Annotated in this window: 51 protein-coding genes and 5 pseudogenes (2 of these 56 running past the window's edge); 21 read left to right on the top strand and 35 right to left on the bottom strand. The window is 71.0% G+C overall.

Annotated features, from left to right (window positions below; genetic code table 11):
* A protein-coding gene (locus ACIQV3_RS10025) for a DMT family transporter (protein WP_403711568.1) crosses the window boundary here: on the bottom strand, nt 1-531 show its 5' portion. The gene continues 486 nt to the left of window position 1, outside the view; only the first 531 of its 1017 coding nucleotides appear in the window; the start codon lies at nt 529-531; the stop codon falls past the left edge of the window.
* 75 nt (nt 532-606) lie between these two features.
* Here ACIQV3_RS10025 and ACIQV3_RS10020 point away from each other — a divergent pair, with 75 nt between their 5' ends.
* Nucleotides 607-1536, top strand: a complete 930-nt coding sequence (locus tag ACIQV3_RS10020; protein ID WP_403711566.1) for a LysR substrate-binding domain-containing protein — start codon at nt 607-609, stop codon at nt 1534-1536.
* Here the strand turns inward: ACIQV3_RS10020 and ACIQV3_RS10015 are convergent.
* A complete protein-coding gene (locus ACIQV3_RS10015) occupies nt 1533-1958 on the bottom strand; it encodes a pyridoxamine 5'-phosphate oxidase family protein (RefSeq protein WP_403711653.1) in 426 nt (141 codons plus the stop codon). The two genes, ACIQV3_RS10020 and ACIQV3_RS10015, sit on opposite strands and share 4 nt — an antisense overlap.
* 214 nt (nt 1959-2172) lie before the next feature.
* On the opposite strand from ACIQV3_RS10015, the gene ACIQV3_RS10010 reads away from it, so the two are divergent.
* A complete protein-coding gene (locus ACIQV3_RS10010; protein WP_403711564.1) occupies nt 2173-2787 on the top strand; it encodes a cysteine hydrolase in 615 nt (204 codons plus the stop codon).
* A 267-nt stretch (nt 2788-3054) separates the two neighbouring features.
* On the opposite strand, the gene ACIQV3_RS10005 is transcribed toward ACIQV3_RS10010, so the two are convergent.
* Nucleotides 3055-3912 (bottom strand): helix-turn-helix transcriptional regulator, encoded by an 858-nt coding sequence (locus ACIQV3_RS10005; RefSeq protein WP_403711562.1) that lies wholly within the window; start codon nt 3910-3912, stop codon nt 3055-3057.
* 731 nt (nt 3913-4643) lie between these two features.
* Between ACIQV3_RS10005 and ACIQV3_RS10000 the strand changes: the two genes are divergently transcribed.
* From ACIQV3_RS10000 to ACIQV3_RS09965, 8 genes are all read left to right on the top strand, one after another.
* On the top strand, nt 4644-5381 hold the full coding sequence (locus ACIQV3_RS10000) for a 4'-phosphopantetheinyl transferase (protein ID WP_403711560.1): 738 nt from the start codon (nt 4644-4646) through the stop codon (nt 5379-5381).
* Nucleotides 5382-5791: 410 nt separating this feature from the next.
* Nucleotides 5792-7138 carry a cation:proton antiporter gene (locus tag ACIQV3_RS09995; protein WP_403711558.1) on the top strand — a complete coding sequence of 449 codons (1347 nt, stop codon included), beginning with the start codon at nt 5792-5794 and terminating at the stop codon, nt 7136-7138.
* The gene (locus ACIQV3_RS09990; protein ID WP_403711556.1) at nt 7131-10241 is read left to right on the top strand and encodes a LuxR C-terminal-related transcriptional regulator; all 3111 of its coding nucleotides are present in this window, start codon (nt 7131-7133) and stop codon (nt 10239-10241) included. Before ACIQV3_RS09995 ends, ACIQV3_RS09990 begins: the two co-directional genes overlap by 8 nt.
* Nucleotides 10242-10250: 9 nt before the next feature.
* The gene (locus tag ACIQV3_RS09985; RefSeq protein ID WP_403711554.1) at nt 10251-10574 is read left to right on the top strand and encodes a PadR family transcriptional regulator; all 324 of its coding nucleotides are present in this window, start codon (nt 10251-10253) and stop codon (nt 10572-10574) included.
* On the top strand, nt 10571-11251 hold the full coding sequence (locus tag ACIQV3_RS09980) for a hypothetical protein (RefSeq protein WP_403711552.1): 681 nt from the start codon (nt 10571-10573) through the stop codon (nt 11249-11251). The genes ACIQV3_RS09985 and ACIQV3_RS09980 overlap by 4 nt, the downstream gene beginning before the upstream one ends.
* 263 nt (nt 11252-11514) lie before the next feature.
* The gene (locus tag ACIQV3_RS09975; protein WP_403711652.1) at nt 11515-13752 is read left to right on the top strand and encodes an MMPL family transporter; all 2238 of its coding nucleotides are present in this window, start codon (nt 11515-11517) and stop codon (nt 13750-13752) included.
* 140 nt (nt 13753-13892) lie between these two features.
* Nucleotides 13893-15596 (top strand): tryptophan 7-halogenase, encoded by a 1704-nt coding sequence (locus ACIQV3_RS09970; RefSeq protein WP_403711550.1) that lies wholly within the window; start codon nt 13893-13895, stop codon nt 15594-15596.
* Between the two features lie 5 nt (nt 15597-15601).
* On the top strand, nt 15602-16069 hold the full coding sequence (locus tag ACIQV3_RS09965) for an ester cyclase (protein ID WP_403711548.1): 468 nt from the start codon (nt 15602-15604) through the stop codon (nt 16067-16069).
* On the opposite strand, the gene ACIQV3_RS09960 is transcribed toward ACIQV3_RS09965, so the two are convergent.
* From ACIQV3_RS09960 to ACIQV3_RS09950, 3 genes are all read right to left on the bottom strand, one after another.
* Entirely contained in the window at nt 15996-16688 is a 693-nt protein-coding gene (locus tag ACIQV3_RS09960; RefSeq protein ID WP_403711546.1) for a response regulator transcription factor, read from the bottom strand. The two genes, ACIQV3_RS09965 and ACIQV3_RS09960, sit on opposite strands and share 74 nt — an antisense overlap.
* A 210-nt stretch (nt 16689-16898) precedes the next feature.
* Nucleotides 16899-17918: a methyltransferase gene (locus ACIQV3_RS09955; RefSeq protein ID WP_403711544.1), complete on the bottom strand. Its 1020-nt coding sequence runs from the start codon at nt 17916-17918 to the stop codon at nt 16899-16901.
* Between the two features lie 10 nt (nt 17919-17928).
* Nucleotides 17929-19191 carry an acyltransferase family protein gene (locus ACIQV3_RS09950; protein ID WP_403711542.1) on the bottom strand — a complete coding sequence of 421 codons (1263 nt, stop codon included), beginning with the start codon at nt 19189-19191 and terminating at the stop codon, nt 17929-17931.
* Nucleotides 19192-19426: 235 nt separating this feature from the next.
* On the opposite strand from ACIQV3_RS09950, the gene ACIQV3_RS09945 reads away from it, so the two are divergent.
* On the top strand, nt 19427-20221 hold the full coding sequence (locus ACIQV3_RS09945) for an SDR family NAD(P)-dependent oxidoreductase (RefSeq protein WP_403711540.1): 795 nt from the start codon (nt 19427-19429) through the stop codon (nt 20219-20221).
* A gap of 84 nt (nt 20222-20305) precedes the next feature.
* Here ACIQV3_RS09945 and ACIQV3_RS09940 read toward each other — a convergent pair whose 3' ends face one another.
* The 15 genes and pseudogenes from ACIQV3_RS09940 to ACIQV3_RS09870 all read right to left on the bottom strand — a co-directional run bounded on the left by ACIQV3_RS09940 (nt 20306) and on the right by ACIQV3_RS09870 (nt 31072).
* Complete coding sequence (locus ACIQV3_RS09940; RefSeq protein WP_403711538.1) at nt 20306-22012, bottom strand: NAD(P)/FAD-dependent oxidoreductase; 1707 nt, start codon at nt 22010-22012, stop codon at nt 20306-20308.
* 157 nt (nt 22013-22169) lie between these two features.
* Nucleotides 22170-22748: a cupin domain-containing protein gene (locus tag ACIQV3_RS09935; RefSeq protein WP_403711536.1), complete on the bottom strand. Its 579-nt coding sequence runs from the start codon at nt 22746-22748 to the stop codon at nt 22170-22172.
* A gap of 118 nt (nt 22749-22866) precedes the next feature.
* Nucleotides 22867-23670 carry an SDR family NAD(P)-dependent oxidoreductase gene (locus ACIQV3_RS09930; RefSeq protein WP_403711534.1) on the bottom strand — a complete coding sequence of 268 codons (804 nt, stop codon included), beginning with the start codon at nt 23668-23670 and terminating at the stop codon, nt 22867-22869.
* Nucleotides 23667-23795, bottom strand: coding sequence for a hypothetical protein (locus ACIQV3_RS09925; RefSeq protein ID WP_403711532.1), 129 nt, complete (start codon nt 23793-23795; stop codon nt 23667-23669). Before ACIQV3_RS09925 ends, ACIQV3_RS09930 begins: the two co-directional genes overlap by 4 nt.
* Complete coding sequence (locus ACIQV3_RS09920; RefSeq protein WP_403711530.1) at nt 23786-24250, bottom strand: anthrone oxygenase family protein; 465 nt, start codon at nt 24248-24250, stop codon at nt 23786-23788. The genes ACIQV3_RS09925 and ACIQV3_RS09920 overlap by 10 nt, the downstream gene beginning before the upstream one ends.
* A gap of 7 nt (nt 24251-24257) precedes the next feature.
* On the bottom strand, nt 24258-25499 hold the full coding sequence (locus tag ACIQV3_RS09915) for an FAD-dependent monooxygenase (RefSeq protein WP_403711528.1): 1242 nt from the start codon (nt 25497-25499) through the stop codon (nt 24258-24260).
* A 13-nt stretch (nt 25500-25512) separates the two neighbouring features.
* Nucleotides 25513-25833 (bottom strand): antibiotic biosynthesis monooxygenase, encoded by a 321-nt coding sequence (locus ACIQV3_RS09910; RefSeq protein WP_250745227.1) that lies wholly within the window; start codon nt 25831-25833, stop codon nt 25513-25515.
* Nucleotides 25830-26153, bottom strand: a complete 324-nt coding sequence (locus ACIQV3_RS09905; protein WP_403711525.1) for an antibiotic biosynthesis monooxygenase family protein — start codon at nt 26151-26153, stop codon at nt 25830-25832. Before ACIQV3_RS09905 ends, ACIQV3_RS09910 begins: the two co-directional genes overlap by 4 nt.
* Nucleotides 26154-26175: 22 nt before the next feature.
* Nucleotides 26176-26922, bottom strand: a complete 747-nt coding sequence (locus ACIQV3_RS09900; RefSeq protein WP_403711523.1) for an SDR family oxidoreductase — start codon at nt 26920-26922, stop codon at nt 26176-26178.
* A complete protein-coding gene (locus tag ACIQV3_RS09895) occupies nt 26919-27404 on the bottom strand; it encodes an SRPBCC family protein (protein WP_403711650.1) in 486 nt (161 codons plus the stop codon). Before ACIQV3_RS09895 ends, ACIQV3_RS09900 begins: the two co-directional genes overlap by 4 nt.
* Before the next feature lie 24 nt (nt 27405-27428).
* A pseudogene (locus ACIQV3_RS09890) lies at nt 27429-27683 on the bottom strand (acyl carrier protein); the annotation flags it as partial.
* A gap of 47 nt (nt 27684-27730) precedes the next feature.
* A complete protein-coding gene (locus tag ACIQV3_RS09885) occupies nt 27731-28981 on the bottom strand; it encodes a ketosynthase chain-length factor (protein WP_403711521.1) in 1251 nt (416 codons plus the stop codon).
* Entirely contained in the window at nt 28974-30251 is a 1278-nt protein-coding gene (locus tag ACIQV3_RS09880) for a beta-ketoacyl-[acyl-carrier-protein] synthase family protein (protein WP_403711519.1), read from the bottom strand. Before ACIQV3_RS09880 ends, ACIQV3_RS09885 begins: the two co-directional genes overlap by 8 nt.
* Nucleotides 30248-30652: a cupin domain-containing protein gene (locus tag ACIQV3_RS09875; protein WP_403711517.1), complete on the bottom strand. Its 405-nt coding sequence runs from the start codon at nt 30650-30652 to the stop codon at nt 30248-30250. The genes ACIQV3_RS09880 and ACIQV3_RS09875 overlap by 4 nt, the downstream gene beginning before the upstream one ends.
* Nucleotides 30653-30745: 93 nt before the next feature.
* On the bottom strand, nt 30746-31072 hold the full coding sequence (locus ACIQV3_RS09870; protein WP_403711515.1) for a TcmI family type II polyketide cyclase: 327 nt from the start codon (nt 31070-31072) through the stop codon (nt 30746-30748).
* 436 nt (nt 31073-31508) lie between these two features.
* Between ACIQV3_RS09870 and ACIQV3_RS09865 the strand changes: the two genes are divergently transcribed.
* Genes ACIQV3_RS09865 through ACIQV3_RS09855 form a run of 3 tightly spaced genes read left to right on the top strand, consistent with a single transcriptional unit; the run spans nt 31509 to nt 33124 of the window.
* Nucleotides 31509-32036 (top strand): flavin reductase family protein, encoded by a 528-nt coding sequence (locus ACIQV3_RS09865; protein ID WP_403711513.1) that lies wholly within the window; start codon nt 31509-31511, stop codon nt 32034-32036.
* Nucleotides 32033-32875, top strand: coding sequence for a BTAD domain-containing putative transcriptional regulator (locus ACIQV3_RS09860; RefSeq protein WP_403711511.1), 843 nt, complete (start codon nt 32033-32035; stop codon nt 32873-32875). The genes ACIQV3_RS09865 and ACIQV3_RS09860 overlap by 4 nt, the downstream gene beginning before the upstream one ends.
* Before the next feature lie 36 nt (nt 32876-32911).
* Nucleotides 32912-33124: a DUF6059 family protein gene (locus ACIQV3_RS09855; protein WP_403711509.1), complete on the top strand. Its 213-nt coding sequence runs from the start codon at nt 32912-32914 to the stop codon at nt 33122-33124.
* On the opposite strand, the gene ACIQV3_RS09850 is transcribed toward ACIQV3_RS09855, so the two are convergent.
* Entirely contained in the window at nt 33121-33609 is a 489-nt protein-coding gene (locus ACIQV3_RS09850) for an anthrone oxygenase family protein (protein WP_403711507.1), read from the bottom strand. The two genes, ACIQV3_RS09855 and ACIQV3_RS09850, sit on opposite strands and share 4 nt — an antisense overlap.
* Nucleotides 33610-33829: 220 nt before the next feature.
* On the opposite strand from ACIQV3_RS09850, the gene ACIQV3_RS09845 reads away from it, so the two are divergent.
* A complete protein-coding gene (locus tag ACIQV3_RS09845; RefSeq protein ID WP_403711505.1) occupies nt 33830-35338 on the top strand; it encodes an MFS transporter in 1509 nt (502 codons plus the stop codon).
* A gap of 55 nt (nt 35339-35393) precedes the next feature.
* Here the strand turns inward: ACIQV3_RS09845 and ACIQV3_RS09840 are convergent, their stop codons facing one another.
* Nucleotides 35394-37418, bottom strand: a complete 2025-nt coding sequence (locus ACIQV3_RS09840; RefSeq protein WP_403711503.1) for a glycosyl hydrolase family 8 — start codon at nt 37416-37418, stop codon at nt 35394-35396.
* Between the two features lie 448 nt (nt 37419-37866).
* On the opposite strand from ACIQV3_RS09840, the gene ACIQV3_RS09835 reads away from it, so the two are divergent.
* Complete coding sequence (locus ACIQV3_RS09835) at nt 37867-39234, top strand: tetratricopeptide repeat protein (protein ID WP_403711501.1); 1368 nt, start codon at nt 37867-37869, stop codon at nt 39232-39234.
* 119 nt (nt 39235-39353) lie between these two features.
* On the opposite strand, the pseudogene ACIQV3_RS09830 reads toward ACIQV3_RS09835, so the two are convergent.
* The 3 genes and pseudogenes from ACIQV3_RS09830 to ACIQV3_RS09820 form a co-directional block, all read right to left on the bottom strand.
* Nucleotides 39354-39488: pseudogene (locus tag ACIQV3_RS09830) on the bottom strand (MarR family transcriptional regulator); the annotation flags it as partial.
* A gap of 143 nt (nt 39489-39631) precedes the next feature.
* Nucleotides 39632-40852, bottom strand: coding sequence for a sensor histidine kinase (locus ACIQV3_RS09825; RefSeq protein WP_403711499.1), 1221 nt, complete (start codon nt 40850-40852; stop codon nt 39632-39634).
* The gene (locus tag ACIQV3_RS09820; protein ID WP_403711497.1) at nt 40843-41505 is read right to left on the bottom strand and encodes a response regulator transcription factor; all 663 of its coding nucleotides are present in this window, start codon (nt 41503-41505) and stop codon (nt 40843-40845) included. Before ACIQV3_RS09820 ends, ACIQV3_RS09825 begins: the two co-directional genes overlap by 10 nt.
* A gap of 159 nt (nt 41506-41664) precedes the next feature.
* On the opposite strand from ACIQV3_RS09820, the gene ACIQV3_RS09815 reads away from it, so the two are divergent.
* Genes ACIQV3_RS09815 through ACIQV3_RS09805 form a run of 3 tightly spaced genes read left to right on the top strand, consistent with a single transcriptional unit; the run spans nt 41665 to nt 45089 of the window.
* Nucleotides 41665-42939, top strand: coding sequence for an ABC transporter permease (locus tag ACIQV3_RS09815; protein ID WP_403711495.1), 1275 nt, complete (start codon nt 41665-41667; stop codon nt 42937-42939).
* A 56-nt stretch (nt 42940-42995) separates the two neighbouring features.
* Complete coding sequence (locus tag ACIQV3_RS09810) at nt 42996-44375, top strand: FtsX-like permease family protein (RefSeq protein ID WP_403711493.1); 1380 nt, start codon at nt 42996-42998, stop codon at nt 44373-44375.
* A 6-nt stretch (nt 44376-44381) separates the two neighbouring features.
* Nucleotides 44382-45089, top strand: a complete 708-nt coding sequence (locus tag ACIQV3_RS09805; protein WP_403711491.1) for an ABC transporter ATP-binding protein — start codon at nt 44382-44384, stop codon at nt 45087-45089.
* A 171-nt stretch (nt 45090-45260) separates the two neighbouring features.
* Here ACIQV3_RS09805 and ACIQV3_RS09800 read toward each other — a convergent pair.
* The 9 genes and pseudogenes from ACIQV3_RS09800 to ACIQV3_RS09760 all read right to left on the bottom strand — a co-directional run.
* A pseudogene (locus ACIQV3_RS09800) lies at nt 45261-45434 on the bottom strand (transposase); the annotation flags it as partial.
* A gap of 37 nt (nt 45435-45471) precedes the next feature.
* A pseudogene (locus ACIQV3_RS09795) lies at nt 45472-45600 on the bottom strand (MbtH family NRPS accessory protein); the annotation flags it as partial.
* A gap of 107 nt (nt 45601-45707) precedes the next feature.
* On the bottom strand, nt 45708-45995 hold the full coding sequence (locus ACIQV3_RS09790; RefSeq protein ID WP_403711489.1) for a phosphopantetheine-binding protein: 288 nt from the start codon (nt 45993-45995) through the stop codon (nt 45708-45710).
* A 42-nt stretch (nt 45996-46037) separates the two neighbouring features.
* Nucleotides 46038-46271: a ferredoxin gene (locus ACIQV3_RS09785; RefSeq protein WP_403711648.1), complete on the bottom strand. Its 234-nt coding sequence runs from the start codon at nt 46269-46271 to the stop codon at nt 46038-46040.
* Nucleotides 46265-47479: a cytochrome P450 gene (locus ACIQV3_RS09780; protein WP_403711487.1), complete on the bottom strand. Its 1215-nt coding sequence runs from the start codon at nt 47477-47479 to the stop codon at nt 46265-46267. The genes ACIQV3_RS09785 and ACIQV3_RS09780 overlap by 7 nt, the downstream gene beginning before the upstream one ends.
* 15 nt (nt 47480-47494) lie before the next feature.
* Nucleotides 47495-49267, bottom strand: a complete 1773-nt coding sequence (locus ACIQV3_RS09775; RefSeq protein WP_403711485.1) for an ABC transporter ATP-binding protein — start codon at nt 49265-49267, stop codon at nt 47495-47497.
* A complete protein-coding gene (locus ACIQV3_RS09770; RefSeq protein WP_403711483.1) occupies nt 49264-50979 on the bottom strand; it encodes an ABC transporter transmembrane domain-containing protein in 1716 nt (571 codons plus the stop codon). The genes ACIQV3_RS09775 and ACIQV3_RS09770 overlap by 4 nt, the downstream gene beginning before the upstream one ends.
* A gap of 55 nt (nt 50980-51034) precedes the next feature.
* Entirely contained in the window at nt 51035-51772 is a 738-nt protein-coding gene (locus ACIQV3_RS09765; protein ID WP_403711481.1) for a methyltransferase, read from the bottom strand.
* A gap of 256 nt (nt 51773-52028) precedes the next feature.
* A complete protein-coding gene (locus ACIQV3_RS09760) occupies nt 52029-53453 on the bottom strand; it encodes an alkaline phosphatase PhoX (RefSeq protein ID WP_403711479.1) in 1425 nt (474 codons plus the stop codon).
* Between the two features lie 697 nt (nt 53454-54150).
* Between ACIQV3_RS09760 and ACIQV3_RS09755 the strand changes: the two are divergent.
* Nucleotides 54151-54414, top strand: a pseudogene (locus tag ACIQV3_RS09755) (hypothetical protein); the annotation flags it as partial.
* Between the two features lie 516 nt (nt 54415-54930).
* A protein-coding gene (locus tag ACIQV3_RS09750) for a SpoIIE family protein phosphatase (protein ID WP_403711477.1) crosses the window boundary here: on the top strand, nt 54931-56265 show its 5' portion. The gene runs 735 nt beyond the window's last position; only the first 1335 of its 2070 coding nucleotides appear in the window; the start codon lies at nt 54931-54933; the stop codon falls past the right edge of the window.

Genomic DNA, 56265 nt, shown 5'->3' with positions numbered 1-56265 from the left:
CAGGCCCAGGCCCGCGAAGCGGCGGCGCGTCGGGCGGTCCTCGGAGAGGGCGACCAGGGAGAGGGCCATCCCCCACAGCGGCGAGGTGGCGTTGCAGATGCCCGCCAGGCTGGAGGGGATGGTCAGCTCCGCGTACGCGAAGAGGGAGAACGGGGCGGTGTTGAGCAGCAGCGCCGCCACCGTCAGGTGGGCCCAGGTGCGCCGGCCCCGGGGGAGCGGTTCGCGGCGGATCAGGAGCACGGTGAGCAGGGCGAGCGCCCCGAAGAAGACCCGGCCGAGGGCCACCTGGAACGGGGCGTACGCCTCCGTGCCCACCTTGATCAGCAGGAAGCTGAAGCCCCAGATCACCGAGAGGACCGCGAAGCGCAGGCGCCAGTCCAGGCTCCCGGCGGCGGGAGCCTTCGCGGTGGGGTTGGTGGTGACGGCTGAGGTGACGGCCGTGGTGGTGGCCGTGGTGGTGGTCGGGGCGGAGGCCGGGGAGGTGCGTGGGGCGGGGGTGCTGGGTGGGACCGGGGTGCTGGGGGCGCTCATGACAGCCACCTTCGCCCCTGGGGACCTCGTAGGACAAGCGAAAGTTGTTGGGGGTGACGTCGTAGGATCGCTTACATGTTGAACTTGGAGCGGCTGCGCACCCTCGACGCCCTCGCCCGCCACGGCTCCGTCAGCGGCGCCGCCGACGGGCTCCACGTGACCACCTCCGCCGTGTCCCAGCAGATGGCCAAGCTGGAACGGGAGGTCGGGCAGCCCCTGCTGGCCAAGAACGGGCGCGGGGTCCGGCTCACCGACGCGGGCCGGCTCCTCGCCGAGCACGCGGCCCGGATCATCTCGCAGGTCGAGCTCGCCCAGGCCGACGTCGAGGCCCGGCGCGGGTGCGCGGTCGGCGAGTTGCGGATCGGGGCCTTCCCGACCGCCATGCGGGGGCTACTGCCGCAGGTCCTGGCGCGGTTGCGTGCCGAGCACCCCGAACTGCGGCCCCGCGTAAGGGAGCAGGAGCCGGGGGAGAGCATGGCCGCCGTGGTGCGGGGCGATCTCGACATGGCCCTCGCCATCGACTGGCACAACAAGCGGCTGCCGGTACCGGCCGAGCTCACGCGGGCCCATCTCCTGGACGACTCCATGGACATCGCGGTGCCGGCGGGGCATCCGCTGGCCGGCCGCGCCGGGATCTCCCTGGCCGAGTTCGGGGAGGACGACTGGATCTCCTGGACCGAGGGGCAGTTCTGCCACGAGTGGCTCGTCTCCACCCTGCGCGGCACCGGAATCGAGCCCCGGATCGCGCACATCGCGGAGGAGCACCACACGCAACTGGCCTTCGTCCAGGCCGGCCTGGGGGTGTGCGTGGCCCCCCGGCTGGGACGCGGCCCCGTGCCGCCGGGGGTCCGGCTGCTGCCGGTGTCCGACAGCGTCCGGCGCCACGTGTACGTGGTCTGGCGGGCGGACGCCGACCGCCGCCCGTCGATCCGGGCCGCCGTCGAGGCCTTGCGGAGGGCGGCCGCCGCCGCTGCCGGGGAGGGCGGGGCGGCCGACAGTCCCTAGATCTTGCGGAAGTCCCAGGACACGATCGAGTCCGGTGTCAGCCGGATCCAGGCGTGCCGTCCGTCGTGCGGCATCTCCGTGATGCCGAAGTTCTTGACGGGGAAGAGGCGCTCCGCCTCCGCCAGTTCCTCGCACGGCTCGCCCGTACGGGGGGCCTCCCCCACGAAGACGGCCGTGCCGGACAGCTCGACCCCGCGCAGTTCGTCGTAAGCCTCGCCGGAGTCCACGACCACCGAGATGCGGGGGTCCTTGCGGAGGTCGGACCAGCGGCGGCTGCGGGTGATGGAGTACAGCCACAGGGAGGTGCCGTCCCAGACGAACCAGAGCGCGCCCACGTGGGGGCGCCCGTCGGGGGAGACCGTGGCCACCCGGCAGGTGCGCTGCTCGCGCAGGAAGGCGTTCGTCTCCTCGTCGGTCATCATGATGCGGCGGCCCCGCCGCTGCGCCCTGTCCGTGGGCGTGCTGGTGGCGGGTGTGCTGTCCACGGGTGTGCCGTCCACGGGTGTGCCGTCCACGGGTGTGCTGTCCACGGGTGTGCCGTCCATGGGGGTGCTGTCCATCTGATCCGTGCCCCTTCACATCTGACTATGTGTCAGGAATCATGCGTGCTCTTCCGTCGCCACGCCAGGGGGAGCCATGCCCGATCTCGATCCCGCCACCACCGCACTGCTCACCGTCGAGTGCCAGAACGGTGTCGTCGGAGAGGAGAGCGCACTCCCCGAACTGGCGAAGGAGGCGCGGGACTCCGGCATGCTGGACCGGGTCGCCGCGCTGGTCGAGGCCGCGCGCGGGGCCGGGGTACAGGTGCTGCACGCGGTTGCCGAGCGGCGGCCGGACGGGCTCGGAGCCAATACCAACGCGCGGCTGTTCCGGGCCGCGGGGAAGCTGCCGGTGCGCCAACTGACCGGCAGCCGGGCGGTGCAGGTCGCCGCGCCCCTCGCCGTCGCCGAGCAGGACCTCGTGGTGCGCCGGCTGCACGGGCTCTCCCCGATGGCCGGCACCGACCTGGACGCCCTGCTGCGCAATCTCGGCGTCCGCACCCTCGTCGTCACCGGGGTCTCCTCCAACATCGCGATCCCGAACACCGTCTTCGACGCGGTGAACCTCGGCTACCAGGTCGTGGTTCCCTCCGACGCCATCGCCGGGGTGCCCGCGTCCTGCACCGCCGAGGTGATCCGCAACTCCCTCTCCCTCGTCGCGGCCATCACCACGGCCGAAGTGCTCATCGCCCAGTGGGCCCCGGCGCGCTGACCTCCGTAACCCCCGGGAGCTAGGGGGGTGTTGTTAAGGCCCGGTAAATCGCGGCGGCACAGAACAGGGGTTAGTCGCGGCGTGCGGGACGCGTAGCGTGTGGATCGGAATCCGCACGCCGTGTGCGTGACGGCCTACGGGGAGGTCGAGGAACGTGCCGGGAAACGTACCGGGAAACGTACCGGGGGTCGCGCCCGGGGTCGCGCCGGGGAGCGCGCCGAGGAACGCGGGCGAGGGTTCACCCGGGCTGCGCGGCAGAGCGCGGCCTCATACGGCTGCCAGCCGGCCGCCCGGCGCGGAGCGTTCGTAGGGGATCCGGTGGAGGGGTCGTGCCCCCCAGCGATCGGCCGGCCCGGACTTCGGCTCGGACGGTGACGGTGACGGTGACGGCGACCGCGAGGGGTGCGGGCCGATGCCGGGCACGGCGAGCAGGACCGGCGGCCGGGTCCAGTCCTCTTGGCGCACGGCCATGTCGATACGGGTGCACGCGTCGGCATCGACCCGCACGGGGCCGCTGGTGCCGACGAGCAGCGGTGGATCGCCGTGCGGGCCGCTCGCGGTCCGGACGCCCGGACCCACCGCGTGCAGGTACCAGGTGCCCGGCGGAACGGCGGGCAAGGTGAAGGTCCCGGCCCTGTCGAGCCGGGACCAGGCCTGGGGCCGGCCCTGGAGGATGGGACTGTCGAAGACGCCGATGTGCAGGGGCGGCAGCGGTGTTCCCGTGACGAGGGCCGTCCCCGCAATGGATCCGAGAGGCCCGGGCGGAACGGGTAGCGGGATGACCGGCGGATGCTCGGCGGGGTCGCCCTGGCCAATTTTTCGGAATTGGGTGGGTGAGAGTCCGACCGAAGCCGTGAAACGCCGGGAGAACGTGCTCGCGCTGCTGTAGCAAACCTGTGCGGATATATCGGCCACATTGAAGTCGGTATTGACCAGAAGGCGTTTTGCCTCATGGAGCCGCACGGCACTCAGGAATCGTCCGGGTGTCACGCCCGTGGTCCGCTGGAATACTCTGAGGAAATAGAATTTGCTCATCATGGCGGAGCGGGCGAGATCATCCAGATAGATGGGCTCGTGGTAGTTCTCGCGGATAGTGGAGATTGCATGCCGAGTGAGGTGGATCATTTCTCTGGTACTCCCTGCTGTGATCTGAAGACACAGCCCTACCGTGAGCGCGGCGCTGGGCTCACGAAAAGGTGCTGAGGAACGTAGACCCCGTGAGAGCGGTCGGCCAGGACGCGGTATCCGGCGCATGCCGAACCGGCGGGCGGACTCCATGGGTGGAGCTGCGGGGCTGGGACCTGGCGAAACGGTGGCTACCCGCTCTCTCGCCAGGCGCACGTGGGCCCTGCCGGCGCCGGCGGTGACACCGGGGCCGGGAACGGTATTCGGCTGAAACCGGCCGACGGTTTCGGAAAACCGGACGCTCGCCCTTAAGGTTCCAGGCGGCCGTCGCCCGTTCGAAAAGATCTCAAACAGCGAGATCGCGTGAAATGTTCCAGCGAATCGCTCTGGATCGATCCGCGGTTCACGGCACCGAAGTCGGAACTGGTGGCGATTCTTTCCTTGGCAGACACTCGGCAACCCCCGTTGCGTAAATTAGGACGCCTTTGAGCCTCGCACAGCTAGCCACCTCGAGGCAATAGGGTTACGGTCATTTCCGGGGCGCCGGGAGTGGCCCCGTTGAGCATTTTGGAGCGAATCGCCTCGTGTATGGCGGGTGTCGCTCCGTCATTCAAGGAGGTGGATGTGGCCGTGATCGTTGCGCATGCGTACGACCGGGCGGGTGTCGATCGGTCGATAGCGGGAAATTTATTCCGAAATGCGAACGGCCCGGATCCGGGCAGGGAGCGCCCGTGATCGAGGAGCTGCTCGCGCCGGTGGTCGCGGCCGTCTCCACGCGCGGTGACGTGCCGGGCGCAGGCCTCTACCCGGAAGAGGAGGCCCTCGTCGGCAGGGCGGTGCCCGAGCGGCGGCGGGAGTTCGCGACCGGCAGGCACTGCGCCCGGCGGGCGCTCGGCCGGTTCGGTATCCCCGCCGGCCCCATCCTGAAGACGGAGCACGGAGCGCCGTGCTGGCCCGAGGGGATCGTCGGCAGCATGACGCACTGCCCCGGCTACCGGGCCACGGCTGTCGCGTGGCGACGCGACGTCCTGGCGCTGGGCATCGACGCCGAACCGGACCGGCCGCTCCCGGACGGGGTGCTCGAGGCCGTCACGGTGGCCGGCGAACGCGCCGCGCTCGTCGGCCACGCCGAGGCCCGTGCCCGTGCCCGTGCGAACGCCCATGTCCCTGCCCATGGGCAGGGCCGTGTGTCCGCGCAGGTCCACTGGGACCGGCTGCTGTTCAGCGCCAAGGAGTCCGTCTACAAGGCGTGGCATCCGCTGACCGGCCGTCGGCTGGACTTCACCGACACGGCCCTCGACTTCGATCCGGCACGCGGTACGTTCACGGCCCGGTTGCTCGTACCGCCGCCGGTGCTCGCCGGGCACGGTCCGCTGACGGAGTTCCGCGGCCGCTGGGCGGCCCGGGACGGGATCGTCGTCACTGCCGTGGTGGTCCCCGCCGCTCCTGACGCGGGCGTGCTCCGGTGAGGTGAGCAATCTCGGCGATGACAGCACGGCGACCCGGACCGCAGGCTTGAGGAGCCGGCGGGGGACCGGTGCCCGCCCTGGGTGCAGCGCCCCGGCCGTACCACGCGGCTCGCAGACGGGTCCGTCGGCGGAGTTCCCCGGCGGTCGATCACGCCCACGGCCCATCCCGGGCCGCCGGGCCACGGGCCACACGGGCCACACGGGCCACACGGACCGAGCGGGAGCCCGGCCGCGGTCCGGCGAGGTCCTGCCGTGCGGCCCCGAGGGCGTCGGGTTCCTCCTTTCGCGCCGGGGCCGCACAGCGCGGGCGCGCGGGCCCCGCGCACCGCCCCCTCGTTCTCGTGAGCGGGGCGCCCGTCCGGCGGCCGCCCCTTCCCACCCGACGACAGCAGATCGAGGTCTGTACCCAAATGACCAGTCATCAAGTGCAGTTGTTACTCCTGGACATCGCGCTGATCCTGCTGCTCGCCCGCGGGCTGGGCGCGCTGGCCGCCCGCGTCGGCCAGCCCCCTGTCGTGGGTGAGATCCTCGCCGGGATCCTCCTCGGGCCCACCCTCTTCGGCGACCTGGTCGCGGACCACCTCTTCCCGGCCGACGTACGGCCCCTGCTGGCCGGCCTGGCGAACGTCGGGGTCGCGCTGTTCATGTTCGTCGTCGGTCTGGAACTGGAACACCGCTTGCTGCGGGGCAGGGCCCGGGCAACGATCGGAGCGGCCGTCGGGTCGACCCTCGTGCCGTTCGCCCTCGGCACCCTCCTCGCCCTCTACCTGCTGCGCAACCACCCCACCGAACAGCGCGCCGCGTTCGTGGTGTTCGTGGGCCTGTCGGTATCGGTGACCGCGTTTCCCGTCCTCGCCCGCATCCTCGACAGCCGGGGGCTGTCCCGTACGGCGATCGGAGGCCTCGCGCTGGCCACGGCGGCGGTCGTCGACGTCGTGGCCTGGTCGGCCCTCGGCGGCGTACAGGCGGTGGCCGGCGGGGCCGAGGGCTACTGGCTGGTGGCCCTGCTCATCCCGTTCGCGGGAGTGCTGCTGGCCGTACGCCCGCTGCTGCGCAGGGCGTTCGCGCCGGGCGGCATCGAGAAGCCCCTCACCCAGACGATTCTGTCCCTCGTGATCGTCGGGGCCCTCCTTTCGGCGGCGGCCACCGAAGCGATGGGGATGCACTACATCTTCGGCGCCTTCCTGTTCGGTGCGTTGATGCCCCGCGAGGGTGTGGACGTACTGCGCGAGAAGATCCTGGAACGCACCGGGCAGATCACTTCCCTGCTGCTCCCCGTGTACTTCGTGGTGGCGGGCCTCAAGGTGGATCTGCGGGGCGTGGGGCTGGAAGGCCTCACCGAGTTCGGCGTCATCCTGCTCGTCGCGGTCGGCGGGAAGTTCGGCGGCACCTATCTGGGTGCCCGCTCGCAGGCCCTGGACAAGAGGGACTCCGCCACCCTGGCGGCGCTGATGAACACCAGGGGCCTGACCGAGCTGGTCATCCTCGGAGTGGGTCTGGAACTCGGCTTGCTGGACGGCTCGTTGTATTCGCTGATGGTCGTGATGGCGCTGGTGACGACGGCGATGACGGGACCGCTGCTGTCCCTGATCGGCGCCAGGGGCGGCCCGGCGCCGACGTCCGGCGCATCGGTCGAGGGCACCGCGCCCGAGGGCGCGGCGGGGGAGGGCGCCGCGGGGGAGGCGGGACCCCAGGACGACAAGGGACCCGAGGAGGGTGTCGGCAGCGCGGGACGGGGCAGCCGTGCGCTTGGCTGAGCGGGATCGTGAACTCGCCGAACTCGTCGGGGTGCTCGACGAGAGCTCCCGGGGACGGGGAAGCGTCGCGCTCGTCCAGGCGGGCATCGGCTGCGGACGCACCGAGGTGCTCGATGCGCTGAGGGACGTCGCGGCCGGGCGCGGGTTCCTCGTCCTGAGGGCCACCGGCTCCGGGCCGGAGCGCCGCGTGCAGGGCGGCGTACTGCGCCAACTGCTCACGTACGCGGACGTGCCCGTGGGCCTCGCCGATGGTCTCGCCGGTGGTGTTGCCCGTGAGCCGGGCCGGGGCGCTGCCCCGGCCCGGTGGCCGCCCGACCCGGAGGGCGCCGCGGCCCTGCACGAGCTGTCCGCCGGGATCCTCCGGACCTCCGAGCGGACACCGGTCCTGCTGTGCGTGGACGACATCGAGTTCGCGGACCCCCTCTCCCTGCACTGGATCCTCCAGCTGGTACGGATCCTGCGCTCGTCCCGCGTCGCCCTGGTGGCCGCCGAGCGCACGCCGTCGCGATCGGACCAACCGCAGCTGCACGCCGAACTGCTGCGGCAGCCGCACTACCGCCGGATCGTCCTGGAGCCCCTGTCCCCGGCGGCGGTGGCCACCGTGCTGGCCGGGCACCTGGGGGCGCGGGCCGCCGCGGCCCTGGCCGGGAGCTGCCACCGGATCAGCGGCGGCAATCCCCTGCTCGTCCGGGCCCTCGCGGAAGACCAGCGGCACTCCGCCCCGCCGGGCGCGGCCCCGTACGAGCCCGTCGTGGCCGGGTCCTACGCGGACACCGTGCTGAGCTGCCTGCACCGTGCCGGCCCCCTCGCCGTACGGCTGGCCCGGGTGCTGGCCGCACTCGACGGCGCGGAGGCGGACACCGGGCTCGCGGCCCGGCTGCTCGACGAGGAGGCCCGGGCCGTCGAGGAGTGCCGAGGAGCGCTGGAAGCGGCCGGGCTCCTCGACGGCGGGCGCCTGCGGCACCCCGTAGCCCGATCGGCGGTGCTGCGGGGCCTGTCGGAGCCGGCCCGCCGGGAACTGCACCGCAGGGCTGCCGAGTTGCTCCACCAGGACGGGGCGATCGCCCTGCGGATCGCGCCGAACCTGCTGGCGGCCGGGCGTGAACACCCCTCCTGGGCGGTGCCCGTACTGGAGGAGGCCTCGGAACGCCACCTGGAGGCCGGCCGACCGCAGGACGCGCACGACTGCCTGGACCTCGCCCTCGCCGTGAGCCGCGACGACGGCGAACGGGTGGTCCTCAGGGCGCGGCTGGCCGCCCTCGCCTGGACCCTCGATCCGAGGCTCGGCACCCGGCACCTCGGCGAGCTGACCGGTGCGCTGCGCGACGGCAGGCTTCCCGGCCGGCACGCTCTGGCGCTGGCGAGACGTCTGCTGTGGCACGGCCGGTTCGAGAAGGCGGTCGAGGCCGTGGAGGCCGTGGAGGCGGCGGGGCGAACGCGGGGTCCCGGGCAGGGCCCGGACCCCGGTCGGGCGACCACCGAGGAGGTACGCGCCACCCGCGGGCTGCTGTCGGCGGCCTGCCGGCCCACGGCAGCCGGAGCCGGGACGGCCGACGCCGGGCTCACCGACGCCGGGCTCGCGGGTGCCGGGCTCGCGGGCGCAGGGACCGCCGGTGCCGGGACCGGCGCCGTGTCCATCGGCGGCGATGCCAGGATCCGGGCCGCCGCGGCCCTGTCCGACGTGCTCGCCCACGGCCCCGGCGCCCCGGGGGCCGCCGATGCGGAGGAGGCCCTACGGGGCATGCGGCTCGGCGGGCACACCCAGGAGTGGATCGTGTCGGCCGTCACGGCGCTGGTCCTCGCCGAGCGGCTGGAGGCTGCCGAGAGCTGGTGCGAACCCCTGCTGGCCGAGGCCCGTGGCCGCCGGGTTCCGCTGTGGGAGGCGGAGTTCACCGCGCTACTGGCCGGCATCCGGCTGCGCCAGGGGGATCCCCGCGCCGCGAGGAGGCTGGCCGAGGCGGCGCTGGCCCTGGTCCCGGCGGAGAGCTGGGGCGCGGGTCTGGGCGGGCCGCTGTCGGTCCTGGTCCGGGCCGCCACCGAGACGGGCGACCACGAGGCGGCCGTGCGCCACCTTTCCGTGCCGGTACCGGACGGGATGTTCTCGACCCGCTTCGGGCTGGACTACCTGCACGCCCGGGGCCGCCACCACCTGGAGGCCGGGCGCCCCGACGAGGCCCTCGGCGACTTCGCGGTCTGCGCCGGGCTGATGCGCGGCTGGGGATGCGACCGGCCCGCCCTGGTGCCCTGGCGGACGGAGTCGGCCCGCGCACACCTTGCACTGGGGGACGAGGCCGCCGCCCGGGCCCTGGCCCTCGAACAGCTCGCCCTCACCGGACCGGAAGGCACCCGGACCCGCGGGCTCACCCTGCGGGTCCTCGCCGCCACCGCGGACGTCGCCGAGCGTGCGGCCCTGCTGACCGAAGCCGTGGGCGTCCTGCGCGCGGCCGGTGACCCGCTGGAGACGGCCGGCGCCCTGGCGGACCTCGGCCGCGCCCACCTCCGGGAGGCCAGGCCGGACAGGGCCCGGGCGGTGTTCGAGATGGCCGCGAGGCTCGCCGGGCGGTGCGGGGCGCAACCGCTGGCGACCGTACTCGCGGCGGAGCTGCACCGTCTGGGGCCACGCGCAGGACGGACCGCGGACGGCGGATCTGGCCGCGGATCTGGCCCCGGATCTGGCCACGGATCTGGCCACGGACCGGGCCCCGGACCGGGCCACGGACCGGACGGCGGACCGGACGGCGGACCGGACGGCGGCGCCGACGTTCTGGAGCTGCTGAGCGAAGCGGAACGGCGCGTGGCCGCGCTCGCCGTGGGCGGGCACACCAACAAGGAGATCTCCGAGCTGCTCGTCGTCACGGTGAGCACGGTGGAACAGCACCTCACGCGCATCTTCCGGAAGCTGGGAGTGAGGGCGCGCAAGGACCTCCCGCCGGAGATCGGGACCGACCCGCTGGAGACGGGCCCGGCCGCCGACGGTACGGGCGCCGACGGCGGACGGCCACGCCGGCCACGACGGCCACGCCGGCCAGGCCGGCCGCGACAGCCACGACGGCCGGGACGGGCGGCCGAAAGCGCCGGGTCCGATTCCGGCCCCGATGTGTAGTGTGGCGACATGAAGGCGGAGACCTTGCGAGGCAACCTGGAAGGCATGCTGCTGTCGGTGCTGGAGCCCGGAGAGCAGCACGGCTATGCCGTCATCGAAGAGCTCAAGCGGCGCAGCGGTGAGGCGATCAACCTGCCCACGGGGACGGTCTATCCGGCCCTGCACCGGCTGGAGGCCGCGGGGCTGGTCGGCAGCGAGTGGTCGACGTTCAACGGCCGGCGCCGCCGCAACTACTTCCTCACCCCGGCCGGACGCCGCGCCCTGGCCGACAAGCGCACGGCCTGGCAGGAGGTCTCCTCGGTCATCTCGGTGGTGCTGGGAGGCGGGGCGTGACGGAAGCGGCGGTATTACAGCGCTACACCGAGCACATCGCCGAGCACCTCGTCGGACCGTCCTCCAGGCGGTCGGCGATCCTCGACGAGGTGCTGGACGGCCTGGAATGCGCCACCGAGGGCAATCTGGAGCTCTGTCCCGACGTCGAGGAGGCCGCGCAGCGGGCCGTCCAGGAGTGGGGGCCGCCCACCGAGGTCGCCCGGGCCTACAACGACGCCACGCTGCGCATCAGCGCCAACCGCCTGTCCGCGCGTGCCGTGTGCGCGATGCCGCTGCTCGCGGCGACCTGGGCGTCCGCCATGCTCGGGGGCCCGGCCGGTCCCTGGGCGTACCGGCATCCGCCGCTGCTGCTGCTGGGGCTGTCGGTCGTCGCGTTCGGCTGTGTGCTCTCCCTGGCGGGAGCCGTCTCCGGCCTTCGCAAGGGCAGTGGAATCGAGGCGGCGGACGCCCGGCGGGACCGCGGGGTCACGACCGGGACGCTCGCGGCCCTCATCGGACTGCTCTCGGTGCTGGTCGCGCTGATCCTGCTGATGCTCAACCGGGGGCTGAGCCATCCCGAGTCCCTGGACTGGCCGATGGTCTCCATCGCGGCGACCCTGACCCTCCTGGCCGGCGCCTACTTCGGACTGGCGCTGAAGCGATTCCTCTCGGTCATGCGGGGAGCCGGATCCCCGTAGCAATCCGCAACCATGCATAACACCGCGTAATACCGCGTAATGCCGCGTAACAGCGCGATCAGAGCCCCCGGTGGGGGCGGCGTCCATGGACGCCGCCCCCACCGGGGGCTCTTCGTGTGTCCGGGGCCGGGTCCGCGCTCCGGCAACTTCCCTGTCGGGTCACGGTTTTGTGTTGCGGTCGCCCCACCGGGGGGCTACGTTGACCACTCATGTGTAGCGTGGCTACACAATAGCGTCGCTACAGGAGGTGTGTCGTGGAGCGCATGACGCGATGGGTGCTAGCCCATCGGCTGCCCGTGGTCCTGGTCTGGGTGGCGTTCACCCTGGTCGGTGGAGCCCTGTCCAGCAGCACGATCGAGAAGCTTTCGTTCGAGTCCCGCCTCCCGGACAAGCCGGCCCAGGTGGCGAACGACACCCTCGCCCAGCGCTTCTCCCAGACCGGAGGAAAGAACGCCCCGCTGCTCCTCGTGGTGACCGTGCCGGACGGCACGACCGCGGACAGCGAGGACGTCCGCAAGGCCTGGGGCGACCTGATCGCCAAGGTCACCCCGCAGGGCGGCCGCAGCGTGTCCTACGCGAACACCGGCGACGACTCCCTGATCTCCGGGGACAAGCGCACCACCGTCGCGCTGGTCTACCCGCCGGCGAACCGCACCAACATCCCCTACGAGCAGTCGCTCCCGGCGATCAAGCAGACGGTCGAGCAGGCGAAGATCGCGGGCGCCCCGGTCGAGCTGACGGGCCAGCCCGTCCTGTCCGGCCGCGACAGCGGAGCCCAGCGCAGCCCGATCTACGAGACGCTGATCGGCGCCCTGGGTGCGCTGGTCGTGCTCGGCCTCGTCTTCACCAGCGGCCTGGCCATCGTTCCCCTGCTGATGGCCGCGGTCGCCATCCCCACCACGTTCCTGCTGGTGCGCGGCATCACCGGGGTCACCGACGTCTCGTTCATCGTCCAGTTCCTGGTGGCCCTCATCGGTCTTGGCATCGCCATCGACTACGCCCTCCTCGTCGTCACCCGCTGGCGCGAGGAACGGCAGAAGCCCGGTGCCGACGGCCCCGATCCCGCCGCACGCCGCGAGGCGGTCGTACGCTCCGTGGCCAGTGCGGGCCACGCCGTCGCACTGAGCGGCGCCACCGTGGCGATCTCGCTCGCCGCGCTCGTGGTCCTGCCCGTCCCCTTCCTGCGCAGCGTCGGCTACGCGGGTCTGCTGATCCCGCTCGTCAGCGTCGCGGTCGCCCTGACCCTGCTGCCCGTCCTGCTGTACTCGTGGGGCGACAAGCTCGACCGGCCGCGCCGGGCGCACCGCCCGGACAGCAAGATGTGGGGCCGGATCGCCGGGGTCACCACACGCCGTCCCGCGCTCACCGCGGTGATCAGCGGTGCCCTGCTGCTGGCCCTGGCGGCGCCCGTACTCGCCCTGCAGCTCGGGCAGCCGGCCACCGTGACGCTCGCTCAGGGCGGACAGCCCGCAGCGGCCTTCCAGCGGATCGTCGACGCGGGCTTCGGCGAGGGCATCGCACGCCCCCTCGAGGTCATCGTGGACGCCAGTGGCAGTGACGCCATGGACAGTCGGCTCGGCGGTCTCGAAGGCGTCGCGGGCTCCGTGGCCCCGGCGGACTGGGAGCGCGGCGGCCAGCGCATCGTCGACGTGTGGACCAAGGCCGACCCGTCGAGCGACGACGGCCGGGACACGGTGACGGCGGTCATGGACACGGCACGGGAGACCCCCGGCGCGCTCGTGGGCGGCGGACCCGCCCAGGACGTCGACTTCATCGACGCGGTCTACGGATCCCTCGGGCTCATCCTCGTCTTCGTCGCCCTGCTCACCTTCGTGGTGCTGGCCCGGACCCTGCGCTCGGTGGTCCTTCCGGTGAAGGCCCTGATCCTCAACGCGCTGTCCACCTGCGCGGCGTACGGCGTGGTCGTGCTCGTCTGGCAGGAGGGCTACGGCAGCGAGGCGCTGTTCGACACCCCGGCGATCGGGGCGGTGACCATCTGGATCCCCATGGCGGTCTTCGCCTTCCTCTTCGGGCTGTCCATGGACTACGAGGTGTTCATCCTCCACCGCATCCGCGAAACCCATCTGGAGCTGACCGCCAAGGGGGTGCGCGACACGGTGATCCCCTCCGTCGTGACGGGCATCAGCCGGACCGGCCGGCTCGTGACCTCCGCGGCACTCATCCTCTTCCTCGCCTTTACCGCACTGGCCAGCATCCCCATCACCGACGTGAAGGTGTTCGCCACCGCGCTGGCGGCGGGCATCATCATCGACGCCACCATCGTCCGGGGGCTCCTCACCCCGGCCCTGGTCACCCTCCTCGGGCGGTCCAACTGGTGGTTCCCGAACGCCTTGGGCCGCCTGCTCGTCACATCCCCCGGACGAGCGGCCGGCCCGAGGTCAGACCCCGCCGGTGACGCGGCGGCAGGGGACGGGGGCGAGGCGGCGACGCCGACCGCCGCTCCCCCCTCGCAGACGGCGGGCCCGCGCGGCCGCGGCTGACCGCGGTGCAGGCCGGCGCGGTGCGCCGGGCCGGCCTGCACGTGCTTTGTCACGCCTTCATCGGCATGGACAAGGGTGGTCGTGCGGCCGCCAGGCTCAAGACGGCGTCCGCTACCAGACGACTGCGAAGGGAACCGACCGTGTCCACACCGACCGAGTCCGCACCACCCACAGCGTCCGCGCAGAGGCCCAGCCACGACGTGCTGATCCTGGGGTCCGGCATCGCCGGATCCACCCTCGGCGCGGTACTGGCCCGCAGCGGGGCCAGCGTACTGATCGCCGACGCGGGCACCCATCCGCGGTTCGCGGTGGGGGAGTCGATGATCCCCCAGCTCATCGCCTGGCTCCAGGTGCTCGCCGAGCGCTTCGACGTACCGGAGTTCGAGGCACTGACCGACGCGACCACGATCAACCAGAAGGTGAGCAACACCTTCGGCCGCAAGCAGCACTTCGGATTCATGCTGCACCGGCCGGGCCAGGAGCCCGACCCGGACGAGGCGCACCAGTTCGTCATCCCCGACGCGCTGACCTCCGCGAGCCACCTCTTCCGCCAGGACAGCGACGCCTACCTGCTGCGCGTGGCCGTCGGATACGGCTGCGACACCCGTCAGCAGTGGCGGGCGGAGAAGATCGACTTCGACGAGGACGGCGTCACGGTCACCGGCACCGACGGACACGTGGTCAGGGCCCGCTACCTGGTGGACGCGAGCGGCTTCCGCTCCCCGCTGGCGGACCACCTCGGCCTGCGCGAGGAACCGGCACGCTTCCTGCACCACTCGCGGTCCCTGTTCACGCACATGGTCGGGGTGCGCCCCTTCGACGACGTGCTGGAGGTACCGGAGCAGAGCCGGCCGCCCGTCCCGTGGCACAACGGCACCATGCACCACCTCTTCGACCGGGGCTGGTTCTGGATCATCCCCTTCGACAACCACGAGCTCTCGCGCAATCCGCTGTGCAGCGTGGGGGTCACCCTCGACCCGCGCACGTACCCCAAGCCGGAAGGGATCGGGGCGGAGGAGGAGTTCAACCAGCTGCTCAGCCGTTTCCCGGCGGTGGAGCGGCAGTTCGAGGGAGCCAGGAAGGTCCGGGAGTGGGTCTCCACGGGGCGGCTCCAGTACTCGTCCAACAAGACGGTGGGACGGCGCTGGTGCCTGATGTCGCACGCCGCGGGCTTCCTGGACCCCTTGTACTCCCGCGGCATGTCCAACACCTTCGAGATCATCCACGCCCTCGCCCCGCGCCTGCTCGGAGCGCTCGCGGACGACGACTTCGAGGAGGAGCGCTTCCGCCACGTCGAGGAGCTCGAACAAGGACTCCTCGACTACAACGACACGCTCGTCAACTGCTCCTTCATCGCCTTCTCGCACTTCCGCCTCTGGGACGCGGTGTTCCGGGTCTGGGGGAGCGGCAGCACCCCCGGCACCCTCCGCATCAACAATGCCCTGCGGAAATTCCGCGGAGACGGCGACGCGAGCGTCTTCGACGCACTGGAGAAGGCGCCCCACACCGGCCTCTGGTGGCCGGACAACGACGAATTCAAGTCGCTGCTCGCCGTGACGGCCGAGGCCTGCGCCCAGTACGAGGCGAAGCTGATCGACGGCGACACGGCGGCGGACCTCATTCTCGATCAGATCAGGGAATCAGGCGCGGTGCACGACGGATTCGGCTGGAAGGACGTGAAACAGCGGTTCATCCACCCGGATCAGGGCCAGATAGCGGACTTTCTGAAATGGGCCGCCGCGTCGCCGGTGCCGGAACTGAACACCGTCGGCCGTGAAAGCCTCGCGGCGCTGCGCGCGGCGGGTGCGCCGCCGCGCTCCGTTTCCCCGGAGCCGGGCCGGTGAGCGGCGTGAGCGCGCAGGGGGAAGCGGGCGTCCAGGAAGCCAACAAGGCCCTCGCGCGACGGTGGTTCGACGAGGGCTGGAGCCGCGGGAACCTGCAGGCCGCCGACCAGATCTTCGCCCCCGAGTTCCTGCTGAACGGCGAACGGGTCGGCCCCGCCGGCCCCAAGCGGAGCGTATGGTCTCGGCGCGCCGCGTTCGCCGGGCTCAGGGTCGACGTCGGGCTTCAGGTGACGGAGGGTCCCTGGGTGGCGAGTTGGTACACCGCACGCGGCACGCACGTGGGGGAGTTCGCCGGCCTGGCACCCACCGGGCGCGAGATCTTCTCCGAGGGCATCCAGCTGTGGCGGGTGGAGAACGGGCTGGTGGTCGAGGACCGGAACGTGTTCGACACCCGGCGGGTCATCGCGCAGCTGCTCGCGCCGGACGGGCCGGTTCCCGGTCGGGGCCCGGGCGAAGCGGCCCGGCGTGAATGATGTTCTTCTCGTAGGCGAAGATGACCGCGTGCACCCTGTTGCGAAGGCTCAACTTCTCCATTACTTTCTGGATATGAGATTTCACGGTGCTCTGACTCAGCACTAATTCCGTTGAAATCTCGGCATTGCTGAATCCTCGCGTCATGAGGCGAAACACGTCGATTTCCCGATCGGTCAGCGGATCGAGCGGAGAGTCGCCCGAATCCTGCTGGGCCCTGGGGATGAGCAGGGACCGGCCGGCGGCCATGATGCGGACCGCGGCGGCGAGCTCCTGTGCGCTGCTCCCACTGGACAACAGGCCGTTCACGCCGGCCTGGAGCACTTGGTCCGCCGCCGCGCCCACATCGTCGATCAGGACGAGGACGTTCGGGGGCGGGAGCGTCGAACGGGGCGGCGACAGCGCGTCTATGCTCTTCAGGGCCTGTGTGGCGTTCTTGTGCGCGTTGATGATGACGACATCGGGCCGCAGCTCCCGGTACTTGGCGGCCGCGGTGGCGTCGTCCTGGGCGACACTGGCCACCCGCAGGTCGGGGCAGCCGTCGAGAATGGCCTGCAGCCCGGTCAGCGAGATGGGGTGCGAATCGACGAGCAGGACAGTGATGCGAGGCGAGCCTGACATGTATTCCCCCGAAGTTCATGGACAGTGCAGTCGTCGGCCAGAATAGCCTGGCCGATGTCGGTCGGATCCAGCTCGTTCTTATCCCAGATTGGCGAGTTCGGGCAGGCTTGCCCCGCTCAAGCGTGTCGAAACACGTGCTTACGGTGAGGAATTCAACGCGAGGAACACCCGCTCCCGGGCCACTGGTCCGGGAGCGGGTGCGCTTTCGTGTCAGTTCTTGCGGCCGATCACGGCGGTCGTCAGCGCGGGCAGCCTGAGCACCCGTTCGACCGTGAAGCCGGCCTCCGTCATCCACGCACCGCACTCGGCCGGCGAGAAGCCCGCGGCCTGTGCGGACTGCAGCATCATGATGAGGCTGAGCATCAGGGGCTCCGCCTCCCGCCGCTCGTCGTCCATCATGGTGTCGTACACGATGACCGCCCCGCCGTCGTGGACGGCTTCGTAGGCCTTGCGCAGCAGCAGGGCGCGCCGCTCCATCGGCCAGTCGTGCAGCACGCCGCCGAGGATCACCACATCGGCGCGCGGCAGCTCCGCGGTGAAGAAGTCGGCGCCCACGAAACCCAGTTGTTTCCCGACCCCGCGTTCGGCCACGAGCCGGTCGAAGTGCTCCTCCATCGACGGCCGGTCCAGCACCGTGCCGGTGAGCCCGGGGTGCGCCGCGGCGAGGCGCGCCGCCAGGTTGCCGCGCGCCCCGCCCACGTCGCTGAAGGTCGCGTACCGGGACCAGTCGAAGGCGTGCGCCAGCTCTCCGGCCACGGCTCCGCTGAAGCCGTCCATCGCCGACAGGAACTGCCGTAGCCGGGCCGGGTCGTGGAAGATCCGGGTGAACGGGACCTCACCGCCGGCGGTCTGGTGGCGGGCGGCGCCGCCCCGCAGCATTCCGGTGAGCGAGTCCGGGTCGCTGCCCATGAGTTCGCTGGTCATCCGTAGGAAGCCGCCCACGAATCCCGGGCCGTCCGGCAGTAGATGGTCGCGGGCGCCGGGGCTGTTGCCGTAGCGGCCGTCGGCCCGCACCAGGAGGCCGATGGCCGCCAGCGCGTCGAGGAAGTCCCGGCCGCCGCGGGGGTGCAGGCCCGTACGGGCGCACAGTTCCTCGGCGCCGAGCGGTCCGTCGCCCAGCACCGAGAAGACCTCCAGGTCCATGGCCGCGGTGAGGAGCTTGCCCCGGAAGAAGGACCACCCGACGAACATGACGTCGAAGGGGTCCGTGAGGGGTCCTGGCGTCGTCATGCGGGGTACCTCATTCCCTTGTCGTGGAACTGCTTTCGGCGCGCGGGCTCCGTGCGGCCGCCGGCTCGGTGCGAGGAGCCGGAACGGGTACGGTGCGCCGCCCTATCCGCCGGCGCAGCAGGCGCTCCACCGGACGCTCGTAGAACTGGTAGAGAAGGGCGCAGACGGCCAGGGTGATGAATAGGGCGAGAAGCGCCCAGCCCGCATTCGACCAGCTCGGTTCGACGGGACGCATATAGAATTCGATGATGCTCTTCTTGTCGAATACCGACGATGAGATCTCGAAGAGCACGGTGAAGTGCAGAAGGTAGAAGGCGTACGACCATTCGCCGAGGGCCACCATCGGCCGCGCCCGCAGCCACGACGCACCGCCGGCGAGGTCCCGCTGGGCCACGGCGACGACCACGAGGGCGAACAGCGGGGCGGACACCTGGCCGAGGACGTCGAAGAGGACGTACAGCCGCCAGGTCTCGTCACGCAGCAGCCACAGCCCGAAGAAGCCGGCGGCGAGCAGCGCGGTGGCCGACCGGACGCCGACGGGGGAGCGCCAGCCCTTGCGGACCGCAGCCGCCGCGACCATGCCGAGGAGGAACTCCCAGACCCGTGCGATGGGGGAGTAGGTGCCGAAGATCAGGCCGTCCATGCCCGTGAACGAGGGGCGCGCCTGGGGCGGATAAGCGTCCCAGAGCCACAGCTTGATGCCCCAGCCCGCCGCCACGAGGACCACGGCCGCCCAGCCGAGCCAGCGCAGCGAGCGGCGGACCGTGTACTTCGCCACGAACGGGAAGATCGCGTAGAAGAAGGCCTCACAGGCGAGGGACCAGGTGACCGGGTTCGTGCTGCCGAGGATGTAACTGGGCATCCACGCCTGGTAGAGCAGGACGGCGGAGAGCGCCATCAGGACCAGGGTGTCGGACTGGCCCGGCCGCGCATCGGGGAGCTGGAGGAAGAGCGGGACCGCCACACCGACGGCCAGCAGCGGCCAGATGCGGGCGAACCTGCGTCCGTAGAACGGGCCGACGCGGTCGCCGGCCATGTACGTCCAGGTGAGGACAAAGCCCGAGAGCACGAAGAAGAACGTCACTCCGGAGGAGCCCAGGCCGAACACGGCTTTGGCGCCGGGAATCGGCAGCAGGGTGCTGACGTGCGAGAGGAAAACGGCGAAGGCCGCGATCCAGCGCAGTCCGGTGAGGGAGTCCAGCCGGGCCGGTCCCTCTCCGGGCGCTTGGCGCGCGACGGGCGCGGAATCGGGTCTGTGAGCGGAGGACGTCATGGGACTGACACCAGCCATTTCCATGGAGACGGGGACGGAGTGGGGGTGGCGGCCCGGGGAATCGAGACCGTCACGCGGCTGCATTTCATCACCGGCCGATGAATCCTCGCTTAAGTCGAAATAAATCGGCCCCGTCCGGTCTTTCTCTCCGACTATTCGCTGGCCTGTTCTTGGATATCGTGGATAGTCTGTCCGGGCGTATGAAATCAATTGTCGAAGAGATTCGAGGAATGCCATGCGGCGATTTCCGTACGGCTCGGCGATGGTGACCGGGGCGTCGAGCGGGATCGGTGAGGGGTTCGCCCGCCTGCTCGCCCGGGAAGGGGTGGACCTCGTCCTGGTCGCACGGCGGGGCGACCGGCTCAAGCGGCTCGCGGCGGAACTGGAGTCCGCGCACGGGGTGAACGTGGAGGTGATGCAGCTCGATCTCACCGACGAGAGCCAGGTCGCCGAGGCCGAGCAACGGCTCGCCGAGGCCGACCGGCCCGTGGAGCTCCTGGTGAACAACGCCGGTTCGAGCGGCTCCGGTTACTTCGCGGAGCTGCCGGTGGAGCGTGAGCTGCACACCGCGGTGCTCAACGCGGTCGTCCCCCTGCGGCTGTCCCGCGCGTGCCTGCCCGGCATGATCGCCCGTGGCGCCGGCGGCATCGTGAACGTCTCCTCGCTCGTCGCGGTCCTGCCGAAGCCCCGGTCCGCGACCTACGCGGCCTCCAAGGCCTTCCTGTCCTCGCTAAGCGAGAGCCTGTCCATGGAGGTCGCCCGCCACGGAGTCCACATCACCACCGTGCACACGGGTTTGACTCGCTCCGGGTTCCACGAGGCGGCCGGCGTGCCGGCCTCGGCCCTGCCCGACATCAAGTGGCTCACGTCCGAGCAGGTCGCCCGCGCCGGACTGGACGCGGTGGCGGCAGGACGGGCGTCCACGGTGCCGGGCCTCTCCTACCGCATCAGGCTGCCGCTGCTGCGGGCGGCGCCGCGCTCCGTGGTCCGGGCCCTCACCCGGCGCATCCACGACAGGGCGCGGACCTGACCGTACGCGGCGGGCGGCTCCCGCGCATCCGTGGGAGCCGCCCGCTTTCCGTCGTGCCGTGCGCAACCGTGCCGTGCGACCGTGTCAGTGCGGCAGGGCCATCTCGTCGTCGGCCGGTCCCGCGAGGGGCACGCCGTGCACGTCCACGCCGTCGACGAGATAGCTCAGTTCGCCGGGGCCCTCGTGGCGCAGCCAGTGCGCCATCCGTCTCAGATCGTCGGGCATGGGGTAGACGAACCGGCGGCCGGGGTCGCGCAGTCCTAGGTGGTCCAGCACCACGGGGGCGCTCACCACCGCGCCCAGCAGCTCACCGCCCGCGTCGGCCGCGGTGCGCTCCCCGCGGTCGACCGCCTCGCAGAGCCGCACCATCTCGTCGAACAGCGCCTTGTAACCCGCGGATCCGGGCACGGGAAGTCCCGGGTGGGCCGCGTTCTCCATCGCGCGCAGCACCCCGTCGTCGCCGGAGGCCGCGAACCGCTCGGTGAACCGGTCGAAGCGCAGGTTGATCGGAACCTCGGCCGCGCACCAGATCCGGTAGACGGCGTTCCAGAGGGAGTGGTCCTGGAAGGAGATGAACGAGCAGTTGACGAGCTCGTCGTTGTAGCGGATCAGCCCCTGCTGCAGCTCGTCGACGTACCGAAAGCGCTCCTCGTCGAACTCGTCCTCCGCCAGGGCGTCGAGCAGCCTCCACGCAAGGGAGTTGATCACCTCGCCGGTGTTGGTGAGGCCGCGCGAGTACAGCGGGTCGATGAAGCCGGCGGCGTGCGACATCAGGCACCAGCGGTGCCCCACCGTCTTGTCGGAGGCGTACTGGATCCGGTCGGCCGATACCCACGGCCGTACGGTCCTGGCGTCCGCGAAGAGCCGCTCCACCGCCGGGAACCGCGCCGCGAAACTGCGGAACTCCTCCTCCGGGGTGACCCGGTGGTCCCTGGGGTACTTCCGTTCGTCGAGCGTGAGGCCGACGCTGACCAGCGGGTTCTTCGATCCGGGTGCGTTGTTGAACGGGATGGACCAGAACCACCCGCGGTCGAAGAGGTGGTGCATGGTCCCTTCCACCCAGGGGATCGGCGGCGCGTCCTCCGGTCCCACCCGCAGGCACTCGTCGGTCGGCCGGACCCCCAGCATGTGGGTGAACAGGGAGCGGGAGTGGTGCTTGAGCGCCCCGGGGGGCTTGCGCAGCCCGAGTTGCCCGGCGAGCGGGGAGCGGAACCCGCTGGCGTCCACCAGGTAGCGGCCCTCGTGGCGTTCGCCGCCCTTCCCGGCCACGGCGACGTGGTCCTCGGCCAGTTCCACGTCCTCGACGTGGAAGGCCTGGCGGACGTCGCAGCCGTAGCGGACCGCGGCGTGGAAGAGGTACGCGTCGGTGTCCTGGCGGAACAGGTGCCCGGTCTGCAGCGCCTTCGAGGGCGGGCTGAACTGGAGGAACTCCGCCGGGTCGGGCTCCTTGCCCTCCTCGTGCCGGATGAAGCCGAAGTGCCGCTTGGTTCCGGAGGACGGGGCGATCTCGTCGTGGATGCCCTCGTACGAGGTGAGCGACTCCAGTTCGGGAACGCCGTAGCGCCGGGCCAGCAGCCGGAACACCTTCAGGGTGTACAGCGTCGTCGACTCCCCGACGGCGAACCGGGGGTGCGTTCCGCCGTCGAGGAGCAGGACGGAGACGCCTTGCTTCGCCAGGATGGCGCCCAGGGTCGCCCCGGCGATGCCGGAACCCAGGATGATCACGTCATGGCGCCGGGCCGGTGCGGCCGTACGCGGGCTTGCGCCGCCGCCGGAGTGTTGACCGTGCATGGTGTCCTCCTGTGGGACGGGAGCGGGTGGGCGGCTTCCGGGTGCGGCGGAGCCGAACGGGGGACGGCCGGGGTGGCGCGGAAAGTCGCGCCACCCCGGCCGGGGATCCTGCGGGCCGGCTGGGGGCCGGCCCTTGGTTCGGAATGTTCGGGCTGCGTCAGCCCCGTGTTCCGTGCACGGCGGGCGGACCGCCGGCGCCGCGGCGGATTCCGGCCGGCGGGCCGCCCACGTCACCGCGGGCACCGGGCGGCGGTGTGAACCCGCGCATCTGGTTCGCGTTGGCGAGCTCCTGCATCTTGCTCCAGTCCGGGGCCCCGCCCGAGACGAGCTCGGACAGCCCGATGAAGAAGTTCTCGACGCCGCCGGGGGTCGCGATGACCAGCAACTGGCCCGGCTCGTCACCGACGTTGAGGAAACGGTGCGGAACCCCGCGCGGGCCGTAGATCACGGTGCCCTCGGTGATGGTCTCGGTGACCCCGCCGACCTCGAACTCGTAGGTGCCCTTGTTGACGAAGAAGGCCTCGTCGGCGGTCTCGTGGACGTGCAGCGGCGGACCGCTGCCCGGCCGGGTGGTGATCTGGTAGAAGCTGTAGAGCCCGCCGGTGTCCTCCTTTTTGAGCAGGAACCGGCCCTCCTCGCCGAACCAGCAGACGGGCTCCACCTCGTCCCGGCTGACGACTTTGCGTTCGGTCGTCGCCTCGGTCGTCGATTCGGTCTTCGATTCGGTACTCGGCATCGTTCGTTCCCTTCGTTGGGCAGTTCTCTGACAGGCAATCAGCGCCGGCAAAGGGGCTGATAAAGGAGAGGAAAAGCGGGCCGGGGGCGACGGCCCGGGCCCCGCGGGCACCAGCCGGTCAGGCCAGGGCCGTGCCGCCGTCCGCGACCAGGCAGCTGCCCGTGAGGTACGAGGCGCGCTCGGAGGCGAGGAACGCGATGACCTCGGCTATGTCCTCGGGGGTTCCGTTGCGCCGCAGCGCGGAGCGGTCGGCGGCGGCCCGGCGGGCTTCCTCGGGGATGTGCCGGGCGAGTTCGGTGAGGATGAGGTTGGGCTCCACCGCATTGACCCGCACGCCGAGCGGACCCACCTCCAGTGCCAGCGTGCGTACGGCGGCCTCCACCCCGGCCTTGGCCACGGACAGCGGCAGGAAGCGCGGCGCGGGCCGGCGGGCGAGCGCCGCCCCCACCGCCACCACGGAGCCCGCACCCCGGGCGATCATGTCGGGAAGCGCCGCCTGCGTGGTCAGGAACAGCGCCTTGAGCTGTCGGGTGACCACGTGCTCCAGGTCCCCCCAGGCCAGCTCGGCCGCGGGGGCGATGCGCGCCTCGTGGGCATCGAGACCGGCGGCGTTGAGCACCAGGACGTCGATCGGGCCCAGTTCGGCCCGTACGCCGGCGACCAGCGCGGCCACCTGGCCGGGATCGGTGACATCGCCCTGGAGCGCCACCGCCTCTCCTCCGCTCCTGCGGATCGTGTCCACGAGGTCCTGAGCCCGGTCTGCGCTCTTGTGGTAGTTGACCGCCACGCGGGCGCCCCGGGCGGCCAGGATCCGCGCGGTGGCCGCGCCGATGCCCCGGCCGGCGCCGGTCACCAGCGCGACCCGGCCCGCGAACTCCGGTGCGGAGGCCTCGTCTCGGCTGTGCTCGGCTGCGGGATTCACCAGTTCTGCTCCTCGTAGTCGTCGTCGTAGTCGTAGTCGTAGGCGGCGTCGTTGGCGTTGGCGTCGTAGTACTCGCCGTAGGCGTCGGGTCGTTCGGGAAGGAGGCACGGGGCACTCAGGCCCACGCCAGCCAGCAGCCGCCGAGCGCCGCGCAGAACGCCAGGACGGCGAAGGCCGTACGCAGCCGGTTGGCCCGAGCCCACCGGGCGCGCAGGAGGTCCCAGCCCCCGGGGATCTCCCGGGCCTCGGCCCAGGCGTCGATCCGCCGGTTCATCCGTACGTTGCGCAGCTCCGACACCAGGGCGACGCCCGCCACCGCGGCCAGGGCCACGGCGAACGCGGCCTTCGCCCCGGCTCCCGGAGCCAGGAACGACAGCCCCAGCCCGGCGGCCAGGGCCACCTTGTTGACGGTCGGCATCAGCGGGTCGAAGCCGGGGTCCAGGGCGCGGTGGACCTCTGACCAGGTCTGCCGCGGCAGGCCCGACAGCATGGGGACGATGGCGCGTTCCACGGCGATCAGCGCACCCGCCAGCACCCCGGTGCACAGGACGAAGGCGGTGGCCAGGGCGGCGGCCAGCACGGGCACCTCACCCCGACCCGCGGCCGAGTGCCCCGGCCGTGCGCAGGGGTGCCCGTTGCAACCGGCCGTCCAGCATGAGCGAGTAGCTCTGGCCCTTGGCCACCGAGTCGAAGAACGTGTACATCGCGGCGTCGCGGATGCGGCACAGCGGCCCGTTGTGGGCCAGCCCGAGCGTGCCGATGCGCCACGAGGCCGTCACCATGTCGGCGGCCCGCGCCCTGCGGGCTTCCTCGAAGGCTTGCAGGGCCTGCGGGATCGCGTCCGGCTCGGCCCGCCCCAGCAGGTCGGCGAGCACCACGCCGCTCTCGATGGCCTGGCCCGCGCCCTGGCTGAGGTTGAGCGTCATCGGATGGGCGGCGTCACCGATGACCACGACCCGGCCGTCGCTCCAGCCACCGCCCGGCGGACGGTCGTGGATGCTCACCGGCAGGATCGCCTCCTCGTCGGTCGAGGCGATGATCCTGCCGATGGGCTCCGGCCAGTCCCGGTACGCGGCCGCCAGTGCCGCGCCCCGCGTGTGGCGGACCGTGTCGATGCCGGCGGTCGCCCGGTCGCTGGTGATGGCGTCCCAGTAGACCTCGTCCTCGTTCAGCCGGCAGTACAGGAAGCGCAGGCCGCCCTTGCCCCACAGGTTGAAGAAGGTGCCGGTGGGCACCACGGACTCGCCCGGCAGCCGGGTGATGGCCTGCCAGGCCGTGTAGCCCGCGTACCGCGGCGGCGGCTCGAACCCGCCGCGCATCGCGGCGCGCACCGTGGAGCGCAGTCCGTCCGCGCCGATCAGTACGTCGCCACGGGCCGAGGAGCCGTCCTCGAAGTGGGCGGTGACCCCGTCGGCGTCCTGGGCGTACCTGGTGAGCCGGCTGCCCAGCCGGATGCGGTGCTCGCCCACCGCCCCGGTGAGCACCGTGTGCAGGTGGGAGCGGCGCAGGGCCAGCGCCGGAGCGCCGGCCCGCTCGGTCGGCCCGTCCAGGTGCCAGCGGGCCAGACGGCGCCCGGAGTCGGAGCGGAACTCGTGGAAGCGCATGCGGACCGAACCGGCCGCGACGGCCTCGTCGAGCCCGAGCCCGAGCCTGCGCAGGGACAGGACGGCGTTGTGCCAGAGCATGAAGCCGCCACCGGTCAGCAGCCGTCCCGGAGTGGGACGCGCCTCGAACACCTCTGCTTCGATGCCCTGCCGCAGCAGGCCTGCCGCGGTGGTGAGCCCGCCGATGCCGGCGCCGATCACCAGGGCCTTGCGGATGGTCGCCATGGTCGCCGTCCGCTCAGGTGTGGGACGGCACGCTGTCGAGCCGGGCGCGCAGATCGAAGATCCGCCGCTCGATGTCGCCACCGCTCCAGTAGGGGAACATGGGCGCCGCCATCTCCCGGTGGGACGGAGCGTCCTCCCAGGTGCGGAACGCCTCCTCGCTCTCCCACTCGGCGAGCAGGATGTAGCGGCCGGGCTGCTCCGCGTCGCGCAGCAGCTCGTCCCGGAGGTGCCCGGGGGTGCCCCGGACCACGGAGGTGACCTGGCGGTAGGCCTCCTCGAAGGCCTCCTGGTCCTTCTCCTCGACACGGGCGGAAACCATGACGCGTACGGTCACGACGGATCACCTTTCAACGGCGGGGTGGTGGGGACGCGCTGGACGAGTTCCAGCACGCGCTTGCGGGCGTTCTCGCGGAACGGCTCCAGCCGGGCGCTGAGCCGCTCCCTCTCGGAGCTGTTCTGGAAGGCCTCCAGGGCGGCCCGGTCGGCCCAGTCGGCCATGATCAGGTGCGTACGGGGATGGCGCGGATCCCGCAGGAGGGCCTGGGTGACGGAGCCCGGCAGCCGCGCGGCCTCCTCGGCCGTCTCCTGCCAGGCCGCGCGGAACTCCTCCTCGCGGCCCTCCCGGACCGTCATCTCCAGCACGGTGCGCAGCACGGGGGCACGGTCTCCTTCCGGATCAGATGCCGCCGTCGACATCGAGCGTGGCCCCGGTGACGTAGCGGGCCGCGTGCGAGGCGAGGAACAGCACCACGTCGGCGATCTCCTCCGGGCGGCCGAGCCGGCCAAGCGAGATCATCTGCTCGTAGCGGGCCTTCCCCTCGGCCGTGACGGCCTTCATCTGGTCCGTCTCGATCAGCCCGGAGGCGATGCAGTTGACGCGGATGCCCTGCGGGCCCAATTCCTTGGCCAGCGCCCTGGTCAGCCCCATCACCCCGGCCTTGGAGGCCACGTAGTGGGCCGCGGCGGGCATGCCGTGGTGGGCCACGGCGGAGCTGATGTTGACGATCGAGGCGGTCTCGGCGACGTACGGCAGCACTCCGCGGATCACGTTGTACATACCGGTCAGATTGGTGTCGAGGACGCGCTGCCACTCGGCGGGCGGCAGGTCGCGCAGGGGGAGGTGGCTGATGACGCCGGCGTTGTTGACCACCGCGTCGACGGCCCCGTACCGGGCGTGCGCCTCGGCGGCCAGCCGGCCGGCCTCCTCGTGGTCGGAGATGTCGGCGCGCACGAGCGTGCCGCGGGCGCCCAGGTCGTCCAGTTCGGCCCGCAGGGACTCGACCTGCTCGCTCTCGTTGACGTAGCAGGCCGTGACCGCCGCGCCCTGTGCGGCCAGCGCCAGGACCGTGGCCCGCCCGATGCCCCGGGCACCGCCGGTGACCAGGGCGTGCTTGCCCTTGAGTCCGAAGCCGTCGCCGCTCATCGCGCCGCCGCCGAGCCGGCGTCGGAGCGGTCCGCCGCCTCCAGCCGCTCCTTGATGAGCGCGAGCTGGATCTTCGAGTTCGTGTTGATGCGGTCGGTCATGCCGGCGTCGTCGAGGGGCGCCTGCGGCTTCATGTGGAACTCCTGCACCCAGCGCATCTCCACACCGGCGCCGGTCTCCCGGTAGGACCAGTGGATGTTCATGAACTCGAAGGGGCCGGTCTCGACGCGGTGCGCCGTGACGGTCCGGTTCGCACGGTCCATGACGCGCTCGGAGACCCAGCTCCAGACCTTCCCGTCGGGCTCCGGGTGGAGGGCCAGCCGGAAGCGCACGGTGTCGCCGTGCTGCTCCAGGATCTCGGCGGAGGCGTACTCGCTGAACAGGTCCGGCCAGCCGGCCACGTCATTGGTCACGTCCCACACGAGGTCGAGCGGGGCGTCGATGACGATCTGGTTCTCGGTACGGGCCCCCGCCGGCCGCAGCGCCTCGTTGATCAGCGCGTGGATCGCCGGGAGCCGGTCGATGCCGTCGGCGTCCAGCCGGATGTCGTAGCGGTTCTCCACCTCGGTGAGGACGTTGATCAGACCCAGCGAGTCCACGCCCAGGTCGTCGATGGTGGCGGCCGGGTCGGCGGACCGCAGCGTCTGCGCCGCGACCCCGGTGCACCGCTCGACGACGGCGAGGAAGTCCTCGTAGGACAGGGCCTCTTGGGAGAGAGGCTCTTGGGACAGGGCCTCTTGGGAGAGGGGTGACACGGTCATGGAGAGGGATCCTTCCGATAGCACGTGATCGAGATCGGGTGTGGCGGTCACGGGGTGACCGTCCGTACGACGAGCGCGGAGTTGAAGCCGCCGTACCCGCGGGCGAGCACCAGCGCGGTGCGCAGACGCGCCTCACGGGGTTCCGCGACGAGGTCGATCCGGTGGGCGGGGTCCGCGGAGGCACCCGGTCCGGTGGGCGGGATCACCTGCTCGCGCAGGGCGAGCAGGGCGGTGACCACGTCGAGCGGCGCACCGCCCGCGTACAGCCGTCCGTAGCGCGCCTTGGGGGCCGTGACCGGCACCCCGTGCGGCCCGAACACCTCCGCGAGGCAGCGTGCTTCCGCGCGGTCCAGCTCGGGTGTGCCCGCCGCGTCGGCGAAGACCACGTCGATGTCCGCCGGCCGGACGCGGGCGTCCGCGAGGGCCGTCCGGACGGCGCGGCGCAGCGCGGTGGGGCCGCCGCCCGCCGAAGTGCCGGGCGCCGGGTCGAAGGTGGCCGCGTACCCGGCGACCTCGCCGTAGGGGGCGTCGGCGCCGCGCTCGCGAGCGCTGTCCTCGTCCTCCATCACGAGGATCGCGCCGCCCTCGCCGGGTACGTGCCCGCACGCGGCCGCGTCGAAGGGCAGATAGGCGCGCTCGGGGTCGTCGCTGCCGCTCAGCCGCCCGGAGGCGGTCTGACAGGTCAGGGCGTACGGACTCAGCGGCGCCTCGGTGCCGCCGGTGAGGATGACCTTGGCGTCGCCGTGCAGCAGGGCGCGGCGGGCCTGGCCGATCGCGTCCAGACCGCCGGCCTGCTCGGCGACGGTGACCCCGCAGGGCCCCTTCATGCCGTGCCGGATGGAGAGCTGGCCGGTCGTGGCGGCGTAGAACCAGGCGATCGACTGGTACGGGCCCACGTGCCGGGGCCCCTTGGACCACAGGGCCGCGATCTCCCGCTGCCCGAAGGCGTTCCCCCCGGAGGAGGAAGCCGTGATCACCCCGAGGTCGTACGGGGAGTAGGCCTCGGGCCGCACCCCCGCGTCGGCCAGCGCCTCCTCGGCCGCCAGCAGCGCGAACTGGCTCCAGCGGTCGGTCTGTACGGCCAGCCGGGGGTCGACCCCCGGCAGGGTGACATCACCGAAGACCTCGCCGACCACCCGGACCGGGAACCCGTCCGCCTCGAAGTGCGTCACGGGGCCGAGCTCGCTGCGCCCTTCCAGCGCCCCGTCCCAGAAGGCCTTGGCCCCCACGCCGCCCGGCGCCACCGCGGAGATCCCGGTGACGACCGCCCGGCGGACGGAAGTCGCGGTGTCAGGCATCGCGCACCGTCCGTCCGGGCGCGGTCAGGACCATCGCCGTCTGGAAGCCGCCGAAGCCGCTGCCCACGCTGAGGACGGTGTCGGTCCGCTGTTCCCGGGCCGTCTTCGGTACGTAGTCCAACCCCAGCTCGGGATCGGGGTGTTCGAGATTGGCGGTCGGCGGGATCGTGTTCTCCTCGATCGCCAGGGCGCAGGCCGCGAGCTCCAGTGCGCCGATCGCGCCCAGGGAATGGCCCACCATCGACTTGATGGAGCTCACCGGCACCGCGTACGCGTGCTCGCCGAGCGACACCTTCAGCGCGGAGGTCTCGTGCCGGTCGTTCTGCCGGGTGCCCGACCCGTGGGCGTTGACGTAGTCCACCGCCCGGGCGTCCAGCCGGGCCCGGCCGAGCGCCACCCGTACGGCCTCGGCGAGTTCCTTGCCGTCCGGGCGCAGGCCCGTCATGTGGAAGGCGTTGCTGCGCTGCGCGTAGCCCGCCACCTCGCAGTAGATCCGGGCGCCACGGCGGCGCGCGAACCCTTCCTCCTCCAGGATCAGCACCGCCGCGCCCTCGCCGAGCACGAAGCCGTCGCGGTCCCGGTCGAAGGGGCGCGAGGCGTGAGCGGCGTCGCCGTTGTTGGGCGAGGTGGCCTTGATCGCGTCGAAACAGGCCACGGTGATCGGCGAGATGGGCGCGTCCGTCGCGCCGGCCAGCACGACGTCGGCCGTGCCGTCCTCGATGTACTGGGCGCCCTGCGCCACGGAGTCGAGCCCCGAGGTGCAGCCCGTCGACACCACCCGGACCGGCCCCTGGGCCCCGGCCGTCCACGCCACCTCGGCGGCGAGCGTGCCGGGCACCAGGGCCCCGTACAGGTGCGGGTACGGATCGGCGGCGTCCACCACCCAGCGGCTGCCGCCGTCGCTGACCCGGACGTACTGCTGCTCGAGGGTGACGGTGGAGCCCACCGCGCTGCCGATCGAGACGCCGATGCGGTGCGGAGCGATCTCGTCGGTGTCCACCCCGCTGTCCTCGAGGGCCTCCCGCGCGGCGACCACGGCGAACTGCGCGCTGCGGTCCATGCGCAGGACCTCCCGGGGGCTCAGGCCGGCCGCGGCGGGGTCGAAGTCGCACTCCGCCGCGATCCTGGAGCGGTAGTCCGAGGCGTCGAAGTGGGAGATGGCGCGGGTGGCCGTACGCCCGTCGGTCAGCAGTTTCCAGAAGGCCTTGGTACCGATGCCCCCCGGCGCCACCACCCCGATCCCGGTGACGACGGCCCTGCGGGGGCTCACACCGCCTCCTGGCCCGGCAGGGGCTCGGTGTCCACGTGGCCGAGCTCGGGGCGGGGTGCGAGCGGGCCGAGCTGGAAGACCAGGAAGGCGGGCTCCGCCCCGTGGTTCTCGAGCCGGTGACGCACGTTGATCTTCAGGTGGAGCGCCTCGCCCGCGGAGAGCACGACGGGCTCCCCGTCGACCCGCGCCAGCAGCTCCCCGCTGACCAGGTACAGGAACTCCTCGGAGTACGGGTGGTAGTGCTCGGTGACGACCTCGCCGGGCTCCAGGGTGAGCACCCCCATGAAGCCGGCGGTGGCACCCGCGTTGGCCGGGCTCAGGAGCGTGCGCAGGTCCCCGCCCCGACGCCGGTTGGACTCGACGTCCTTCGCCACGATCTTCGTCATGCGTTCGCTGGCCATGCCAGTCTCCTCTCGTTGTTCCGCACCGGCGGTGCGGTTCCCCCCAACGGCGACGCCGCCGTCGCTGCCCGGACGCGCGGGCGGCGAGCCCTCTCAGCCCTCCGCGCGCCAGGTGTAGAACTCGTGGGCCATCGCGTCCCGCGGACCGCTCCAGGTCACCGGGTCGTAGGCGGCGATGTGCGGGCTCAACTTGTCGCTGACATCCGCGAACAGCTCGTGACCCGTCAGCTCGCCGATGGGGCCGCGCACGTCCTCCTCGGAGGCGATGTAGTGCAGGTAGAGATCGTGGAACCGGAACAGCCTGCGTTCCTTCACACCGATCAGATGAGGAAGCTCGCCGGCATCGGATTCGGCGAAGATGCGCTTCACGTCAGCTGCGGCGGTCGGCTTCATGCGAGCCACGATAAGAGTGCTGCGCATTCACTTTCCTTCCGTTCCAAGTTCGGCCGCCCGGTGAGCGGCCACATCAGAATCACCCGGCGGGGTAAAGCGCGGATGAGGGCGGGGAAAAGCCGCCGGGAGAAAGGCCTCCGGCGGATTGCGGGTGGTGCGGGGCCGAGGGGCGCCGGGGTGGTGCCAGTCCGCCGGTACGTGCTCCCGGCACTCCCAGATTGCCCAGTCGGCGTTCCCGCAAGGACCGGGACGGGCGCGGCCGCACGTCTGTGACCAGCGGTCGAGCGCCGGGTAGCCATGCTCCGGTACGGGACCTTCGGACGAAAGTACGCCCCGCCTCGTCCTTTGGGCCGTAGGCGGCGTCAACCTCGCATCGTTAAGGTCGGGTACCTGCAATGCCCTGCCTCCGGAGTCCGAATTCTCTCCGGCGAAGGGAGCGCGCAGTCTTTCATAGGGGGAATACGTGGAGAGCTTGACCGTTTCGAAAGCCGAGGAAAGGGATATCAAGGTCGTGGAGGCGCGAGTGCTCCGGGAAGTGTGCGGGCGATATCCGACCGGTGTCGCGGTCATCACCTGCCGGGGGGACGGGGAGGGGCCGGTGGGGGTCACGGTGAACTCGTTCACCTCGGTCTCGCTCGACCCGGCGCTGGTGCTCGTCTGTGTCCACAGGGAATCGCGGGCCCTGGCGGCCATCCAGGCCTCGGGCGCCTTCGCCGTCAACATCCTGGCCTCGGACCAGGCCGCCCTGTGCCGCGACTTCGCCCGCCGCGACACCGCCGACTTCGGTGAACTGGCCCACGCCCCCGGCGCGACCGGCTCCCCGGTCCTCGGGGACGCGCTGGCCTTCCTCGACTGCCGGGTGCACACCACGTTCCCGGGCGGCGATCACGTGATCGTCATCGGCGAGGTCGTCGACCTGGGCCTCCTGCGCGAGGAGCAGCCGCTGACCTTCTTCCGCAGCGCCCATCCTCGACTGGAGGTGCCGGCATGACCGCCACCATGGAACGGCCGGTGCCGTGCGGCGTGCAGGACCTCACCCCGCGCAGGGTCGCCCTACGGCTGCTGGGGCCACTGGAGATCATGGTGGACTCGGTCGAAGTGCTGCTGCCACAGCGCAAACTGCGCCAGCTCCTGGCCACGCTGCTGGTCCGGCCCAACGGGACCGTGTCCAACGAGGCGCTCATCCGCGAGCTGTGGGGCGACCGCCCGCCGGCCACCGCACTCGCCGCCCTGCGCGTGTACGTCTCACAGCTCCGGAAGTTCCTGATCCGCCACGACCTCGACGGCCGCTGGTGCACCCTGCGCACCCGGGCGCCGGGCTACCAGCTCCAGGTGAACGACGGCATCCTCGACACCGTCTGCTTCGACCGGCTGTGCGCACTGGCCGCGGATTCGGAGAGGGCGGGCCACCACGAACTCGCGTTGAACCAGTACCGCGAAGCCCTGGCCCTCCGCCGCGGCCCGACGCTGGAGGGCCTGCGGGACAGCTCGGCGCTCTCGGGCACCGCCCTGCAGTACGACGAGGCCTGCATGACCGCGCTCAAGCGCCGCATCGACCTGGACCTGCGGCTCGGCCGCCACCTGGAACTGGTCGGCGAGCTCAGCCGGCTGGTCGCCGAGCACCCCCTCAGCGAAGGGCTCTGCGCCCGGCTCATGGTGGTCCTCCACCGCAGCGGCCGCAGCGGCGACGCCCTGGCCTCCTACCGCCGCACCCGCGAGCTGCTCATCGAGGAACTCGGCATCGAACCCGGTCTGGAACTGCGCATGGCCCACCAGACCGTGCTCGCCGACGACACGGTGTTTCACCTGTCCGACCGGCTCTCGGCCTGAGCGGCCGTGCCCGTGCCCGTGCTCATCCCCGTGTGGGTGAAACGCCTCCTGCGCTTCTGCGTGGACGCGCTGACCGTCTACGGCGCGACGCAGTTCTGCATCCCCGACGCCCCGGACGTCCTGCCCGCTCCCCACGGCCGCCCGGGGCCCCTGCGGGGACTCCCGCCGGGGCACCCCGAACGCATGCCCCGGGAACAGTCGCTGACGGCGTCGGAGAGGGCGCTCGACCGTCAGCTGAAGGGCCTCTAGGAAGGCGTCGGCCCGGCCTCCCGCCGGCCCTGGAGGGGCGCCACCGCGGTGATGACGAGCAGGATGAGGGCGACCAGGGCCGTGGAGGTGCGGATGCGGTTGAACATGTCCCAGCGGTGCAGGATCTCGAGGACGTCGGCCGGCGCGGAGGTGGTGGCCCACACCTTGATCTGCCCGTTGATCGGCACGTTCCCGAAGCGGGTGACCAGGAAGGACGTCCCCACCAGCAGGGTCGCGCCCGCCGCGAGCGCCCGCTCCCGGCCGCGCGTCTGCAGGGCCAGCGCCAGCGAACTGACCCCGGCGACCGCCATCGCGGACAGCATCACCGGAGAGTTCATCTTCATCAGTTCGGCGTGGAAGGACAGCCGCATGTCCAGCGGCACCTCCCAGAAGGTCGGTCCGAGGTTGACCGCTCCGTAGCCGAAGGCGCCGGCGAGCAGCCCGGTGGCGGCGACGGCTATGCCCTTCGTCGCGCGAACAAGCATGAATCTTCCTTCAGTTGAATCCGTCGGCCCCTGCCGTGGAGTCGTCACGAGGACGAGGACACCCACGGTAACCGAACCCGTCGCCCATCCATGTGAGGTGCCGGCCCCAGGTCGGGGCGCCCCGGAGAGCCGGACGGCCACTCCAGGGAAGCCATTGAAGGCAGGGCCCCATAAGCCACATCCGGCCCTCCCGGGCCACCTGACAACTTACGGAGGCCCCATGTCATTCGAAGCGCAGGCCGTCCCGGCTCCCGGGACGGCCGCCCCGGAGCGGGCCGGGGCCGGCCGCCGTCCGGTCCTGGCCCTGCTCGTCATCGCCGCGGCCGAGCTGATGGTGGTGCTCGACGCGACCATCGTGAACATCGCCCTGCCGAGCATCCAGAGCGGCCTGAAGATCTCCGCCGGCAACCTCGCCTGGGTGGTGAACGCCTACGCGGTCACCTTCGGCGGACTGATGCTGCTCGGCGGCCGGGCCGGAGACCTCTTCGGCCGCCGCAGGGTGTTCCGCTTCGGCATCGCCCTCTTCGTACTGGCCTCGGTGCTCGGCGGGCTGGCCCCCGATGCGGGACTCCTCATCGGCGCACGGGTGCTCCAGGGCGTGGGCGCCGCCATCGCGGCGCCCACCGCGCTCGCGCTGATCGCCACCAACTTCCCCGAGGGCCGGGAACGCAACCGCGCCATGGGCACCTACGCCGCCATGGCGGGAGCCGGTTCGACCGTCGGCCTGATCCTCGGCGGCGTCCTCACCGAGTACCTCGACTGGCGCTGGGTGCTGCTCGTGAACATCCCCATCGGGATCGGCGTACTGGCCGGAACCACGGTGCTCGACGAGGCCGACCGGTCCCAGGGCAAGCTCGACGTCTCGGGAGCGGCGGCCGGCACCGCCGGCCTGCTGTCCCTGGTGTACGCGGTCACCCGCGGCGGACAGGAGGGCTGGGCCGACGCGGTCACCCTCGGCTGCTTCGCCGCCGCCGCGCTGCTGCTCGTCCTGTTCCTGCTGCGCCAGTCCCGCATCGAGCATCCCATGCTCCCGCTGCGCGTCCTCAAGGACCGCAACCGCGCGGGTACTTACGCGGCCCTGTTCCTCGCGGGCCTCGGCATGTTCTCCACGTTCTACTTCCTCACCCTCTCCATGCAGCACGTGCTCGGCTACGGTGCGGTGCGGACCGGGCTCGCCTACCTGCCGTTCAGCGCCGGCATCGGCATGATGGCCGCGATCGGCTCGAAGCTCATGGTCAGGCTGGCGCCCCGGCTGGTGGCCGCACCCGGACTGGTGGTCGCCGCGGCGGGCATGCTCTGGCTGGGCACCCTGACGCCGCACTCCTCGTACGCCGCCGTGCTGATGCCCGCCATGTTCGTCACCGGCGCGGGACTCGGCTGCGCCTTCGTGCCGCTGACCCTCGGTGCGGTGCGCGGAGTCGACGAGAACGACTCGGGCAGCGCCTCGGGCCTGCTCAACACCGCGCAGCAGATCGGCGGGGCGCTCGGGGTGGCCGGTCTGGGCGCCCTGTCGACGGCGTTCGCGGGCGAGCGCCTGCCGCGCGCCGACGAGGCCTACTTCTCGGGTCTGCGCACCTACGACACCGAGCTGGTGGCCCGGGCCCAGGAGGCCATGACGTACGGCTACACCCGGGCCTTCACCGGAGGGGCGCTGGTGTTCGCGACGGCCGCGCTGATCGTGGCCCTGGTCAACGACGCGGGCCGCCAGGAGCCGTCGGCCGCCGCTTGACCCGCGGGTACGGCCGCACCGGGCGGCGCGGCCGTACCCGCAACTCCCACGCGGTCTACGGGACCCAGTGGTTCCCGGAAGCGGTGATCATGACCTGGAGCTGGATGCTCGCCGAGAAGTAGCTGCTGGTGTCGACCGGTGCGGCCAGCATCTTGTTCCACAGCGCGTCCAGCCAGACCTGGCTGCCCGGGTCGGTCATGGCCGCCAGCGCGAACGGGGCGAAGTACGCCGCCTCGCTCCCGGAGGAGATCTGCGTGCCGTCGAGCTTGTAGCCGATGGCGATCTTGTTGGGGTCGCCGCCGGTCTTGGCCTTGATCCAGCTGTTGAGCTTCCGTGCCGACGCGAGGGACTTGGCGTCCCCGCTGGTCACCGCGTCGTCCGCGATGCGCCAGGGGGTCCGGCAGGCGTTCCACCAGTAGGCGCCGTCGTTCGGGTCCTCGAGGACCTGACCGGGGGCGGGCTTGGGGGTGGTGTTGGTGTTGACGACGAAGTCGGGCAGGAGCCCGGTGTTCGGCGCGTAGGACGCCTGCAGGCTGGTGATCTGGTTCTGGTGCGCGGTGCGGATGGTGTCCCAGGCCGCGTCGCCGGTCGCCGCCTTGAAGGCCCGGAAGTGGTCGACCATCCAGTCCGAGGTGCGCGAGATGTAGTAGTACTGGTCGCCGGAGCTGCTCCAGTCGCCCAGCTTGAGCAGGTTGGTGGACGGGTTCAGCTCGTCCTTCTTGATCGCGTTGATGTGCTTGATGGCGAGGGCCTTGTAGTTGTACGTGCCCGCGCTGCCCCACTGCTTGTCGGCGAGGAGCAGCCCGTACGCGACGTCCATGTCGCCGTCGGTGGCGCCGTCACCGCCGTTGACGCTCCGGCAGGCGGTGTCCTGTTCCGCGGCGAGCAGGTCCGGGTTGATCACCGAAGGGTGGTCGATCGTCCACTTGGTCAGACCGTCGAAGATCTTCTTCGCGTCGGGGTCGGCGCCGGCCATCGTCGCGGCGATCACCATGCCGTACCCCTGGGCCTCCGCCACGTACGGGTGGTCGGCATCGGGGGAGATGACCTGGTACCAGCCGTTGCCGCAGTTCTGCCGGACGAACGCCGACTTCCAGGTGGTGTAGTAGTCGATGGTCTTCTGGTCGAGCGTGCCCTGGGCGCCGGTCGGCTTCAGCGTCCCGGCGGTGTAGGGGCGGGTGTGGCTGCCGAACGGAACTGCCGGACCGGAGCCGTTCGCGGGCTGGGTGGTGACGTTGAGCACGGTGCTCGCCGCGGAGGCGTTGCCCGCCGCGTCCCGTGCCTTGACCGTGTAGCCGTAGCCGGTGGAGGCCGTGAGGCCGGTGTCCGTGTACGAGGTTCCGGTGGCCGCTGCGACGCGCGTGGCGCCCCGGTAGACGTCGTAGCCGGTGACGCCCACGTTGTCGGTGGCGGCGTTCCAGGCCAGCGAGACGCTGTTCGCGGTGGTGGCCGTCGAACGCAGACCGCCGGGAGCGCTCGGCGGGGTGGTGTCGGAGCCGCCGGAGACCGGGGAGCCGTAGACCTCGAACTCCCAGAGGGAGTAGCCGTACGCGGTGCCCCGCGCGGTGCCGTGCATGCGGACGTAGCGGCCGGTTCCGGTGACCGTCAGGTCGTCGGTCGCGCCGTTCCCGGTGCTGGTGGAATAGACGCCGGTCCAGTTCGTCCCGTCGTTCGAGGTCTGGATCGCGTACGTCTTCCCGTACGCGGCCTCCCAGTCGAGCTTCACGCGGCTGATGGTGTGCGCCGCACCGAGGTCGATGCGTATCCACTGCGGGTCCACGCCCTCGGCGCTGGCCCAGCGCGTCGCGGCGTTGGCGTCCACGGCCTTGCCCGCCTCGAAGCCGCTCGCCTCGACCGAGGAGGCGCTCGTGGGCTTTCCGGTCGAGACCAGCACCGCGGCGGCGGCCGCGGCGGGGGCCGCGGCCGAGACTCCGGTTCCGGCGGCCGTCGCGGCCGGGGCGCTGAGGCCGGTGAGGCCGGCCATGGCGGCGGCGAGGGCGGCGAAGCCCGCCAGCGGGCTGTGCCAGTGGGGGCGGCGACGGCCCCTGTGCGGGGAAGGTTGTTGATGTGCTCGTGACATCGGGCGTCCTCGGGGGTGGGTGCTGCACGAGTGGGGGAGCGGCCGGGGAGGCCTCTCGGCCAATAGTTAGGAATGGTTCCTAACCATTGGCGGAGAGAGTAGAAACGGAACAGGGTGTCGCGCAAGACCCCGGGCGCGATCCATCGGCCCTGCACGTCAGTTCACGGCGGATCCACCCGGCCGCGGCCGGTGGTTCACGCACCCGCTCCGGCCGGATTCCTGTCCCGGGACGGGCCCGGATGGCCCGGTTCCCCTCCGGCCCGTCCGTGTCGGGGGGCAAGGCGCAGCGCCGAAGCGGTCGGGTCGGTGCCGGCCGAACCGTGACAGGCAACGTGGAGCAGGGGCGGGGCTCCGGCGAGGGCGAAGGGGGGTGTCTTGTCTGTCCCCGCGGCGGTCGTTGCGCCACCATGGGGGACGACCCGGGCCGTACGACGGAGGGGACCGGACGATGAGCGGTGGATGGCGTTCGCTGGGGCGGCGACTGGGGCTGGGGTCGCGGTCCGCGGAGGGCGTGGGGGACGGGACGGCCGGCGAGGTCGCCGAACACGCTCCGCAGACAAGGGAACTGGGCGGGGGCGCCTCGTACAGCATGTCGACCTATGACGGGCCCGACGGGATCCCCGTCATTGACGTCAAGCTCCGGATGACGCCGGAGGCGATGGCGCGCTGGACGCTGAGCGCCGCCCGGGAACAGAAGGGCGAGAGCCACCCCGAAACCCTCACCGCGGCCTACGAACTGGCCGAAGTGCTGTGGCGGCAGGCCTCCGCGGGCGAGGCGGTGGACCTCCTGCGCCACGTCGTGGCCGGCCGCCGGACCGTCCTCGGGCACGGCCATCCGGACACCCTGGCCGCAACGTCCTACCTGGCCCAGTCGCTGGAGACACTGGGCGAACTGGCGGAGGCGGACGCACTGATGCGGACGGTGTGGACGGAGTACGGGCGCACCTCGGGAGAGGAGCATCCCCAGACCCTGAGGAGCCTCGCCCACCTGGCCCGCCTGGCGCTCCGGCGCAACCGGCCCGAGGAGGCCCAGCGGCTGGCCCGCCAGGCACTGGCCGGCCGTGAGCGGGTCCTGGGACTGGAGCACCGTGACACCCTGAGGAGCCGCAACGACCTGGCGGCCACCTGCCGCGCGCTGCGTCTGCCGGAGGAGGCGGAGCGCCTGTACGGCCAGGTGGCACGGGACGCCGCCCGGCTCTACGGGCCCGCCGACCCGCTGAGCCTGGACGCACGGGCCAACCACGCCGCCGTACTCGCCGACCTGGGGCGGTGGGACGAGGCGGAGCGGAGTTACCGCTGCGTGGTGGAGGAGCGGATGCGTACCCGCCCGGGTCACGCGGACACCTTGCTGGCGCAGAACAACCTGGCCTCGGTGCTGCACGGCGCGGGCAGGGCGGCGGAGGCCGAGGCGCTCATGCTCGTCGTGGTGGAGAGCCGTACGAACCTCTTCGGCCCCGACCACCCCGATACCCTGCACAGCCTCAGCAGCCTCGCCGCGATGTTGCACCATCAGGGCCGCCGGGGGGAGGCGGAGACCCTCTGCCTCAGGGTCGTCGCCGCGGCCGAGCGCCGGTTCGGCCCCGGTGACCCGCGTACGGCCGAGGCCCGGGAAAAGGGCGAGGAAGTTTCTTGCGCGTCGGTCCAGATGGTTCAGGAGCGGGCCGAGGTGGTTCTGCCGCCACTTCGCTCCGCGGACGGCTTGGCCGCACAGCTCGTACAAGTCAGCCACCCGGCCGCCAGGGGTCGGCTCGGAGGAGTATTTGCAGTGCACCAGGGTGACGACGAGTTCGTCGCCGTCGATCTTGATTCCGACTAGGTCGGCTGCTTCGCGAGCACGGTCGTCGTCGATGAGGACGTCGAATTCCTGCGACTGCTGCAGGTGGGCGGAGACGTAGGCCTGGATGGAGTCGGGTTCGCGCGTAGCAGTCTGCGATTCCCGAACCGGGAGAAATGAACCTCGCTCGCCTGGCCGAGCCGGGCGCTGGCGGCCATCAGCCGCACCGCGACCAGCACGGCCTGCGGGTCGGAATCGAGGCCGTAGTGCCGGATCTGGCGCCTGGCCTGGTCCAGTGTCGGGCCGGCCCCGAAGGGTCTCTGCGGATGGCGATGAGCGAGACGGAACTGCTGGCCCGCCTGCGCTTCATCTCGGCGTCACCGGCTGTTCCGGTGGCCCCACGGCCGTGAGGAAGGCAATCCGCTGGCCTTGCCGGCGCTCAGGGGAAGCACAGGGTGAGGGTGAGTCCGCCCCCCGGGCCGGGGCGCGCCGTCAGGGTGGCGTGGTGGGCCTGGGCGATGGAGGCGGCGATGGAGAGTCCCAGGCCATGGCCGGTGGTGGCGGTGCGGTCTGCGTCGAGGCGGCGGAAGGGCTCGAAGAGGTCGGGGATGCGGTCAGCGGGGATGCGGGGGCCGGTGTTGGTCACCGTCACGGTGGACGCATCGAGCCGTACGAGGACGTGGCCGCCGGGGTGGTTGTACTGGATCGCGTTGCGGATCAGGTTCGTCAGCAGGTGGCGCAGCAGGACCGGGTCACCGGGAACGAACAGCGGGACGGCGGTGCCGGTGCCGGTGCCGGTGTCCGAGTCGGTGTCGGTGTCGAGACGCAGGCCGGTTTCGGCTGCGAGCGGGGCGAGTTCGGCGGTCACGAGCCGGGTGGTGGCCGTAAGGTCCACGGGCTCGGTCTTCTCCAGTCCGCGGTCGCTGTGGGCCAGCAGCAGGAGCGAGTTGATGAGCTGTTCCGCCTCCCGGTTGGCGGTGAGCAGGTCCTCGCGGACGCCGGTGAGGCCGTCGGGCAGAGGGTCGGCGAGGCCGACCTGGAGGGTGGTGCGCTGGACGGCGAGGGGAGTTTTGAGTTCGTGGGAGGCGTTGGCGACGAAGCGCCGTTGGCTCTCGAAGGACCGCTCAAGCCGGTCGAGCATGGTGTCGAAGGTGTCGGCGAGGCGGTGCAGTTCGTCGTCGGGGCCGGTGAGGGCGAGTCGCTGGTGCAGATTCTGTTCGCTGATGCGGCGGGCGGCTTCGGTCATGGACGCGACGGGACGCAGCGCCCGTCCGGCGAGCCACCAGCCGAGGAGCCCGGCGAGGAGGGCCAGGACGAGGAGGCCGACCGCGGACCAGACCACCATCTGGCGCAGAGCGGTGTCCTGGACGGCCTGCACGGTCTGGTCGATCTTCTGGATCAGTGCGACGTCACTCGGAGGTTCAGGGATCTGGTCCGGCCGGGTGGGGCGTACGGGTTCGAAGGGTGTCGTCTGCCCGCCGGGCGCGTCTTCGTAGGTGACCGAGATGCCCTGGACCTGCTGGGCAGTTCCATAGCGGGCGAGTACCACGACGAAGGCGAGGAGGAGGATGCCGGTGAGCAGGAAGAGCCCGGAGAAGGCCAGGGCCAGGCGGGTGCGGAAGGGCAGCCTGTTCAGCAGTGCCCGGGGGGTCAGTCGCACAGCCGGTACCCCTCTCCCTTGTCGGTGAGGATCAGGCAGGAGTCGCCGAGTTTGCCGCGCAGGCGGCTGACGGTGGTGCGAACCACGCCGGTGCGCGTGTCGAGGTGTTCGTCCCAGACAGTGCGGACGATCTCGTCGTGGGCCACCGGTGCCCCGCCGGCCCGCATCAGCAGGCGCAGGACCGCGGTCTCCTTCGGGGACAGCTCCAGCGGCATTCCGTCCACGGACACCTCGCGGCGCGTCTCGTCGAGGGTGATGTTTCCGAAGCTGAGCACGGCGGGGGGCGGCTTGGGGGCGCGCCGGCTCAGTGCCCTCACCCGGGCGACGAGTTCGGTGAAGTCGAAGGGCTTGGCCAGGTAGTCGTCGGCGCCGAGCTCGGTGAGGCCGTAGATCTTGTCCGTGAGCTCGCTGGCCGCCGTGAGCATCAGGATCCGCGGCGGGTCGGTGAGCTCGCGCAGCCGTCTGCACACCTCGTCGCCGCTCATGACCGGCAGGTCGCGGTCGAGGACCAGTACGTCGTAGGCGGTGAGTAGGCACATCCGCTCGGCCTCGTCGCCCGTGGCGGCGATGTCGACGGCCATCGCCTGGCGGCGAAGACCGGTGGCGATGGTGCGGGCGAGAACGCGGTGATCCTCGGCTACCAGGATTCTCATGACTCCAGGAAACCAAGATCACGATTGCAGCCGGATAAAGACGCGGAAGCGCGGGCCGCGAGGTGATCGGCATCTGAAGGCCGGACGTGCGGGAGGGGTCCTTATGCCGCTGTAACACGCTTATCTTCCTGCAAGCAGCAGACTGGTTTCGTCTGGGACATGAACTTCGTCAAACGCGCAGGGACGAGCCTGGGTGCCAGAAAATCCAAGACCGCCGCCCTGCTCGCGATCTTCCTCGTCATCTGCGCCCTTCTCCTCGGCGGCTTCCTGCTGCAGGCCGCCGCGGCCCGGCAGGAGGCCGACGCGCAGCGCAGCATCGGCGTCGATGTGACGGTCAGGAAGGAGGGTCTCACCCCGGCCCTGGCCGACCGGCTCGGCGCCCTGGGCCCGGTGCACCGCTACAACGCGGAGCTCGCGGTGCGGGCCGGCGCGCAGGGCTTCACGCCGCTGGCGTCGAGTGTTCCGGAGCCGGGCGGTACCGCGGACGGGGAGAAGGAGAAGGGCGCGCTGGCCGTGAACGGCGTGCGCGACTCGGGCATGCTGCTGCCCTTCTCGTACGGCTCGACGAAGCTCACGGCAGGCCGCGGTATCACCCCTGAGGATGCGGGCCGCGACGTCGCGGTGATCGAGCAGCGCCTGGCCGACAAGAACCGCCTGAAGGTGGGCGACACCCTCCAGGTGCGGTCGGCGGACGGCAAGCACACGATGCCTGTGACGGTCGTCGGCATCTTCCAGGACCCGGCCCAGGATCCGACGATGTGGACGCCGCCGCATGAACTGCCCGGCAACAGGCTGTACGTCCTGGTGGGCACCGCGCAGAAACTGAGCTCCGGCACCGCGACGGTCCGCGAGGCCGTGCTGAAGATCGGCTCGCCGGACCAGGCGCGGCAGCTGCACGCCGAGACCGAGAGGCTCCTGGGCAAGGGCGGCTTCGAGTTCCGCGTCAACGACAAGGCGTACAAGGACCAGGTCCTGCCCATCCGGCGCGTCGGCACGTTCGCGGGACTGCTCGTCTGGGTGATCGCCCTGGCCGGAGCACTCATCCTCGGCCTCATCGTGATGCTGCAGATCCGCGAGCGCCGCTCCGAGCTCGGAGTGCTGCTCGCGATGGGCGAGAAGAAATGGAAGCTCATCGGCCAGCACGCCGTGGAGGTGGCGGCCGTGGCCCTGCCCGCCGTCGCACTCGCCGCACTGGCCGGCTCGCTGGCGGGGCAGAGCGCCGGTGAGGCGCTCCTCGCCCACCAGGACGACAAGCCGGTATCGGCGGCCCGCGCCCCGGACACCGAGATCGCTCCGCCCACCGTACGGGTCGAGCCGGCCGATGTCGGCAAGGTCGCTGGCATCGCGCTGGGGATCTCCCTGGTCTCCACCGTCATCCCCGGCATCGGAATCCTGCGCCTGCACCCCCGATCCATCCTCACCGACACCGAATAGCCGGCCCACGACACCGAACAGTCAACCGCCGGCACGGACCGAGAAAGCCGATCCCCATGAACTTCGTCAAACGCGCAGGGCTCAGCCTGTGGGCCCGCAAGGGCCGCACCCTGATCACCCTCGCCACCTTCCTCGTCATCTCTGTGATGGTGCTGGCAGGCGTCCTGATCAACGGCGCGACGGCCCGGGCGGAACAGGACGCCAAACGCTCTGTGGGCGCCGAGATGAACCTCGACGTGGACATGAGCCAGATGGGCAATGCGGCACAACTCCAGGCACCGAGCATCGACGCCGCGACCGTCGACAAGATCGGATCCCTGCCCCAGGTGCAGAAGTACACCTACTCGATGTGGGACCGCGCACTCCTCACGGGCAAGAACAAGCTGGTCGACGGCGGGCCGAAAGACCCCATGGGTCCCGGCGGAACCGTGGGCATGGGTGTCCTGGACTCCTCACTGCTGCCCGACTTCCGCAGCGGCAAGTCCACCCTCGTGTCCGGTGGCCACATCACGGCCGCCGACAAGGACAAGAAGCAGCTCCTGATCGAGGAGCGGCTGGCCGAGCAGAACGGCCTCAAGGTCGGCGACAAGATCACTCTCACCGGCAACGACGAGAAGACCACGGGCGAGTTCACCTTGGGCGGCATCTACCGCGACCCGCGCCCCACCACCGACGCCGACGCCGAGTACGGCGTCAGCCCGGCCAACATGCTCTACGGATCGGTGGGCGGCCTCTCCGCGCTCGGCTCCCAAGGCAACGGGCCGAGGAAGGTCGGCAAGGCGACGTTCCTCCTCCAGGACGCGGACGTACAGGACGCGTTCAGGAGCGAGGCGAAGCGGATCGCGGGCTCGGCGCTCGCCGGCTTCAAGCTGGACGCCAACGACAAGGCCGTCCAGCAGATGACGGGCCCGCTCAAGAGCATCCGCTCGACGGCCACCGTCGCCATGTGGCTGATGGGCCTCGCCGGCGCGGCCGTACTCGCCCTCCTGGTCAACCTCGCCGTCAAGCAGCGCCGCACGGAGTACGGCGTCCTGCTGGCGATGGGCGAGAAGAAGAGCAAGCTCATCGCCCAGCAGGTCCTGGAGATCGTGGCCGTCGCCGTCATCGCCATCGGTGTGAGCTCCCTGTTCGCCCCGCAGCTGACCCAGAGCGCCGGCCAGGCACTGCTCGGCAAGGAAGCCTCCGCCGCCGAGCGGAAACTCGGCTCCTGGAAGCCCCCGGCGCTCGGCAGTACCGGACTCGACCAGGGCATCGACCCGAACGACAAGCCCGTCGAGAACGCCGACCCCATCGACAAGATCACCGTCGCGCTCGACCCGGCAGACCTCGCCACGGTCGGCGGCGTCGGCCTCGGCATCGGCCTCCTCGCCACCGTCATCCCGGCCGCGTCCGTGCTGCGGCTGAGTCCCCGCACCATCCTCACGAAGGGCAAGTGACCCGCCATGACCACCGCCACCACGGCCCCGCCCGTCCTGCACCTGGCCGGAATCAGCCACACCTACTCCGACCAGCGCCGCAGGACCACGGTCCTGAGGGACGTCGACCAGGCCTTCGAACGCGGCACCTTCTACACCATCCTGGGCCCCTCCGGCTGCGGAAAGACCACCCTGCTCTCCCTCGCCAGCGGCCTCGACACCCCCACCAAGGGCACGATCAGCTTCAACGGGCAGGACCTCACCGAGGTCGGCCTCGGCCGCTACCGCAACAAGCACGCCGCCACGATCTTCCAGCAGTACAACCTCCTCACCTACATGACCGCCCTCCAGAACGTCACCACCGCCATGGAGATCACCGGCGCGAAGCCCGCGACCGGCAGCCGCAAGGCGCGAGCCCTGCAGCTCCTGGAGAACATCGGGCTCGACAAAGCGATGGCCACCCGCAACGTCATGCAGCTCTCCGGCGGCCAGCAGCAGCGCGTCGCCATCGCCCGCGCCCTCGCCTGCGACGTCGACATCCTCTTCGCCGACGAACCCACCGGAAACCTCGACGAGGACACCGCCCAGGGCATCATCGACACCTTCCGCGACCTCGCCCACCAGCAGGACAAGTGCGTGGTCGTCGTCACCCACTCCCAGCAGCTGGCAGCCCAGTCCGACCGCATCCTCAACCTGCGCAAGGGCAAACTCGCGGAGCAGGTGAACGCCCGATGAACACCCGCACCCGCGCATGCTGGGCGCTGCCGCGGTTCCCCTGCTTGCCGTCGCGCCGGCCGCCTGCGGCAGCGCCCCGGACGGCTCCCCGGGCGCCGGCGGCCGGCCGACCCCACCGCAGGAGCAACAGCCGACCGGCAACGTGGGTGGAGGCGACGTCTTGTTCTTTATCTACCAAGATCTTCCGGGCTTGCCGATGGCCTTGATGGTCTCGGGGCGTTTGACGGTCTTGCCGACGTCGTAGCGGGGTGCCCGGTGTCTATTCTTGGCGCCGGGTGGCCGTCCGGGGCCCGCGCCTCGGGGTTTGGGAACACGGGCCGGGCAGGCGAGGTGGGCGCGGACCGCGGACACCCCCGGGCGCCGCGGATATCGCGTCGGTACGGCTTGTCGCCATGCCGATCACCGTCCACCCGGCTGCGAGCGGGCGGTGCGCGGGCCACGCCGAGTACTGCCCGCGGCTGTTGAGGACGGGTACCCACCCCTCGGCATCCGATTCGTTCCTTCCGGGCATTTGACCTTCCTTGTTTGCAGATCGGGCGCAGTACAGATGCCGCGCCACGCAGTCTTCCCGCACGGGTCGTGCCCCAGGCTGTTCCGCCTCGGAGTCGTCGGTGGTCGTTACGACGACGAAGGCAAACTCCCGTCCGCAGGCTCCCTCAAGCGTGCGACGGCATCGGCCAGGGAGCGCACGGACTCGAACGTCTCGGGGATGAGGAGGTCGTCGGTGAAGACGACGTCGTATTCGGTCTCCAAGACAACGATCAGTTCGACGATCGCCAGCGAGTCCGCTCCCAGGGCCTCCAGCGTGTCCTCCGGTTCCAACCCGGCCCGTCGCGCGCGCGACGGTAGGCAACGGGTCAGCAGCGCCATGAATCCTTCATCGGGGGCGACGATGTCAGCGGTCATTCCTACCTCGTTCTTCGGGACACTCACGGGGGCGCGGCCCCTTTACGTTTCGGTCGTGCGGATGGCTCCCGTCGGGCAGCGCGATACGGCCTCCCGTACGGTTTCGAGCAGTTCCGGCGGAGGTTGTTCCTGTAGCGGGAGGACCACGCCGTCCGTATCGGACTGGTCGAAGACGTCATTCGCGACACGAGCGCATTGCCCGGCTCCGACGCACAGATCCGAGTCCACGTGGATACCAAGTCTTGTTCCGCTCTCTCGTGCCGGGCGCCCTACCAGGTGACCAGAAGCTCGTGCACGCCGTAGAAGCCCGCGTCGTCGGCGAGCCGCACGTTCGCCGCCGGCACCGCCAGGCGCAACCGGGGAAAGCGTCGGAGCAGTGCCGCGTAACCGACACGCATCTCCAGCCGGGCCAGGTTCTGGCCGATGCACTGGTGCACTCCGTGCCCGAAGGCGAGATGACTCAGGGGGGTTCGCCCGATGTCGAGGACATCCGGTTCCTCGAAACGCCGGGGGTCGCGGTTCGCGGTGGCGAGTGAATGGGTTACGCTCTCGCCGCCTCGGAACACCTGTCCGTCCACCTCGACATCCTCCAAGGGCATCCGCGGCACGCCGAAGTGGAAAATCGTGAGGTATCGGAGAAGTTCCTCGACCGCGTCGTCGATCAGTTCGGGATCGCCGCGCAACGCCTCCAGTTGTGCCGGGTGGCTCAGCAACGCGAAGGTGCCGAGACCGAGCATGCTCGCGACCGTCTCGTGGCCTGCGGTTAGCAACAGCACGCCGGCTCCCGCCACCTCGAGGTCGCCAAGACCGCTGTCGGTCGCCAGCGCGCTCAACACGTCGTCTTCCGGCAGACGGCGTTTGTGGCGGACTAGGTCGACCAGGAAGCCGGTAAGCGCCTCCATCGCCCGGACGGCCTCGTCCGCGCTCGCTTCAAGGCTGAACAAAACGGTGCTGTTGTGCTGGAATGCGGCGCGGTCACTGTAGGGAACTCCGAGGAGTTCGCAGATCACCAGGGACGGCACCGGCAGCGCGAAGCTCGCCACCAAGTCGGCGGAGGGCCCGCAGCGCTCCATCACGTCGAGATGCTCCTCGACGATTCGCTCGATCCCGGGACGAAGCTCTTTCATCCTGCGTACGGTGAATTGGCCTGCCAACAGCCTCCGGTAGCGCGTGTGGTCCGGCGGGTCCATGTCGACGAACCATCCGGGCAGTGCTGGTCGACCGATGAACGGGTCGGCTCCGGGGCGGCTGACCGGCACCCGCTTCAGCTCCGAACGGGCACTGAAGCGCGGATCGGCCAGGATCTTCCGGGCCGACGAGTAGCCGGTGACCAGCCATCCCAGGTGGGCGTCGGGGTAGAGGAGGCGGCGTGGATCCGGTTGGTCGCGGAAGGACAGGAGTTCGTCCGGCGGATCGAAGGGACAGCTCCGTGCGGTCGGCATCGCGACCGGAGGCGGTTGCGGGGTGAATGGGCCCAGCGGCATGTGCGCAGTTCTCCCTCAGTCCTCGTGGGCGTTCGTGGTGCCGACGTTCCAAGACCGCCACAGCGCCGCGTACACCCCGTCCAGGCGTAGGAGTTCGTCATGCGATCCCAGTTCGCGGATGGCGCCGTCCTCCATGACCGCCACCCGGTCCGCGTCATGGGCGGTGTGCAGGCGGTGCGCGATCGCCACCACAGTCCGGCCCTCCAGGACGGCGGCAAGCGACCGTTCGAGCCGCCGCGCCGCCCCCGGGGTGAGCAACGACGTGGCCTCGTCGAGGACGAGTATCTGCGGATCGAGCAGCACGATCCGGGCCAGCGCGAGCTGCTGCGCCCGAGCCGGTGACAGCTCATTGCCGGGTGCTCCAGTCTCGGCGTCCAGTCCCATTGCGGCAGCCCACTCCCACGCGTCGACGGCCCGCAGAGCGCTCTCCAGCTCACCGTCGTCGGCGTCCGGGTCCGCCATGCTCAAGTTTTCGCGCAGCGTCCCTCGGAACACGTGGTGTTCCTGCGTCACCAACGCGATGCGGCGGCGACGTTCGGTCGGCGACAACCCGGACGAGACCCGACCGGCCAGGGTGACCGACCCCGAATCCGCCGTGTGGATGCCGGCGAGCAGCCGCCCCAGCGTGGATTTCCCCGCGCCGGACGGGCCGACGATCGCCAGCCGCTCGCCCGCCCTGATATGCAGGTCGACGCCGCGGAGCACGTCATGGCCTGGCCGGTAGGCGTACCTCACACCCGAGACCACGGCGCCGGCGCCCGGGGCGTTCGCAGGTGCGGCGTCGCCGTCGGAGGCGGCCTGGGCAGGGTGGTGGGTCAGGGGCTGTCCGCGAACCCCGAGAAGTCGTGCCAGCGAAGCGGAGCCGACTTGTAGTTCGTCCATCCAGAACAGCAACCGGTCCACGGGTTCGAGCAGTTGCTGCACGTACAGGGTTGCCGCCGTGGCTGCCGCGAGCGTCACCCAGTCGTTTATGTAGAAGATGCCTCCGCAGATGACCGTGGCCACGACCGGCAGGCTGTACGCGACGTCGGAGACCGGGAGGTACACCGATCGCAGCCGGAGCGTGTAGCGCTCCGCCGCGTAGGACTCGGTGATGTCCCGGTCGGCCCGGTCGAGTCGGCGCCGACGCAGGTCGAACGCATCGACGGTCCGCGCGCCCTCGACCGTTTCGGTCAATCCGTCGATGATCTGAGAGTAGGAAGCGCTCTGCCGCAGGTAGCCGTCCCGGGCTCGCGCCAGATACCAGCGGGTGGCCACGGCCAGGACGGGAACCGCGACGAAACAGGGGAGGACCAGCAGGGGATCCAGCAGCGCCAGGGCGCCGAGGGTCATCGCGATGGTGATCCCCGCGATCAAGGTGTCCGGTACGGCCTGCCGCGCGGCGCGGGACAGCACGTCCACGTCGCGGGTGGTTCGGGTGACCAGGTCGCCGGTACCCGCCTGCTCAACCGTGGTCAGGGGCAGCGCCAGGACGTTCTCGACGAATTCCTCGCGAAGTTCGGCGAGCACCTTCTCGGAGAGCCGCGCCGACACGTACATCGCGTAGCGGATCAGCACTGCCTGCGCGAGCACCGAGGCGGCGATCACGGCGGTGTCACGGACCACGTGGTCGACACCTCGATTTACGTCCTCGACCAGTTCGCCGACCACCCACGGTCCGACGAGACCGCAGACGGCGGCGGCGGCGTGGAGCAGCAGGCCGAACGCGAGGTCGCGCGGGTGGCGCCAGACGAGTTGTCGGGCGTAGGTCTTCGCATCGTCGGCGGAAGCGACGGGCAATGCCTTCATATCGCGGCCTCCCTCGTGACGGCGAAGCGGTAGCGGCTGTCTTTCAGCAACTCCGTGTGCGACCCCTCGAAGAGGGCCTTGGAATCCTCCACGTAGATCACGTGGTCGGCGTGCGCCAGGACATGTGGGCTGAGACTGAAGACCACCGTGGTCCTGCCTTGCCGGGCGACGGCGAGATTGCTTGCGATGCGGGCCTCCGTGTGCGCGTCCACCGCACTGGTGGGGTCGACAAGCAGGAGCGTCTCCGGGTCCGCCATCAGGGCGCGGACCAGTCGAAGCCGCTGCTGTTCGCCACCGGAGAAGTCTCGGCCCGCGTTGGTTACGTGGCCTTCGGCGCCATCGGCGAGGCCGTCGATGATGTCGCGCGCGCAGGCTGTGTCGACGGCACGCCGGAAGGAGGCTTCCGCGTCGCCGGACGAATCCGTCGGATCGAGTTCGTCGCGCAACGAGCCGGAGAAGAACCGGTCGTCGTTGACGGTGACGTGGATCCGGCGCCGGACTTCGCCCAGTGGCATCGCGGCGAGCGGAACTCCGCCGTACGTCGCGGTCGAATCGACGTACCGTCCGAGCCGGTCCGCAAGGAGGCCGGCATCGCTCGCGGAAGCGCAGGCAACAACGGTCAACCGGTTGCCGCGGATCGTCATGGCCGACTCCGGTTCCACCAGATCGGCCGTTGGGCCGGGCGCGGCTGCCAATTGTCCGGTGTCGGGCAACTCGGGTTCGAGCGCGAGGATTCGCGCAACCCGGCCGGCGGACACGTAGGCCTTAAGGAGCTTGTCCGCGACCTCGGTCGCCCTGCGGAGCGCGGCTGCCAGGAAGGCGGTGTACCCGTAGAACGCGACCAGTTCCCCGGCGCTGATCCGGCCGGAAAGCACCTGGTGTGCGCCCAACCACACCACGAAGGCGATGAAGAGCCCGGGAATCAGTATCCGCGCGGCGGCAAGCTGGGCCTCGACGCGTGCGACTGCTACTCCGGCGTGCAGTACGAGCTGGGACTCGCGCCGATACCGGCCTCCGAACACACCCTCGCCGCCGAGACCCCGCAGGACCCGCAGGCCACTCACGATGTCGATGGCCCGTGACATCAATTCCCCTTGCTGATCCCTGAGTTCCTCCTGACGGCCGTGCAAGGGCCGGATCAGCAGCGCGATCACCCACGCCATCAGTGGGACTCCGACCAGCACCGCGAGACCCAGTTGCCACGAGGCGATCAGCATGACCGAGGCCACCACGACGATCGCCGCGCCCGCGCCCGCGCCGCGGGCGGTGATCTCCATACCCTGGCCGATCTGGGCGACGTCGACGACACCGGCAGTGACGATGTCACCGGCTGGCATGCGCTTGGACAGGCCCGCACCGAGGCGGGTGGCCTGGCGGGTCAGCAAGTGAAAGGTTGCGTACGAGGATTCCAGGTAGCTCTTCAACGCCTGACGGTCACTCAGGATGCTGGCGACGGCTTGGAGAAGTCCGAGGCCGAATACCACGAACGACCATTGGACCAGGGACGATCCGTCGCGCGCGATGATGCCGGAATCAACCGCCTTGCCGACGGCTGCGGGAACGAATGCCTGCGCGAGCATGCACACGACGCCGAACAGGGCACCCAGAAACAGGGGCTTGCGGTGGTTTCGCAACAGCCGGCGAAGGAATCGAGCCGGGGAACTGTGCTCCTGTGGCGCGGGGTACGGGACAGGGGGACTGGGAGGGGGCATGGCGCATCAGCCTTCGGTCACGGGTCGGAGTCGATCGCAGGTTCGGGATCGCCGGTCACTCCTTGACGGCTGTGGTGAGTCCGTGCTCGTAGGGAAGACCCGGGATCGTCCTGACGTCCACGAAGCCCACTCGGGTCAGCCAGGACTCGTAGTCCGCGGCGGGGTACGCCATGCCCTGCCCACTGGCCAGCACGTTCAGATAGAGCGAGAGGCGGGCGGAGTACAGCCCACGTGTCTCGTCTTCGGTGACGTTGTAGCCGTAGAGGAACACCTTGCCCCCGCACGGGAGGGCATCGAACGCCTTGCCCAGGAGCTCGATGATCTGCTCGGCGGCGAACACTTCGAGGACGTGACTGAACAGAACCGCGTCGGCGTCGGCCGGGAAGGGATCGACGAAGAGGTCGCCCGGGTGGAAGTCGACCCGGGCGGGACCGTCGAGGGAGGGCTCCCGCTCGGCGAGCCTGGTGACGCTCGGCATGTCGAAGACCGTGATGCCGGTTTCCGGGAAGCGGTCCGCGAGCGATCGCGCGGTGGTGCCGTCGCCTCCGCCGATGTCCAGGAGCCGGCTGACTCCCGTGAGATCCACGTTGTCCAGGAGCCCGCCCATGGACTGCAGAGTGAAGGCGGCCATCGAAGCGTGCAGAACACCCTCGATCTCGGGGTTGTTCGCCAAACGCTGGTAGAGCGTCGGCTCGTGCCCGGGGTAGGAGTCCAGCGCCGAGTTGGTGCCCGCGCGCAACGCCTCGGTCGTGTGTAGGAACGCGCTGGTGGGGAAGCTCGGTGACGCCGACATCTCCTTCGAGAGCCGGTCGGGGGCCGAGGAGTGGCTGGCCTGTAGGCCGTCGCGCGCCGCACGCCCTGCCAGGGCTGCGCGGGCGCGGAGCCTTGAAGCGCAGCGGCCCGACCGGCGGGGCGGCGAACGGGATGCCCTTGGCGACGGCGCCCCACGGGGTGCGTTCGGCCTCGATACGGCCGTGCGTGGCCTCGAAGATAGCGGGTGTTCCTGCCTTCTGGGGGCCGCGTGCCCCGGCCGGGGCACGCGGCCTGGGCTACAGTCCTGGGCCGCGCAGCGCGATGGTGCAGCCAGCCTTGGACTGGATGTTGACGTACAGCGTGTGGCCGTCGGGGTCGAACGTCGTCCCGGCGAACTCCGCGTCAAGGTCGCCAGGGACCGGTGCGAGTCGTGCGATGTCGAACAGGGAGCCGTGCGCGGTGAGGCCGCGCAGGTAGTTCTCGTTCTCGCCGTCCTCGCACAGGATCAACGTGCCGCGGGGACTGACCGCGATGTTGTCGGGCATGTCCAGCACCGTCGAGTGCGGTGACTGGTAGACCAGGCGCAAGCGTTCGCGGCGGATGTCGTACGCCCATACCTGGCCGCGGCCGGCGCCGAACGCGCTGAGGCCGCCCGGGCCGGGCGGGAACTCGTCACCGGGCGCGGCATCGCCGCCCTGGGTGGAGACGAAGTAGACGGTCCCGTCCTGGTAGGCCGCGCCTTCCAGGCGTGAGAACACCGCCCCGCCCTTGGCGTGGCCTTCGCGGCTGACGGCGGGCGCGGCGTCGAACCAGGTGGTGCCGGGAGCGAAGGCGGGGTCGGGGTCGTCGATGTCCACCCACGAGGTCCGGTAGGTCGCGCCCTTGGGCTGGCCCAGCTGCAGTTGCGCGCGAGGGCTGTCGGCGACGGCGAGCATCTGGAGGCGACCTCGGTCGAGGATGCCTCCGGCGCGTGTCGGATGGACCGGCGGCAGGTAGCGGTAGAACCCGGACGGGAACAGAGGGTTGTCCTCGGTCAGGTACAGCGCGCCGGAGACCGGGTCGAACGCGACCGACTCGTGCTGGAAGCGGCCGGCGGCGCGAATCGGCCGGGCGGTGCCACGGCCGCGGGCAGGGACCTCGAAAAGGTAGCCGTGCTTCTGGTGGAGCTTGCTGTTGTCCGAGCCGGGAACCGGGCTCTTGACGTCGGGGCCGTCGACGGACTCCTCGCAGGTGACCCATGCGCCCCATGGCATCGGACCGCCAGAACAGTTCATGATGGTGCCGTTCAGGCTCACCCGCTGGTCCACTAGGCGACCGTGCCGGTCGACGGTCAGCGTGGTCGTGCCCCCTCCGCCGACCGGGTCGTACGCTTGCCCCAGGTCGCCGAACGCGCCAGGTGTTCCCGGGACTTCGTGGTTGCGGACCAGGACGGTGGTGCCGCCCCGGCCGCGGAAGGCTGCCATGCCGTCGGGCCGTGCGGGGGCGGGGTGGCCGTCGTCCATCTGGTCGCCGACTGCGGAGAAGGACCGGTAGCGGAAACCGGCGGGCAGGTGCAGGCGCACCTGGCCGTCGCGGTCGTCGGCCACCGGCTCGAGCGGTCCGAACCCGGCCTCGCGGGCTGGGCCGGACGCGGAGGCCACCAGGCCCTGGAAGGGGCCGGCGGCCAGCGCGGCGCCCCCGGTGACGATGGCGGTGCGGGCCAGAAACTCTCTTCGTTGCACGGAATCTCTCCTGACGGGCGGGGGCCGAGAAGGCAGAGGTAGATCGCGAGCGCAGTCGCGGACGGAGGCCAGGACCCCGGGAGCGGCGCGGGGGTGGGGATGGCGGGATCAAAGGCGCGGCCGGGTGTCGGCGGGGCGGCTTTGGAGCGCGGGCGGTGGCCTCCTGCGCATCATGTGGAACCGCTCGCGCCGCACCGTCCAAGGGAGGGACAAGACCGCGTCGACACCGGGTAGGGTGCCGTCGTCTTCGGCGGCCTGGCAACTGGGCGGAGGATGATCCGCGTGCCGGGACGGGCCTGCACAGACCGAACGTTAACGCGTTTTTTTGACCACCGCTAGATATGCGCTATGCATGATCTCGATGGGCCAGGCCTGGACGCCCTTCGCCCGCCCTGGCCGGTGGCGCCCACGGACCGGAGGTGGGGTTTGATGGCGCTCGCCGACGTCTCACGGCTTGCCCCTGAGTGCGACGGCGGTGTCGACGCGATGGTCACGGGTATCAGGTGCGAGGGTGGCCGCCTTGCCGGTCACGGCGCCGGGGCGCGCACCCGCACCGTCTTGCCGCTGCCATTTCATCGCAGGCCTCGACGGCCCTTGTCTCCCTCTCCTCGTCTGTGGACGTTCAGTTTCACGGGTAACCCCCTGGGTGGCATGAACTAACACGTGTAAGCAAGTGTCCTGCGGCGTGGCGCCGGAGGCAAGGGGGAGGTTCGAGACCTCCCCCCCCCGCCAGGAGACAGGATCCTCGGTCTTCCAGGTCTTCGACGGCTCCGGCCAGGTCACCGTCGGCGCGTCCAGCTGGACCGTCGAGCGCGGAGACCTCTTCGTCGTGCCCTCCTGGCCGCCCTTGCCCCTCGCGACCGAGGCCGGCATGGACCTCTTCCGCTTCACCGGGGGTCGCCTCACATGCGCGCCTGTACCCCCCCTGACCAGGAATAATGTCCGCCGTTCACCACGGTGATCCCCTGTTTGGTCCGCAACTGGCCCAGTCCTCGGCCCTTCTGTTGATGGGCGGAGACCGGGTCCGAGTCATGAGGCGCTGCTTCGGCAGCGACGTCATCTCCTTCGGCCTCAACACGGACGAACCGCAGGCCTTGATCAAGACCCGCTGCCGTGGAAGCTGTGGCAGAACGACACCGTCCGCGAGTCCCTATCAGCCGCACTACTGTCCCCGACCGTATCCGGGCCGGCTTCCGCGCCGACCGCCTCGCTTGCTCGGGCTGCTCCGGCCGGACCGAAGACGGTGGCCCACGGCGCACTGATCAGCCACGATCGCACCACCACGGGCTCGGCCAAGGTGATCCGGCTGCCCGATGGCTCTCACACCGTTAGACCGGCGAGTGTGGCTGACCGGCATCAGTCCCAGTCGAGTCCCGCAGTTGCCGGTCTCGGTCACGACAAGGGGTGGGCCGGTGGTGCCCAGTCGCCGTGCGATCCCTGGGGGGCGATACTGAAGGCCACGCTGCGTGGAGGCGACATGCGCGAACCGGAGCATGGCGGCCCGACCCCGGCCTCGGCGTCCGTCAGTGACATGGCAGCGGTCGTCTTGAACGACGAGGGCGTGGTCGTCGCCTGTTCGGTTATGGCCGAGACGCTGCTGGAGTGCTCACCGGGGGAGCTGTGTGCCCCTTTGCTGGCGCTGCTTCCGGGCAACGGAACGGAAACCGGTCCGGTGAGGCGCCTTGTGGCAGCGCCCGGAGGGGATCGGTCAGGTCGGACGGCCGGCCTGGCGTTCAAGGTGGTCCGGCTCGAGGCGCGGGCTGCAGGCGATTGCGCTTCCGGCGCGCGGTGGCTGGTATTGGTCACGCCGGCCGAACCCACGGCGAGGGCAGCTCAGCGCGATACGGAGCGACGCCGGATGGGGCTTTCCCACGCCGCCGCCGTGAGCATCGGCGCTTCCCTGGACGTGACAGAGATGGCCGAGACCCTCGTGAACCTGCTCGTCCCTGATTTCGCCGACCTCGCGACCTTGGATCTCGCGGAGACGGTGCTGGTGGGCGACGAGCCACCGCACCTCGACGCCACCGGTGACGTTCGCCTGCGCCGGATCGCTGCCGCGCAGGGCCCGGAGATATCCGCGGAGGACCTCCTGGCAGTGGGGGAGGCGCTTCCTCCCGTATCGGACAGTGCGTTGATGCGTCCCCTCATGAAGGGATGGCCCGTGCTGGTGTCCGATGTCGCTGTTCTCCGCGAGAGGCTGGGCGCGGATCCCGAGAGCCTGCGGTTGTTCGTCCCGAACGGGGCGCACTCCTCGGTGGCGGTGCCGCTGTACGCGCGAGGTCTGATCCTTGGCTGCGTCACGGTCTGGCGCGGTCAGTTGCCTTCCGCCTTCGTCGAGGAGGACGCAGCCCTCCTGCAGGACGTCGTTTCCAGGGTCGCACTCGGCGTGGACAACGCGCGCCGTTACACCAAGGAACACCGGTCGGCGGTGGCCCTGCAACGGAGCCTGCTTCCGCGCTCGGCCCTGGATTTCGCCGCCGCGGAGGCGGTGGGCGTCTACCAGCCGGCGGGCGGCGGATTGGGAGTCGGCGGGGACTGGTTCGACGTGATCCCCCTGCCGTCGTTGCGCGTCGCGTTCGTCGTCGGGGATGTCGTCGGCCATGGACTCGATGCCACTGCGGCCATGGCGCGACTGCGGACCGCGGTGCAGACACTGGCCGACCTCGATCTGGATCCTGGTGAGCTCCTCACGCACCTGGACGACCTGGTGCTCGGCCTCTCCAGCGAGCAGATGACCGGAGAATCCCGCTCCGAGACGGCACTGCTCGGAGCGACGTGCCAGTATGCGGTCTACGACCCGGTGACGCGGGAG

The organism is Streptomyces sp. NPDC099050 (assembly GCF_044759865.1).
Taxonomy (GTDB): domain Bacteria; phylum Actinomycetota; class Actinomycetes; order Streptomycetales; family Streptomycetaceae; genus Streptomyces.
Note: the sequence above shows the minus strand (reverse complement) of the source record. Positions and strands in the feature narration are given on the sequence as shown.

Excerpts from the sequence above, each read along its gene's own strand:
- ACIQV3_RS10020 (WP_403711566.1), top strand. The coding sequence starts at position 607 with ATGTTGAACTTGGAGCGGCTGCGCACCCTCGACGCCCTCGCCCGCCAC.
- ACIQV3_RS10015 (WP_403711653.1), bottom strand. The coding sequence starts at position 1,958 with ATGATGACCGACGAGGAGACGAACGCCTTCCTGCGCGAGCAGCGCACC.
- ACIQV3_RS10010 (WP_403711564.1), top strand. The coding sequence starts at position 2,173 with ATGCCCGATCTCGATCCCGCCACCACCGCACTGCTCACCGTCGAGTGC.
- ACIQV3_RS10005 (WP_403711562.1), bottom strand. The coding sequence starts at position 3,912 with ATGATCCACCTCACTCGGCATGCAATCTCCACTATCCGCGAGAACTAC.
- ACIQV3_RS09995 (WP_403711558.1), top strand. The coding sequence starts at position 5,792 with ATGACCAGTCATCAAGTGCAGTTGTTACTCCTGGACATCGCGCTGATC.
- ACIQV3_RS09985 (WP_403711554.1), top strand. The coding sequence starts at position 10,251 with ATGAAGGCGGAGACCTTGCGAGGCAACCTGGAAGGCATGCTGCTGTCG.
- ACIQV3_RS09975 (WP_403711652.1), top strand. The coding sequence starts at position 11,515 with ATGACGCGATGGGTGCTAGCCCATCGGCTGCCCGTGGTCCTGGTCTGG.
- ACIQV3_RS09960 (WP_403711546.1), bottom strand. The coding sequence starts at position 16,688 with ATGTCAGGCTCGCCTCGCATCACTGTCCTGCTCGTCGATTCGCACCCC.
- ACIQV3_RS09955 (WP_403711544.1), bottom strand. The coding sequence starts at position 17,918 with ATGACGACGCCAGGACCCCTCACGGACCCCTTCGACGTCATGTTCGTC.
- ACIQV3_RS09950 (WP_403711542.1), bottom strand. The coding sequence starts at position 19,191 with ATGACGTCCTCCGCTCACAGACCCGATTCCGCGCCCGTCGCGCGCCAA.
- ACIQV3_RS09945 (WP_403711540.1), top strand. The coding sequence starts at position 19,427 with ATGCGGCGATTTCCGTACGGCTCGGCGATGGTGACCGGGGCGTCGAGC.
- ACIQV3_RS09940 (WP_403711538.1), bottom strand. The coding sequence starts at position 22,012 with ATGCACGGTCAACACTCCGGCGGCGGCGCAAGCCCGCGTACGGCCGCA.
- ACIQV3_RS09935 (WP_403711536.1), bottom strand. The coding sequence starts at position 22,748 with ATGCCGAGTACCGAATCGAAGACCGAATCGACGACCGAGGCGACGACC.
- ACIQV3_RS09915 (WP_403711528.1), bottom strand. The coding sequence starts at position 25,499 with ATGGCGACCATCCGCAAGGCCCTGGTGATCGGCGCCGGCATCGGCGGG.
- ACIQV3_RS09900 (WP_403711523.1), bottom strand. The coding sequence starts at position 26,922 with ATGAGCGGCGACGGCTTCGGACTCAAGGGCAAGCACGCCCTGGTCACC.
- ACIQV3_RS09885 (WP_403711521.1), bottom strand. The coding sequence starts at position 28,981 with ATGCCTGACACCGCGACTTCCGTCCGCCGGGCGGTCGTCACCGGGATC.
- ACIQV3_RS09875 (WP_403711517.1), bottom strand. The coding sequence starts at position 30,652 with ATGGCCAGCGAACGCATGACGAAGATCGTGGCGAAGGACGTCGAGTCC.
- ACIQV3_RS09870 (WP_403711515.1), bottom strand. The coding sequence starts at position 31,072 with ATGCGCAGCACTCTTATCGTGGCTCGCATGAAGCCGACCGCCGCAGCT.
- ACIQV3_RS09860 (WP_403711511.1), top strand. The coding sequence starts at position 32,033 with ATGACCGCCACCATGGAACGGCCGGTGCCGTGCGGCGTGCAGGACCTC.
- ACIQV3_RS09850 (WP_403711507.1), bottom strand. The coding sequence starts at position 33,609 with ATGCTTGTTCGCGCGACGAAGGGCATAGCCGTCGCCGCCACCGGGCTG.
- ACIQV3_RS09845 (WP_403711505.1), top strand. The coding sequence starts at position 33,830 with ATGTCATTCGAAGCGCAGGCCGTCCCGGCTCCCGGGACGGCCGCCCCG.
- ACIQV3_RS09840 (WP_403711503.1), bottom strand. The coding sequence starts at position 37,418 with ATGTCACGAGCACATCAACAACCTTCCCCGCACAGGGGCCGTCGCCGC.
- ACIQV3_RS09835 (WP_403711501.1), top strand. The coding sequence starts at position 37,867 with ATGAGCGGTGGATGGCGTTCGCTGGGGCGGCGACTGGGGCTGGGGTCG.
- ACIQV3_RS09820 (WP_403711497.1), bottom strand. The coding sequence starts at position 41,505 with ATGAGAATCCTGGTAGCCGAGGATCACCGCGTTCTCGCCCGCACCATC.
- ACIQV3_RS09815 (WP_403711495.1), top strand. The coding sequence starts at position 41,665 with ATGAACTTCGTCAAACGCGCAGGGACGAGCCTGGGTGCCAGAAAATCC.
- ACIQV3_RS09810 (WP_403711493.1), top strand. The coding sequence starts at position 42,996 with ATGAACTTCGTCAAACGCGCAGGGCTCAGCCTGTGGGCCCGCAAGGGC.
- ACIQV3_RS09805 (WP_403711491.1), top strand. The coding sequence starts at position 44,382 with ATGACCACCGCCACCACGGCCCCGCCCGTCCTGCACCTGGCCGGAATC.
- ACIQV3_RS09790 (WP_403711489.1), bottom strand. The coding sequence starts at position 45,995 with ATGACCGCTGACATCGTCGCCCCCGATGAAGGATTCATGGCGCTGCTG.
- ACIQV3_RS09780 (WP_403711487.1), bottom strand. The coding sequence starts at position 47,479 with ATGCCGCTGGGCCCATTCACCCCGCAACCGCCTCCGGTCGCGATGCCG.
- ACIQV3_RS09775 (WP_403711485.1), bottom strand. The coding sequence starts at position 49,267 with ATGAAGGCATTGCCCGTCGCTTCCGCCGACGATGCGAAGACCTACGCC.
- ACIQV3_RS09770 (WP_403711483.1), bottom strand. The coding sequence starts at position 50,979 with ATGCCCCCTCCCAGTCCCCCTGTCCCGTACCCCGCGCCACAGGAGCAC.
- ACIQV3_RS09765 (WP_403711481.1), bottom strand. The coding sequence starts at position 51,772 with ATGTCGGCGTCACCGAGCTTCCCCACCAGCGCGTTCCTACACACGACC.